This is a genomic window from Shewanella bicestrii (genome assembly GCF_002216875.1).
Lineage (GTDB): Bacteria > Pseudomonadota > Gammaproteobacteria > Enterobacterales > Shewanellaceae > Shewanella > Shewanella seohaensis.
Genome location: NZ_CP022359.1, coordinates 113,638 through 167,757, shown reverse-complemented (window position 1 = coordinate 167,757; position 54,120 = coordinate 113,638). Strand labels below are relative to the sequence as shown.

Annotated in this window: 68 protein-coding genes and 2 pseudogenes (2 of these 70 cut by a window edge); 15 read left to right on the top strand and 55 right to left on the bottom strand. The window is 51.5% G+C overall.

Translation table 11 applies throughout. The annotated features are described in order from the left end of the window. Positions 1–101, bottom strand: partial view of a tetracycline resistance transcriptional repressor TetR(A) gene (tetR(A), locus tag CF168_RS22010; protein WP_000164043.1) — the 5' portion only. 550 nt of this gene lie to the left of the window's left edge; the window shows 101 of its 651 coding nt (coding positions 1–101); its start codon is at positions 99–101; its stop codon lies beyond the left edge, outside the window. Positions 102–206: 105 nt separating this feature from the next. On the opposite strand from tetR(A), the gene tet(A) reads away from it, so the two are divergent. Continuing rightward, on the top strand, positions 207–1,406 hold the full coding sequence (gene tet(A), locus CF168_RS22005) for a tetracycline efflux MFS transporter Tet(A) (protein WP_000804063.1): 1,200 nt from the start codon (positions 207–209) through the stop codon (positions 1,404–1,406). Here tet(A) and CF168_RS22000 read toward each other — a convergent pair. From CF168_RS22000 to CF168_RS21980, 5 genes and pseudogenes are all read right to left on the bottom strand, one after another. Beyond that, positions 1,352–1,561, bottom strand: a pseudogene (locus CF168_RS22000) (IS91 family transposase); the annotation flags it as partial. The gene tet(A) and the pseudogene CF168_RS22000 overlap by 55 nt on opposite strands. Positions 1,562–1,771: 210 nt before the next feature. Next, positions 1,772–1,996, bottom strand: a complete 225-nt coding sequence (locus CF168_RS21995; protein ID WP_000743213.1) for a hypothetical protein — start codon at positions 1,994–1,996, stop codon at positions 1,772–1,774. Beyond that, positions 1,993–2,730 carry a recombinase family protein gene (locus CF168_RS21990; protein WP_001366550.1) on the bottom strand — a complete coding sequence of 246 codons (738 nt, stop codon included), beginning with the start codon at positions 2,728–2,730 and terminating at the stop codon, positions 1,993–1,995. Before CF168_RS21990 ends, CF168_RS21995 begins: the two co-directional genes overlap by 4 nt. 485 nt (positions 2,731–3,215) lie before the next feature. Further along, complete coding sequence (locus CF168_RS22370; RefSeq protein WP_001044210.1) at positions 3,216–3,356, bottom strand: hypothetical protein; 141 nt, start codon at positions 3,354–3,356, stop codon at positions 3,216–3,218. Positions 3,357–3,361: 5 nt separating this feature from the next. Then, positions 3,362–4,066, bottom strand: coding sequence for an IS6-like element IS26 family transposase (locus CF168_RS21980; protein WP_001067855.1), 705 nt, complete (start codon positions 4,064–4,066; stop codon positions 3,362–3,364). A 173-nt stretch (positions 4,067–4,239) separates the two neighbouring features. On the opposite strand from CF168_RS21980, the gene CF168_RS21970 reads away from it, so the two are divergent. Together CF168_RS21970 and CF168_RS21965 are read left to right on the top strand one after the other, a co-directional pair. Then, positions 4,240–5,316, top strand: coding sequence for a methyl-accepting chemotaxis protein (locus tag CF168_RS21970; RefSeq protein WP_072146639.1), 1,077 nt, complete (start codon positions 4,240–4,242; stop codon positions 5,314–5,316). A gap of 327 nt (positions 5,317–5,643) precedes the next feature. Further along, positions 5,644–6,405 carry a DeoR/GlpR family DNA-binding transcription regulator gene (locus CF168_RS21965; protein ID WP_002210513.1) on the top strand — a complete coding sequence of 254 codons (762 nt, stop codon included), beginning with the start codon at positions 5,644–5,646 and terminating at the stop codon, positions 6,403–6,405. 20 nt (positions 6,406–6,425) lie between these two features. Here CF168_RS21965 and CF168_RS21960 read toward each other — a convergent pair whose 3' ends face one another. Beyond that, positions 6,426–7,286, bottom strand: a complete 861-nt coding sequence (locus CF168_RS21960) for an extended-spectrum class A beta-lactamase SHV-2a (protein WP_032488413.1) — start codon at positions 7,284–7,286, stop codon at positions 6,426–6,428. 136 nt (positions 7,287–7,422) lie between these two features. Between CF168_RS21960 and CF168_RS21950 the strand changes: the two genes are divergently transcribed. Next, positions 7,423–8,127, top strand: a complete 705-nt coding sequence (locus tag CF168_RS21950; RefSeq protein ID WP_001067855.1) for an IS6-like element IS26 family transposase — start codon at positions 7,423–7,425, stop codon at positions 8,125–8,127. A gap of 214 nt (positions 8,128–8,341) precedes the next feature. Here the strand turns inward: CF168_RS21950 and CF168_RS21945 are convergent, their stop codons facing one another. Beyond that, positions 8,342–8,839 (bottom strand): hypothetical protein, encoded by a 498-nt coding sequence (locus CF168_RS21945; RefSeq protein WP_000062185.1) that lies wholly within the window; start codon positions 8,837–8,839, stop codon positions 8,342–8,344. A gap of 2 nt (positions 8,840–8,841) precedes the next feature. After that, positions 8,842–9,330: a DUF1643 domain-containing protein gene (locus CF168_RS21940; RefSeq protein ID WP_167373725.1), complete on the bottom strand. Its 489-nt coding sequence runs from the start codon at positions 9,328–9,330 to the stop codon at positions 8,842–8,844. 96 nt (positions 9,331–9,426) lie between these two features. Between CF168_RS21940 and CF168_RS21935 the strand changes: the two genes are divergently transcribed. Beyond that, positions 9,427–9,762, top strand: a complete 336-nt coding sequence (locus CF168_RS21935; protein WP_000683476.1) for a hypothetical protein — start codon at positions 9,427–9,429, stop codon at positions 9,760–9,762. Positions 9,763–9,776: 14 nt separating this feature from the next. On the opposite strand, the gene CF168_RS21930 is transcribed toward CF168_RS21935, so the two are convergent. The 4 genes from CF168_RS21930 to CF168_RS21910 form a co-directional block, all read right to left on the bottom strand. Next, positions 9,777–10,247 (bottom strand): hypothetical protein, encoded by a 471-nt coding sequence (locus CF168_RS21930; RefSeq protein WP_001281821.1) that lies wholly within the window; start codon positions 10,245–10,247, stop codon positions 9,777–9,779. Then, positions 10,240–10,611, bottom strand: a complete 372-nt coding sequence (locus CF168_RS21925) for a hypothetical protein (protein WP_000516916.1) — start codon at positions 10,609–10,611, stop codon at positions 10,240–10,242. The genes CF168_RS21930 and CF168_RS21925 overlap by 8 nt, the downstream gene beginning before the upstream one ends. A 10-nt stretch (positions 10,612–10,621) precedes the next feature. Beyond that, positions 10,622–10,816 carry a hypothetical protein gene (locus CF168_RS21920; protein ID WP_000343597.1) on the bottom strand — a complete coding sequence of 65 codons (195 nt, stop codon included), beginning with the start codon at positions 10,814–10,816 and terminating at the stop codon, positions 10,622–10,624. A gap of 340 nt (positions 10,817–11,156) precedes the next feature. Then, on the bottom strand, positions 11,157–11,705 hold the full coding sequence (locus tag CF168_RS21910; RefSeq protein ID WP_001061574.1) for a transcriptional regulator: 549 nt from the start codon (positions 11,703–11,705) through the stop codon (positions 11,157–11,159). 162 nt (positions 11,706–11,867) lie between these two features. On the opposite strand from CF168_RS21910, the gene CF168_RS21905 reads away from it, so the two are divergent. Together CF168_RS21905 and CF168_RS21900 are read left to right on the top strand one after the other, a co-directional pair. Continuing rightward, entirely contained in the window at positions 11,868–12,218 is a 351-nt protein-coding gene (locus tag CF168_RS21905) for a type II toxin-antitoxin system RelE/ParE family toxin (RefSeq protein WP_000270043.1), read from the top strand. A 4-nt stretch (positions 12,219–12,222) separates the two neighbouring features. Next, positions 12,223–12,525: an XRE family transcriptional regulator gene (locus CF168_RS21900; RefSeq protein WP_000124640.1), complete on the top strand. Its 303-nt coding sequence runs from the start codon at positions 12,223–12,225 to the stop codon at positions 12,523–12,525. Between the two features lie 26 nt (positions 12,526–12,551). On the opposite strand, the gene CF168_RS21895 is transcribed toward CF168_RS21900, so the two are convergent. The 17 genes from CF168_RS21895 to CF168_RS21810 all read right to left on the bottom strand — a co-directional run bounded on the left by CF168_RS21895 (position 12,552) and on the right by CF168_RS21810 (position 22,160). Next, complete coding sequence (locus CF168_RS21895) at positions 12,552–12,845, bottom strand: chromosome segregation protein ParM (RefSeq protein WP_001239997.1); 294 nt, start codon at positions 12,843–12,845, stop codon at positions 12,552–12,554. Positions 12,846–12,932: 87 nt separating this feature from the next. After that, a complete protein-coding gene (locus CF168_RS21890) occupies positions 12,933–13,205 on the bottom strand; it encodes an HU family DNA-binding protein (protein ID WP_001043047.1) in 273 nt (90 codons plus the stop codon). A gap of 57 nt (positions 13,206–13,262) precedes the next feature. Further along, a complete protein-coding gene (locus CF168_RS21885; protein ID WP_001236377.1) occupies positions 13,263–13,790 on the bottom strand; it encodes a thermonuclease family protein in 528 nt (175 codons plus the stop codon). A 230-nt stretch (positions 13,791–14,020) separates the two neighbouring features. Then, positions 14,021–14,878 (bottom strand): hypothetical protein, encoded by an 858-nt coding sequence (locus CF168_RS21875; protein WP_001167032.1) that lies wholly within the window; start codon positions 14,876–14,878, stop codon positions 14,021–14,023. After that, entirely contained in the window at positions 14,865–15,095 is a 231-nt protein-coding gene (locus CF168_RS21870) for a hypothetical protein (RefSeq protein ID WP_000972663.1), read from the bottom strand. Before CF168_RS21870 ends, CF168_RS21875 begins: the two co-directional genes overlap by 14 nt. After that, a complete protein-coding gene (locus CF168_RS21865) occupies positions 15,095–15,613 on the bottom strand; it encodes a nitrite reductase (RefSeq protein ID WP_000210756.1) in 519 nt (172 codons plus the stop codon). The genes CF168_RS21870 and CF168_RS21865 overlap by 1 nt, the downstream gene beginning before the upstream one ends. After that, entirely contained in the window at positions 15,610–16,056 is a 447-nt protein-coding gene (locus tag CF168_RS21860) for a Fe3+-siderophore ABC transporter permease (protein WP_000919345.1), read from the bottom strand. The genes CF168_RS21865 and CF168_RS21860 overlap by 4 nt, the downstream gene beginning before the upstream one ends. Further along, positions 16,056–16,415: a hypothetical protein gene (locus tag CF168_RS21855; protein WP_000422768.1), complete on the bottom strand. Its 360-nt coding sequence runs from the start codon at positions 16,413–16,415 to the stop codon at positions 16,056–16,058. The genes CF168_RS21860 and CF168_RS21855 overlap by 1 nt, the downstream gene beginning before the upstream one ends. Before the next feature lie 56 nt (positions 16,416–16,471). Beyond that, entirely contained in the window at positions 16,472–16,900 is a 429-nt protein-coding gene (locus tag CF168_RS21850) for a hypothetical protein (RefSeq protein ID WP_000591074.1), read from the bottom strand. Between the two features lie 33 nt (positions 16,901–16,933). Next, positions 16,934–17,794 carry a DsbA family protein gene (locus tag CF168_RS21845; RefSeq protein WP_000139698.1) on the bottom strand — a complete coding sequence of 287 codons (861 nt, stop codon included), beginning with the start codon at positions 17,792–17,794 and terminating at the stop codon, positions 16,934–16,936. A 15-nt stretch (positions 17,795–17,809) separates the two neighbouring features. Next, entirely contained in the window at positions 17,810–18,769 is a 960-nt protein-coding gene (locus CF168_RS21840) for a S49 family peptidase (RefSeq protein WP_000829616.1), read from the bottom strand. Further along, positions 18,769–19,623, bottom strand: a complete 855-nt coding sequence (locus CF168_RS21835) for a hypothetical protein (RefSeq protein WP_000539392.1) — start codon at positions 19,621–19,623, stop codon at positions 18,769–18,771. Before CF168_RS21835 ends, CF168_RS21840 begins: the two co-directional genes overlap by 1 nt. Positions 19,624–19,627: 4 nt before the next feature. Further along, positions 19,628–19,921 (bottom strand): hypothetical protein, encoded by a 294-nt coding sequence (locus CF168_RS21830; RefSeq protein WP_001370730.1) that lies wholly within the window; start codon positions 19,919–19,921, stop codon positions 19,628–19,630. 10 nt (positions 19,922–19,931) lie between these two features. Next, positions 19,932–20,405: a hypothetical protein gene (locus tag CF168_RS21825; RefSeq protein ID WP_000057877.1), complete on the bottom strand. Its 474-nt coding sequence runs from the start codon at positions 20,403–20,405 to the stop codon at positions 19,932–19,934. 96 nt (positions 20,406–20,501) lie between these two features. Then, positions 20,502–21,023 carry a hypothetical protein gene (locus CF168_RS21820; RefSeq protein WP_000805800.1) on the bottom strand — a complete coding sequence of 174 codons (522 nt, stop codon included), beginning with the start codon at positions 21,021–21,023 and terminating at the stop codon, positions 20,502–20,504. Positions 21,024–21,025: 2 nt separating this feature from the next. Beyond that, positions 21,026–21,547: a hypothetical protein gene (locus CF168_RS21815; protein ID WP_000393785.1), complete on the bottom strand. Its 522-nt coding sequence runs from the start codon at positions 21,545–21,547 to the stop codon at positions 21,026–21,028. Between the two features lie 4 nt (positions 21,548–21,551). Then, complete coding sequence (locus CF168_RS21810) at positions 21,552–22,160, bottom strand: hypothetical protein (RefSeq protein ID WP_000849071.1); 609 nt, start codon at positions 22,158–22,160, stop codon at positions 21,552–21,554. Positions 22,161–22,428: 268 nt separating this feature from the next. On the opposite strand from CF168_RS21810, the gene CF168_RS21805 reads away from it, so the two are divergent. Together CF168_RS21805 and CF168_RS21800 are read left to right on the top strand one after the other, a co-directional pair. Next, positions 22,429–23,544 (top strand): phosphoadenosine phosphosulfate reductase family protein, encoded by a 1,116-nt coding sequence (locus tag CF168_RS21805; RefSeq protein ID WP_000946102.1) that lies wholly within the window; start codon positions 22,429–22,431, stop codon positions 23,542–23,544. A gap of 17 nt (positions 23,545–23,561) precedes the next feature. Then, the gene (locus tag CF168_RS21800; RefSeq protein ID WP_000883925.1) at positions 23,562–23,996 is read left to right on the top strand and encodes a hypothetical protein; all 435 of its coding nucleotides are present in this window, start codon (positions 23,562–23,564) and stop codon (positions 23,994–23,996) included. 86 nt (positions 23,997–24,082) lie between these two features. Here CF168_RS21800 and CF168_RS22440 read toward each other — a convergent pair whose 3' ends face one another. The 4 genes from CF168_RS22440 to mobI all read right to left on the bottom strand — a co-directional run bounded on the left by CF168_RS22440 (position 24,083) and on the right by mobI (position 26,949). Continuing rightward, on the bottom strand, positions 24,083–24,247 hold the full coding sequence (locus CF168_RS22440) for a hypothetical protein (protein ID WP_014342194.1): 165 nt from the start codon (positions 24,245–24,247) through the stop codon (positions 24,083–24,085). 785 nt (positions 24,248–25,032) lie between these two features. After that, complete coding sequence (locus CF168_RS21785; RefSeq protein WP_000350011.1) at positions 25,033–26,133, bottom strand: RepB family plasmid replication initiator protein; 1,101 nt, start codon at positions 26,131–26,133, stop codon at positions 25,033–25,035. Beyond that, a complete protein-coding gene (locus CF168_RS21780) occupies positions 26,118–26,405 on the bottom strand; it encodes a hypothetical protein (RefSeq protein WP_000127321.1) in 288 nt (95 codons plus the stop codon). The genes CF168_RS21785 and CF168_RS21780 overlap by 16 nt, the downstream gene beginning before the upstream one ends. 4 nt (positions 26,406–26,409) lie before the next feature. Next, positions 26,410–26,949 carry a conjugative transfer protein MobI(A/C) gene (gene mobI, locus CF168_RS21775; RefSeq protein ID WP_001447712.1) on the bottom strand — a complete coding sequence of 180 codons (540 nt, stop codon included), beginning with the start codon at positions 26,947–26,949 and terminating at the stop codon, positions 26,410–26,412. A gap of 498 nt (positions 26,950–27,447) precedes the next feature. On the opposite strand from mobI, the gene CF168_RS21770 reads away from it, so the two are divergent. From CF168_RS21770 to CF168_RS21760, 3 genes are read left to right on the top strand one after another with little or no spacing between them, the layout of a single operon-like run. Next, a complete protein-coding gene (locus CF168_RS21770; protein WP_000077458.1) occupies positions 27,448–28,431 on the top strand; it encodes a ParM/StbA family protein in 984 nt (327 codons plus the stop codon). A 16-nt stretch (positions 28,432–28,447) separates the two neighbouring features. Beyond that, on the top strand, positions 28,448–28,741 hold the full coding sequence (locus CF168_RS21765; protein WP_000919078.1) for a hypothetical protein: 294 nt from the start codon (positions 28,448–28,450) through the stop codon (positions 28,739–28,741). A gap of 1 nt (position 28,742) precedes the next feature. Continuing rightward, positions 28,743–29,162: an H-NS family nucleoid-associated regulatory protein gene (locus CF168_RS21760; protein ID WP_000651490.1), complete on the top strand. Its 420-nt coding sequence runs from the start codon at positions 28,743–28,745 to the stop codon at positions 29,160–29,162. Between the two features lie 59 nt (positions 29,163–29,221). On the opposite strand, the gene CF168_RS21755 is transcribed toward CF168_RS21760, so the two are convergent. Genes CF168_RS21755 through CF168_RS21740 form a run of 4 tightly spaced genes read right to left on the bottom strand, consistent with a single transcriptional unit; the run spans position 29,222 to position 31,194 of the window. After that, on the bottom strand, positions 29,222–29,773 hold the full coding sequence (locus CF168_RS21755) for a FlhC family transcriptional regulator (protein ID WP_001020646.1): 552 nt from the start codon (positions 29,771–29,773) through the stop codon (positions 29,222–29,224). Then, the gene (locus CF168_RS21750) at positions 29,770–30,378 is read right to left on the bottom strand and encodes a hypothetical protein (protein WP_000891157.1); all 609 of its coding nucleotides are present in this window, start codon (positions 30,376–30,378) and stop codon (positions 29,770–29,772) included. Before CF168_RS21750 ends, CF168_RS21755 begins: the two co-directional genes overlap by 4 nt. 10 nt (positions 30,379–30,388) lie before the next feature. Continuing rightward, complete coding sequence (locus CF168_RS21745) at positions 30,389–30,922, bottom strand: transglycosylase SLT domain-containing protein (protein ID WP_000790610.1); 534 nt, start codon at positions 30,920–30,922, stop codon at positions 30,389–30,391. Then, complete coding sequence (locus CF168_RS21740; RefSeq protein ID WP_000356489.1) at positions 30,922–31,194, bottom strand: helix-turn-helix domain-containing protein; 273 nt, start codon at positions 31,192–31,194, stop codon at positions 30,922–30,924. The genes CF168_RS21745 and CF168_RS21740 overlap by 1 nt, the downstream gene beginning before the upstream one ends. Before the next feature lie 715 nt (positions 31,195–31,909). Here CF168_RS21740 and CF168_RS21735 point away from each other — a divergent pair. Continuing rightward, complete coding sequence (locus CF168_RS21735) at positions 31,910–32,272, top strand: hypothetical protein (RefSeq protein ID WP_000683483.1); 363 nt, start codon at positions 31,910–31,912, stop codon at positions 32,270–32,272. A 37-nt stretch (positions 32,273–32,309) separates the two neighbouring features. Here CF168_RS21735 and CF168_RS21730 read toward each other — a convergent pair whose 3' ends face one another. From CF168_RS21730 to CF168_RS21670, 11 genes are all read right to left on the bottom strand, one after another. Then, positions 32,310–35,924 carry a conjugal transfer protein TraG N-terminal domain-containing protein gene (locus tag CF168_RS21730; protein WP_000534551.1) on the bottom strand — a complete coding sequence of 1,205 codons (3,615 nt, stop codon included), beginning with the start codon at positions 35,922–35,924 and terminating at the stop codon, positions 32,310–32,312. 12 nt (positions 35,925–35,936) lie between these two features. Beyond that, entirely contained in the window at positions 35,937–37,370 is a 1,434-nt protein-coding gene (locus CF168_RS21725) for a conjugal transfer protein TraH (RefSeq protein WP_000256129.1), read from the bottom strand. A 1-nt stretch (position 37,371) separates the two neighbouring features. After that, on the bottom strand, positions 37,372–38,412 hold the full coding sequence (traF, locus tag CF168_RS21720; protein WP_001326396.1) for a conjugal transfer protein TraF: 1,041 nt from the start codon (positions 38,410–38,412) through the stop codon (positions 37,372–37,374). Between the two features lie 110 nt (positions 38,413–38,522). Continuing rightward, entirely contained in the window at positions 38,523–40,034 is a 1,512-nt protein-coding gene (locus CF168_RS21715; protein WP_000811656.1) for a UvrD-helicase domain-containing protein, read from the bottom strand. A gap of 286 nt (positions 40,035–40,320) precedes the next feature. Continuing rightward, entirely contained in the window at positions 40,321–41,361 is a 1,041-nt protein-coding gene (locus CF168_RS21705; RefSeq protein ID WP_000101568.1) for a DNA-binding protein, read from the bottom strand. A 170-nt stretch (positions 41,362–41,531) separates the two neighbouring features. After that, on the bottom strand, positions 41,532–42,407 hold the full coding sequence (locus tag CF168_RS21700; RefSeq protein ID WP_001097010.1) for a DNA replication terminus site-binding protein: 876 nt from the start codon (positions 42,405–42,407) through the stop codon (positions 41,532–41,534). A 326-nt stretch (positions 42,408–42,733) separates the two neighbouring features. Next, the gene (locus CF168_RS21695) at positions 42,734–43,225 is read right to left on the bottom strand and encodes a hypothetical protein (protein WP_000139717.1); all 492 of its coding nucleotides are present in this window, start codon (positions 43,223–43,225) and stop codon (positions 42,734–42,736) included. Further along, positions 43,222–44,091 (bottom strand): 3'-5' exonuclease, encoded by an 870-nt coding sequence (locus CF168_RS21690; protein ID WP_000997323.1) that lies wholly within the window; start codon positions 44,089–44,091, stop codon positions 43,222–43,224. The genes CF168_RS21695 and CF168_RS21690 overlap by 4 nt, the downstream gene beginning before the upstream one ends. Positions 44,092–44,095: 4 nt before the next feature. Further along, a complete protein-coding gene (locus CF168_RS21685) occupies positions 44,096–45,106 on the bottom strand; it encodes a tyrosine-type recombinase/integrase (RefSeq protein ID WP_000543934.1) in 1,011 nt (336 codons plus the stop codon). Between the two features lie 2 nt (positions 45,107–45,108). Further along, positions 45,109–45,645: a hypothetical protein gene (locus CF168_RS21680; protein WP_000949433.1), complete on the bottom strand. Its 537-nt coding sequence runs from the start codon at positions 45,643–45,645 to the stop codon at positions 45,109–45,111. 298 nt (positions 45,646–45,943) lie between these two features. After that, positions 45,944–46,225 (bottom strand): hypothetical protein, encoded by a 282-nt coding sequence (locus tag CF168_RS21670; protein WP_000575657.1) that lies wholly within the window; start codon positions 46,223–46,225, stop codon positions 45,944–45,946. 261 nt (positions 46,226–46,486) lie between these two features. Here CF168_RS21670 and CF168_RS21665 point away from each other — a divergent pair, with 261 nt between their 5' ends. Further along, a complete protein-coding gene (locus CF168_RS21665) occupies positions 46,487–47,089 on the top strand; it encodes a hypothetical protein (RefSeq protein ID WP_000278322.1) in 603 nt (200 codons plus the stop codon). Positions 47,090–47,104: 15 nt separating this feature from the next. On the opposite strand, the pseudogene CF168_RS22365 reads toward CF168_RS21665, so the two are convergent. The 6 genes and pseudogenes from CF168_RS22365 to CF168_RS21635 form a co-directional block, all read right to left on the bottom strand. Next, a pseudogene (locus CF168_RS22365) lies at positions 47,105–47,461 on the bottom strand (hypothetical protein); the annotation flags it as partial. Positions 47,462–47,535: 74 nt separating this feature from the next. Then, positions 47,536–50,541 carry a Tn3 family transposase gene (locus CF168_RS21655; protein WP_089069037.1) on the bottom strand — a complete coding sequence of 1,002 codons (3,006 nt, stop codon included), beginning with the start codon at positions 50,539–50,541 and terminating at the stop codon, positions 47,536–47,538. A gap of 103 nt (positions 50,542–50,644) precedes the next feature. Further along, on the bottom strand, positions 50,645–51,583 hold the full coding sequence (locus tag CF168_RS21650; RefSeq protein WP_089069036.1) for a site-specific integrase: 939 nt from the start codon (positions 51,581–51,583) through the stop codon (positions 50,645–50,647). Between the two features lie 5 nt (positions 51,584–51,588). After that, positions 51,589–52,776, bottom strand: coding sequence for a hypothetical protein (locus tag CF168_RS21645; RefSeq protein WP_089069035.1), 1,188 nt, complete (start codon positions 52,774–52,776; stop codon positions 51,589–51,591). A gap of 2 nt (positions 52,777–52,778) precedes the next feature. Beyond that, positions 52,779–53,054 carry a type II toxin-antitoxin system RelE/ParE family toxin gene (locus CF168_RS21640; protein ID WP_089069034.1) on the bottom strand — a complete coding sequence of 92 codons (276 nt, stop codon included), beginning with the start codon at positions 53,052–53,054 and terminating at the stop codon, positions 52,779–52,781. Further along, positions 53,054–53,323, bottom strand: coding sequence for a CopG family ribbon-helix-helix protein (locus CF168_RS21635; RefSeq protein ID WP_089069033.1), 270 nt, complete (start codon positions 53,321–53,323; stop codon positions 53,054–53,056). Before CF168_RS21635 ends, CF168_RS21640 begins: the two co-directional genes overlap by 1 nt. A 277-nt stretch (positions 53,324–53,600) precedes the next feature. On the opposite strand from CF168_RS21635, the gene CF168_RS21630 reads away from it, so the two are divergent. Next, positions 53,601–54,120 carry the 5' portion of a DNA-binding protein gene (locus tag CF168_RS21630; protein ID WP_089069032.1) on the top strand. The gene runs 461 nt beyond the window's last position, so only the first 520 of its 981 coding nucleotides appear in the window; the start codon lies at positions 53,601–53,603; its stop codon lies off the right edge, out of view.

Below are 54,120 nucleotides of genomic sequence, written 5' to 3'. Positions count from 1 at the left end.
AACCGTTCCGCCAGTTTGCGTGTCGTCAGACCGTCTACGCCGACCTCGTTCAACAGGTCCAGGGCGGCACGGATCACTGTATTCGGCTGCAACTTTGTCATGCTTGACACTTTATCACTGATAAACATAATATGTCCACCAACTTATCAGTGATAAAGAATCCGCGCGTTCAATCGGACCAGCGGAGGCTGGTCCGGAGGCCAGACGTGAAACCCAACAGACCCCTGATCGTAATTCTGAGCACTGTCGCGCTCGACGCTGTCGGCATCGGCCTGATTATGCCGGTGCTGCCGGGCCTCCTGCGCGATCTGGTTCACTCGAACGACGTCACCGCCCACTATGGCATTCTGCTGGCGCTGTATGCGTTGATGCAATTTGCCTGCGCACCTGTGCTGGGCGCGCTGTCGGATCGTTTCGGGCGGCGGCCGGTCTTGCTCGTCTCGCTGGCCGGCGCTGCTGTCGACTACGCCATCATGGCGACGGCGCCTTTCCTTTGGGTTCTCTATATCGGGCGGATCGTGGCCGGCATCACCGGGGCGACTGGGGCGGTAGCCGGCGCTTATATTGCCGATATCACTGATGGCGATGAGCGCGCGCGGCACTTCGGCTTCATGAGCGCCTGTTTCGGGTTCGGGATGGTCGCGGGACCTGTGCTCGGTGGGCTGATGGGCGGTTTCTCCCCCCACGCTCCGTTCTTCGCCGCGGCAGCCTTGAACGGCCTCAATTTCCTGACGGGCTGTTTCCTTTTGCCGGAGTCGCACAAAGGCGAACGCCGGCCGTTACGCCGGGAGGCTCTCAACCCGCTCGCTTCGTTCCGGTGGGCCCGGGGCATGACCGTCGTCGCCGCCCTGATGGCGGTCTTCTTCATCATGCAACTTGTCGGACAGGTGCCGGCCGCGCTTTGGGTCATTTTCGGCGAGGATCGCTTTCACTGGGACGCGACCACGATCGGCATTTCGCTTGCCGCATTTGGCATTCTGCATTCACTCGCCCAGGCAATGATCACCGGCCCTGTAGCCGCCCGGCTCGGCGAAAGGCGGGCACTCATGCTCGGAATGATTGCCGACGGCACAGGCTACATCCTGCTTGCCTTCGCGACACGGGGATGGATGGCGTTCCCGATCATGGTCCTGCTTGCTTCGGGTGGCATCGGAATGCCGGCGCTGCAAGCAATGTTGTCCAGGCAGGTGGATGAGGAACGTCAGGGGCAGCTGCAAGGCTCACTGGCGGCGCTCACCAGCCTGACCTCGATCGTCGGACCCCTCCTCTTCACGGCGATCTATGCGGCTTCTATAACAACGTGGAACGGGTGGGCATGGATTGCAGGCGCTGCCCTCTACTTGCTCTGCCTGCCGGCGCTGCGTCGCGGGCTTTGGAGAAATTCTTCAAATTCCCGTTGCACATAGCCCGGCAATTCCTTTCCCTGCTCTGCCATAAGCGCAGCGAATGCCGGGTAATACTCGTCAACGATCTGATAGAGAAGGGTTTGCTCGGGTCGGTGGCTCTGGTAACGACCAGTATCCCGATCCCGGCTGGCCGTCCTGGCCGCCACATGAGGCATGTTCCGCGTCCTTGCAATACTGTGTTTACATACAGTCTATCGCTTAGCGGAAAGTTCTTTTACCCTCAGCCGAAATGCCTGCCGTTGCTAGACATTGCCAGCCAGTGCCCGTCACTCCCACTCGATTGTAAACAAGCACACAAAACCCTTTAGTGACAACAATTTGCAAGAACTATCAGGCTCAGTGCCATGAAAAATACCATGACCAGATCATGAGGTTGAACACGGCTTGCGCCGGCAGCGTTCACGCTCCTGGTCGGCGATCTCGCCCGGCTGCAATGCTAGCTCAGCATCGGTCATGCGCTCCAGCACGTCGCGTAGGCGGATGGTGCAAGGAATGGGCGGCAGCTCGAACTCATAGCCGCCGGCGATCATTTCGGCCGCAATCTCCTCGGTGATGAAAAACGGCTCGTCGTCTTGGTTCGGCTTCTTCATGCCCTTTCCTCCTGGCGCTCATCCTGGCCGACAGCGGCCAGGGCATCGGCTTCCGTCAATGCGTCCTCCACGAACGCGCCGTGCTGCTTCGCTTCGGCCTGGCTGACCTCGGCCCATATCCGTTTCACCTGGGCCGCACTGTACCCGGCCAGCTCGGCGGTCTTGTTGATGCTGTAGCCGGACTTGCGCAGCGCGACAACTTGGGCGCGGCGCTTCGGATCAGCACGGCGGCCCTTGTACCGCCCGGCCTGGCGGGCCAACTCAATGCCTTGGCGCTGGCGTTCGCGCCTGTCCTCGTAGTCGTCGCGGGCCATCTGCAAGGCCAGGCGAAAAAGCATGATCTGCACGGCTTCCAGCACGATCTTGGCGACGCCCTGGGCCTCGGCCGCCAGGTCGGATAGATCGACCACGCCAGGGACGGCCAGGCGTGCGCCTTTGGCCTGTATCGAGGCCACCAGGCGCTCGGCCTCGGGCAAAGGTAGGCGGCTGATGCGGTCGATCTTCTCGGCAATGACCACCTCGCCGGGCTGTAGGTCGCCGATCATGCGCAGCAGCTCAGGCCGGTCGGCGCGTGCGCCGGATGCCTTCTCACGGTAGATGCCGGCGACGTAGTAGCCGGCGGCCTTCGCGGCCGTAGTGATCGCCTCTTGGCGTTCCAAGTCCTGCGCGTCGGTGCTGACGCGCAGATAGACCCGCGCCACCATCGGCGCGGCTACTGGCTTCGTCCTGCGCATACTTGCGGGCTCCTTTGGGCATACGCAAAGTGTCCGGTCATGCTACCCCCGGCCAAAAAGGCCGTCATGCGATTTATCTTGGCCGGGTCGTTATTGGCGGGTCTAAATGGCCGCTCCGTGGATCTCATCGCCAGAAATGGCGATGCGAGATCCAGGGCAGGGCGGCCGCCATCGTCAGACCTGGCGATGGTCGACGCCGGCGCGCATCGTCGGATGTGGCGATGCGAGCTCGAGGTCGGTGGCCACCGCCGGCGACCTGGTGCCATCGTCGGCAATGGCGATGCTGCAGCTCGACGTGCGCGGCCTGGTCGTCTCGGCATCGTCGGATGCGGCGATGCTCGAGCGAGGCGAAAAAAAACCGCCTCGGGGTGTCCGAGGCGGCAAGTCTGCATGCGGTTCAGGGAGGAAGAAACCGCGCCGGCGATCAGGGAGGAAAACCGCGCGGCCTGATGTGCAGCTCGGCCACTTTAGCCGGATTTTTCGACTTATCCGATGCGAGCGGCCCGCCGTGGGCGCTGCTCGATCTGCTGTTGCTTTTTCTCGACGTGCTTCTGCTCCTGGTGCTGCTGCTCGTCGCGCGGCACTGTTGCAAAGTTAGCGATGAGGCAGCCTTTTGTCTTATTCAAAGGCCTTACATTTCAAAAACTCTGCTTACCAGGCGCATTTCGCCCAGGGGATCACCATAATAAAATGCTGAGGCCTGGCCTTTGCGTAGTGCACGCATCACCTCAATACCTTTGATGGTGGCGTAAGCCGTCTTCATGGATTTAAATCCCAGCGTGGCGCCGATTATCCGTTTCAGTTTGCCATGATCGCATTCAATCACGTTGTTCCGGTACTTAATCTGTCGGTGTTCAACGTCAGACGGGCACCGGCCTTCGCGTTTGAGCAGAGCAAGCGCGCGACCATAGGCGGGCGCTTTATCCGTGTTGATGAATCGCGGGATCTGCCACTTCTTCACGTTGTTGAGGATTTTACCCAGAAACCGGTATGCAGCTTTGCTGTTACGACGGGAGGAGAGATAAAAATCGACAGTGCGGCCCCGGCTGTCGACGGCCCGGTACAGATACGCCCAGCGGCCATTGACCTTCACGTAGGTTTCATCCATGTGCCACGGGCAAAGATCGGAAGGGTTACGCCAGTACCAGCGCAGCCGTTTTTCCATTTCAGGCGCATAACGCTGAACCCAGCGGTAAATCGTGGAGTGATCGACATTCACTCCGCGTTCAGCCAGCATCTCCTGCAGCTCACGGTAACTGATGCCGTATTTGCAGTACCAGCGTACGGCCCACAGAATGATGTCACGCTGAAAATGCCGGCCTTTGAATGGGTTCATGTGCAGCTCCATCAGCAAAAGGGGATGATAAGTTTATCACCACCGACTATTTGCAACAGTGCCCTCAATTGAGAAGCGGGAAGGCCGCGAGGCCGAAATTGGCTGCTAGCTTTTCCGTGAAAATACTCTTGCTCATATGGGGTAGTATTATATCAAGCGCAATGGCTGCCGGCATGCTTACTGATACATCAATAAGCAGCTTATTGTTAGCCACTTTAATGTCAGGAAGCTTAAGCTCTGTTAGTGTTTTGGCTATTCTCTCTCCTCTTGGAAGACTGGTTGAAAGAGCCAGGAATATTTCCAATAACCCATTAAGTCAATCCCTCTACACTGGGCGCACCGATGAGTTTGGCCAAATAGAGTTTGCTTTACGAATGATGCAAGCTGAAACAGGCGCCATAGTAGGTCGCATAGGTGATGCATCAAATCGGCTTAGCGAACACACCCGAGGCCTACTAAAGGATATTGAGTCAAGCAATGTACTTACAGTTGAGCAGCAGGCAGAGACAGATCAAATAGCAACGGCAGTAAACCAAATGGTGGCAAGCATTCAAGAGGTTGCGAGCAATGCACAGCATGCTGCAGATGCGGCCGGAAGAGCAGACACTGAGACGGCATCTGGCCAGCGTCTGGTAGCCCACACAAGCCAGTCAATCACTGCCCTTGAAGGTGAAATTAGGCAAGCCACTCAGGTTATTCATGAGCTTGAAGGTCAAAGTAACGAGATATCAAAAGTTCTTGACGTTATACGAGGGATCGCCGAGCAAACGAATTTGTTGGCACTCAACGCAGCAATTGAGGCCGCGCGTGCTGGTGAGCAGGGGCGTGGTTTTGCTGTTGTCGCCGATGAGGTTCGCAGTCTTGCTGCTCGCACACAGCAATCGACAACGGATATTCAAAGCATGATCAGCGCTCTACAAGAGCGAGCGCAATCCGCTGTTACAGTCATGGAGCAAAGTAGTCGGCAAGCGCACACGAGTGTAGCTCACGCAGAGGAAGCAGCTACAGCTCTTGATGGAATTGGCCAACGCGTTAACGAAATTACCGACATGAACGCGCAAATAGCGACTGCGGTCGAGCAGCAGGGAGCAGTAAGTGAAGACATAAACCGCAGTATTATCAATATACGCGATGCTGCTGATACCAATGTACAGACCGGGCAGAATAATTTGCAAAGTGCGAAATCTGTCGCTCAGTTAACTAGCGCTCTGAGCGAACTGGCAAAACAGTTTTGGGAAAAACGAGGATAACGCTTTTCAGTATCTCGACAGGGATAACTTACTTTACCATCGGTTATCCCTTTTAGCCGCACAAATTTTAGCCATGGCTTTTCAGGAAGTCAGGGCTATCAGAATGGCCTTAGAAAGCCTAGTCAAAGAGCTGTCACGAGAACACCGTTAGCTTAGCGTACGATTTTTTCCGAATTCTGCGGTTCCCCCAAAGAGGCTGCACAGCGGCGATTCTTGCCCTAAAATAGCGTAAAAAACAGCGGCAAAGCGCGATAACAACACCGGGTGTCGCCAGGGCCGTAGCCTGGGTGGTGACGCCTGGTGTGAAAAAATGGTAAGGGGAGAGCGGTGATTCCAATAGAACGACATCAGCGTATTTTAGCCCTGGTGGAGCAGCGTGGGGCGGTAAGCATTAACGAGCTGACGGAGATCCTCGGCGTGTCCCATATGACCATCCGTCGGGACGTCAGTAAACTGGAGGAGCAGGGGCTGCTGGTCAGCGTCTCGGGCGGCGTACGCGCCGTCAGCCGGCTGGCCGCGGAACCCAGTCATCTGGTGAAAAGCACGCTGCAGAGTGAGGAGAAACAGGCGATCGGCGCGCTGGCGGCGAGTCATATCGCTAAAAACAGTTGCATCTATCTGGATGCCGGGACTACCACCCTGGCGCTGGCGCGGGCGATCCTCGACCGGAACGATCTCCAGGTGGTCACCAATGATTTTGAGATAACCCAGCTGCTGATCGATGCCAGCCAGTGCGGCGTGATCCACACCGGCGGCACTCTGTGCCGGGAGAACCGCTCCTGCGTGGGCGAATCGGCGGCGCGTACGTTACGCCACCTGGCTATCGATACGGCCTTTATCTCCGCCAGCGGCTGGGACAGTCGCGGGATATTCACCCCTGATGAGAACAAGGTTACCGTCAAGGAGACCGTCAGCCAGGTCAGCGCGAGAAGCATCCTGCTGTGCGACAGTTCGAAATACAATCAGGTGGCCACGTTTATGGCGTTACCTTTGACCCGGTTCACCACCATCATTACCGACCGGCATCTTTCCGATGCCGCCGCCAGTCATATCGCCCGGCACGCCTGCGAGGTGCTGCGGGCCGGATAACGCGCGCGGCCACCGCCGGGTTAGCGTTGCCAGTGCTCGATCAGCGCCGCGCCGATCCCGGCGATTTGCTGATTTCGCTCGGCCATGCTCGCCGGCGTATCCCGCAGATAAATCACCACAATGCGCTCTGCTTTGTTATTCGGGCCAAGCAGGGCGACAATCCCGCGCGCACCCCGCTCGCTAGCTCCGGTCTTATCGGCGATAAACCAGCCCGCCGGCAGCACGGAGCGGATCAACGGTCCGGCGACCCGATCGTCCACCATCCACTGCAGCAGCTGCCGTTGCGAACGGGCGCTCAGACGCTGGCTGGTCAGCAGCTTGCGCAGGGTCGCGGCCATGCTGGCCGGGGTAGTGGTGTCGCGGGCGTCGCCGGGAAGCGCCTCATTCAGTTCCGTTTCCCAGCGGTCAAGGCGGGTGACGTTGTCGCCGATCTGGCGCAAAAAGGCAGTCAATCCTGCGGGGCCGCCGACGGTGGCCAGCAGCAGATTGGCGGCGCTGTTATCGCTCATGGTAATGGCGGCGGCGCAGAGTTCGCCGACCGTCATGCCGTCGGCAAGGTGTTTTTCGCTGACCGGCGAGTAGTCCACCAGATCCTGCTGGCGATAGTGGATCTTTCGCTCCAGCTGTTCGTCACCGGCATCCACCCGCGCCAGCACTGCGCCGCAGAGCACTACTTTAAAGGTGCTCATCATGGGAAAGCGTTCATCGGCGCGCCAGGCGGTCAGCGTGCGGCCGCTGGCCAGATCCATTTCTATCATGCCTACGCGGCCCGACAGCTGGCTTTCGCTTTGTTTAATTTGCTCAAGCGGCTGCGGGCTGGCGTGTACCGCCAGCGGCAGGGTGGCTAACAGGGAGATAATACACAGGCGAATATAACGCATAACCACAATACATCCTTGAGTGAAGGCCGATAAAGGCGAGTAAAGAAGCGACAAATAAGAATAACCCGGCGTTGGCACTGTTGCAAATAGTCGGTGGTGATAAACTTATCATCCCCTTTTGCTGATGGAGCTGCACATGAACCCATTCAAAGGCCGGCATTTTCAGCGTGACATCATTCTGTGGGCCGTACGCTGGTACTGCAAATACGGCATCAGTTACCGTGAGCTGCAGGAGATGCTGGCTGAACGCGGAGTGAATGTCGATCACTCCACGATTTACCGCTGGGTTCAGCGTTATGCGCCTGAAATGGAAAAACGGCTGCGCTGGTACTGGCGTAACCCTTCCGATCTTTGCCCGTGGCACATGGATGAAACCTACGTGAAGGTCAATGGCCGCTGGGCGTATCTGTACCGGGCCGTCGACAGCCGGGGCCGCACTGTCGATTTTTATCTCTCCTCCCGTCGTAACAGCAAAGCTGCATACCGGTTTCTGGGTAAAATCCTCAACAACGTGAAGAAGTGGCAGATCCCGCGATTCATCAACACGGATAAAGCGCCCGCCTATGGTCGCGCGCTTGCTCTGCTCAAACGCGAAGGCCGGTGCCCGTCTGACGTTGAACACCGACAGATTAAGTACCGGAACAACGTGATTGAATGCGATCATGGCAAACTGAAACGGATAATCGGCGCCACGCTGGGATTTAAATCCATGAAGACGGCTTACGCCACCATCAAAGGTATTGAGGTGATGCGTGCACTACGCAAAGGCCAGGCCTCAGCATTTTATTATGGTGATCCCCTGGGCGAAATGCGCCTGGTAAGCAGAGTTTTTGAAATGTAAGGCCTTTGAATAAGACAAAAGGCTGCCTCATCGCTAACTTTGCAACAGTGCCTTTTCAACACAAGCGTGATCATCGGTGCATCCGCACCCTATACATTTAGCAGTGAGCATAAGCGCCTCCCCAAGTAAATTAACAACATCATAGTATCATTATGTGATGCTGTAAATATTAAAAAGAAAGCGGCCATAGCCGCCCTTCCGAAGTAATTTTCCTTTAGTGGTTGTCTTGGCCCTGTTTCCAAGCGACGAATGCCTGCACTAGCGGTACGCCATCATCACTCAAGGCATTCCCTTCTATCCATCCGCCTCGTATGACGACAGACTGCCCTGATTCCAAGCCAAAAGGTTCCCACTCAGAAGCCACCGGGGAACCGTCCACCAGCAGGTCGAGATCTTCAATCCATTTATCCCGGCCATCCAGAGTTTTCCAAACTGAGTCATCGACCCAAAAGGCCTTGATTTGTTCTGGTGTGGCATTGGTCCAATCGTTGTCTTTCCCGTCAGCAAGTGAAAGTACAGAGTCAACCGTTTGCTGCCAGTTCGGCCAATCTTCTTCGACAACAACGCAAGTAAGCGAGCTCTTGCCATTTGCTCTGCGGCCATCATCAACCTTCCGGATCAGCCTTTCCAGTGTCGCCAGCTCCTCATCGCAGAGCACGGCCTGTGCATCGCTTATCTTTGCCACGAAGTAACGTGCTTCAAGCATCGACATAATTATTTTCCTCCCCAGGGCACAAGTTTTGTCGAATATCCAAGCATTAGTGGGTGCTTCGGGTCCCCCGAACCAGTCACGCCAAATGCCAATACCGGCTTCCCAGATGCAACGAGCTGCTCTAAAAGCCTGTCCAAATGAACATGCAAAGACTTAGACAGCTTAGTTCGGCTCCCCCAGCAGGGCACCAAGACATCAGCATCCCGAATAATCCTTTCCAAGTGGATTTCATTTTCAGGCCCGACAGGATCAACCGCCGTAGCCAGCTCTCGAACGTCGGTCGCCCGAAAAGCAAAAGCATTACCGACTATGAATCGCCTCCCTCCGTTGACCTTGGTAAACCCTATCCACTTTCTGACCGTGTGATCGTCCTCGGTGGCCGTGGCCGTAGAGCCGTTTACACCAAAATAACCGAACACAAGGCCTTCGGGTTGCACATCCCTTTCCAGACGGTATCTGTACATGCCGCACTTGCTGATAATTGCACTCAAAGTGTCACCTCTTTTTGAATGAAAAATGCCCTTTCACAGTTGCATTTTTTAATGCTGTGATAGGATAAAAGTGTAAGTTGAAAAGGAGAGATGACCATGAAACATGTACTGAATATCGCGCTGATGGCTGTTGTTATTCTTGGCCTGGCTATGCTTGAGGCCACCAACTGGGGTTACGCAGTGCTGGCTATCCCGGCAGTGATTTGGGCCAAGTCGGTGCTCAACCTTCTGCACAAACTGCCGGTTCTGGCTGCTGCTTTTTGGATTCTGGTTGCTGTTTTCGCGTGGCAAGCGGCACTTGTTGGTATCCTGTTCTATGGCGTACTTGCGACCCCTAAAGCGCCAGCAAACACCAATGGCAAGAAAAGCCGAAAAGCCAATCTGATGGGCACTTACAGCTACGACTTTAAAACCGGCGAATGCTTTAGCTAAGACTGGCTCCACGGTTATTTCTCCTCAGCCTTCCTGATGGGCGCTCTCAGCGCTCTCAGGACAGCTTCTTCAAGAGCTGCGGCCCCTGCCCTATCACGTCGCTTTGTTAATGCCCCATATTGCTTCCTGATGGGTAGCATCAGCTCTTCGAGTTCATTGCGCTTCCTATCGTCGGCTTCAAGTTTCTCGCTTCGCGCCAAGGCTTCGGCTTGCTCGCTTTTTGCTTGCCACTCTATCTTGTCGCCTTGCACTTCCCATGCTTTAACGTAATGAGCATCATCCAGACCTTTTGCTCCGTTGTCCGAAAACGAGGCCCCTGAGTAAATGCCACCGACAACCCAGCGCCTTTTGCTTTTTCCCTTTGAGAAATACATCTCACGGCCTAAAACACCATCGCGCAAAGTGGCTACCGAGATAAATAGCCCAGCGTCCCCTTTCCTAAAGCCGCAGAACACAAACTCAAGCGGTTCGTATAAATCACTCATGCTGATCACTCCGAAGAACAGACAAGACCTTCTCAGCTCGCTCCTGGAGGTCTATGAGTTCGGCAGCATCATTACCGCTCAATGACATGTCCCCGCCATAGAGGCGATACTCAACGCTGTCCATCGCCTGGCGAAGCAATCCTAGAAGAGCATTCACGTTTGCCGGTGTTGATAGGGCGACGGCTTCACCTTTCAGCTCACGTCCATTAAATTCCGACCACTCGGCTATGCCTGTCAGTTCGCAACAATTTGAGCAGGACATACTGGCAACATTCTGGGGATCGTCTGGACAGTGTTCATTGATGACAAAGTTCATCTCGTCACTGCCGCACTTTCCACAAATGATGTGTACTTTTTTGCCCATGCTGCTGCCCTTAGTGGAGAGTCTGCTCTTCCACAACAATCATCCCGTCAACCAAGCTGATTGTGGCGGGACCGCAGTTACCCAGCACCTCAGCTTTGACTCCGTTGTTCAACGCGACATAAAGCCGTCTCGCCCCGTTGGTGACGCGGATGCCTTTCTGGTCGAGTTGTTCAAGCATTTCTTCGTAGGTAATTTTTTCGTCCATCAGTTCTCCTCAGCAAGGATCTCGTCGATGAGGTTCTTTGCTATCAATCTGGCATCCAAAGGGACAGCCAGGCTGTCAATTCTGCCTCTTTCATGGGCAACAATGAGTTGCGCCTTCCAAGCTATCCCGGAAAGAGAAGCATCAGGTTCTTTACCTGAGCTTCTCATACATCTTGCGTTTCGGTACGCCGCCAGCCACTCAGGTCTGGTTGAGTTATAACGCCCAAGGCCAGCTTTTCGTTGGAAGCACATTCATCGCGCACCTTTACAGATTCATTTTATGATACTGTAAACAATAAAAAGACACCTTGCAAGACTTTCACATGTGAAAGTTTTCTGGTTTACATCTGCTCGCTTGGATCAAACCCCAAAGCCTTGCACACGTCATCCAGGTCATCGAGCGTGAAGAATCCCAGCGTCAGTTCCCCGGAGCGCTTCGCGGGGTTATAGCGAACTTTGATAGGCCTACCCGTAGCATCGCTCATCAGGGTCTCCAGGCGCTTAATGTCTGCATCCCTGTCCACTTCTTTGCCCTTCGCTATCGCCTCAAATTTATGAACCGGTGTCCTGGTATGCAGGAGATCCCTCAGGAGCTTTTCTCTCTTGCTGAAAGGTAACTTAGCCACGGCCCTCACATGCCCCAGGGTGATCTTGCGTGGATTTCTGAGCCAGAGTGTTAGCTCTTCCTCCGATAGCGTACCGGCGCGTTTCAGGTGTGTAACCGTATAGACCTTCTCAATACCCAGATCCTCTCTGATCTGACTGTTTGAACGCCCCTCTCCGCTTAGGAACGCGACCACATAGGCCTTTTCTGCATCAGTCATGCCTGGATGCTGGTGGTAGTAGTCAATGGCTTCTCTTGCATCGAGCAGTAGGGGTAGGTTGTTCATTCAGGACACCTTTTAGTCACATGACTATATCGAGGCTTATTCTACCCCCTATTTTAGTCACATGACTACTTACTGACATTTCGGCCCCCATCGCCGCCGATTTTTCTTGATTATAGGTTTGAATCTATATAGGATTGCACCTATATTAAGTAAGGAGAAATCATGTGGGTCATCGAGACAACCGACACCTTTGATGAGTGGTTCGATGCTCTGGATGATACCGATAGAGCAAACGTGCTGGCTTCGATGATGGTGCTGCGAGATAGAGGCCCCATGCTGTCGAGGCCATACGCGGATACTGTTAACGGTTCATCCTACAGCAACATGAAAGAGCTTCGGGTCCAAAGCAAAGGAGATCCTATCAGAGCGTTCTTTGCGTTCGATCCAAAGCGTAAGGGGATTCTTCTCTGCGCCGGTAACAAGACCGGGGACGAGAAAAGGTTTTATGAAGTAATGATCCCAATTGCAGACCGTGAGTTTGCGGCGCACTTGGATAAATTGAAGAAGGAGTGACGTTATGGCAAGAACTCTTGACCAAATGCTGGCAACAGAAAAGCCTGAGGTTGTTGCCAAAGCACAGAAAGCGGCCACTGAGATGTTACTGAACATCCACTTGGCAGAGCTTCGTGATCGCATGAACCTTACCCAGGGGGAAATTGCTGCATCTCTGGGTGTGAGACAGCCGACAGTCTCCGAGATGGAAAAACCTGGACGAGATCTCAAGCTGTCGTCCATTAAGCGGTACGTTGAGGCCTCCGGTGGCAAGCTACGCCTCGATGTTGAACTTCCGGACGGCACCCACTACGGCTTTGCCGTTTAACTCGATACGCCCCGTTATGGGGCGTATTACTTCTCTTGCTCTTCTTCCAGCCGTTTTCGGTATATCTCTCCTGCACGTTCCCTGCCATCGTCGGTCAGCCTAAAGGCCAGCTTTAGAGAAGCATTCCGGTACTTGTTCAACAGGCCGTTCTCCACCAGCGTGTGGCATGACGTTCGGAAGTTCGTTCCATGAATACCGCTCTGGCGAGCTGAATTGATCATCTCCAGTATTTTTACACCTGGTACAGGCTCGGCTTTTCCACCGGCCTCAATTGCGTATAGAATGAACAAAACGTCTTTTTGAGTTGACGACAATCTCATCCCTTCCCCTTATTCATGTCTGATATGAATAAGGCTCCCACGAAGGAGCCTTATGTAAACCTTATTCATGTGTCACATGATTAAGATCTAGTTCACGGAGTCTTTCAACCCCTTACCAGCTTTGAACCCAGGAATGTTGGCCGCCGCGATCTGGATGTTCTCTCCAGTCTGGGGATTCCGCCCGGTTCGCGCTGCGCGTTCCTTAACGTGGAAAGTACCAAACCCAGTGAGCGCTACTGTCCCACCCGCTTTAAGCTCCTCTGTCACTGAGTTGATCAGCGCATTTACCGCAGCTTCGGCCTTTGCTTTGCTAATGTCAGCGTCTTCGGCCACTTTCATAATCAGTTCACTTTTGTTCATCGTTATTCCTGTTTGTTTTCTTGGTTACTGTTTACACCTGCATACTCTGGGGTGTGGTTAGTGCTTTCTTCGCCACTCCCAAGGGGGAGTTCTCTCCGATTCCGGTAATGCCCAGAGACCTCGCTTATCGGCTTTGGCTTCGGCCTCCAGCTTGAACAGCTCCGGTGTTTTGGCGTACTGCCGGTACACCCACGCACTCCCAGAACGGACCATTTCGGCATTGACCCATTTGCCATCGACATAAAGGTTGGCGACCAGACGGCCATAACGGTCTTTGTCGATTTGCTCGACTTTAATCATTCGACCAAACACCAGATCGGACAACGCCTGTTTCGCCTTTGAGCCGTAGGGTTGTTTCTTCTCTGGGGTGTCGATTTCCGCCAGCCTTACCCGGTACTGGATTTTGCCGCTCCGGCAATCTTTCCCGGAGTCACAGCTTTGTTCAGTCAGGACCTTGACCGTATCACCGTCAGACACCCCCACAACCTTCGCAGTAAAGGTTTCTGCCCATACCTGAGGGGCCACCACCAGCATGGCTACCAGGAACGCTGAAACCCCCGTATTTTTCACAAAACCTAACCTCATAATCACTCCATCCAAATTACTTTTTTTTCCCAGCCGGTAGAGCCTTGGCCCAACAGAGCCTTGTTTCATCCACCTTGCTGTCTACGATTCGACAGGCATCCCAGTTAAGAGATGACCAGTGAGCAATGGCAGAGGCCAACCAGTACCACGGTGCCGTAAACACCGGCTGGCCCCCTTCCTTCGTTTTAAATACCTGGTATCGCATGTTGATCCTCCTGTTTGGGTGAGGCTTAGGCCTCGTAATAGAAATTTTTTGTGTCCGGATAGGGTTTAAAGCAATGAGCCGTGGCTCTCCCCAGGGAAAGCACTGAAGCCTCAGCTTCCGGCGCTTCCTCAGTGTCTTCACGAAATTCCCCGCCAAGTTGCTTCACCCATTCGGCAGCGAGCTGCACACCTTCATCAAAGGGAACTTTGTTCTTTTGAAGCACATCCAGATAGGAAAGCAGCAAGCAGTGAGGCGTAATGACGGCGGTGTTCCAATCGGTTGCGAGCCGTGTTTCGTCCATATCTGCATACCAGGCATCAACCTGATGTTTCAATCCGATCTCGGCCATCATGCCGTGCTTACCGGCGACCTTTCTGCCTTCCTCTACCACATCAACCGGGGCGTCCCAGTAGAGGACTCCCCCGTCCGCTTCTTGGGTCGCACAGGTTGCACCTTGCGGCCAATGCCTCCGTTCCATAACGAGCTCGCAGAGCGTTTGGTTGCCTACAGGAGCCTTGTAGTCCTCATCGAGATTCACCACGATGGTTTCCGGCTCCTGTTCAACCGGTGGCAGGTATCTGGCGACCAGAGGCATTGTCAAAATCACAGCCCCATCCATGTGAAAGGATGTTGGAGCCTTCACTATTCGGTCCATTACCCAGCACCAAGCATGAAGCAACCGATCCTCTACCTTGTCGTCAGCCTCAATCTCTTGAACGAACTGGTTGAAACGAACCTGACTATCCAGAAACAGGCCTGTGCTCTGACACTTATCGCTGATCGTATGAATGAGCTCCGCCTGCTCCAGAAGCATTTCTCGGGTGACTTCCTCCACATCACCAAATGCGTCAAACAACTTTGTCATGTAGTCACGAATTTGCATGTTCTTCCCCCTCGGCATCGAATTGCTTTGCAAGCTCAGGATCACCGGCCCAGCGAAGGGCGTCTCCCATATGCGTGAAAGCGCGTTTATTGTTATCCTGCTTATTCACCCTGACCGGCGTCTTTTGGTCACGAGGCTGTAGTAGCCAGTACCCGGCCTCTTCCCTGATTAGTTCTGCGGCCACCAGAAAGCCGTTCTTCGTTGCAATGATCATCATCAGCTCCCGTGGTTAAGCCAGTAGGCATAGATAGTGATGGCAAGGCCTCCCGCGAGCACAATGACTGCGGCGGTACGCTGGACCCACTTCGATGCACCAAACCGCGCCAGGTGTCTCCCCAGGAACTGGAAAGGTGCTGTCTTTCCGATAGCGCGAATCACCCAGGAGATTGCCAACAGAAGGATGGCTGTGGCCGGGTATATACCAACCCCTAAGAGATTCATCTCTCCGACCGCGAGCTGATAGATGAATGCCAACAGCATGGCTACCGCAGTCAATACAGCTACAACCTTGGTCCCGTTTCGCCAGTCCCACGCTCGACGTGCGTCACTGGTAAAACTCACCATCGAGACAAGGAACGGCATAAATGGCAGGTTCATGCTGGTGGGTTTATCCATGAATGCGTCAAGACCCACAAACATGGCCGTCATCACCACATAGAACAACAGGGCGGGGACAAGCATGTCGCGTAAAGACCGAACCTGGTTGGCGTTCGCGTTTTGAGTATTCGTCGTCATTGTGTTTGCCCCTTCAACATTCCCCATAGCTGACGGTGAAGATCAGCGATTACCTTGTACGTCCCCTTCACTGCTGGTTGCTCAAGGGTCTTGAGCATCCACAAAGCAATAAACAGGCTGGAAAGCAGTGCCACCACCAACTGGATGTTGTGGCTACTCAAATAGACGGCATAGCCGTTTAGGCAGGCACTCAATAGCAACCAGACCCTGGCCGTCATCAGCCCCCAGCGGTGATAGGTCACGAGCAGGTAGGCTGTTACGACAGAACAGAGTGTCATGGCACCAGAAGTGGCTAGGTAAACGACCCATGTACTGGCCTCGCCAGTGACGTAAGTGCCACCAACGGAGAAGGACAAGCCAAAGATCCAAATTGCTGCATTCCGGAGTAGGGCATCAACAATGATGTAACTAGCAGCGAGATTGATAATTCCGCGTTTTAGCATTACCCCCTCCCGTTATTCTGATACCTGCCCAGCTCAGCCCTGAGCCTATTAATTTCTTCCGTGGCTTCGGCCAACTGCTCCCGATACTTCTTGAACTGCTGATATGAATGCCAGGACTGTCCTTTCGATACTGACTTCGTGATGGCGGCGACCTCATCCGGCGTCAACCGGGTGAGCTGCTCTTCCGGATAGATCAGGATGGTGTTGCTGTCCCAGTCAAAGCCTGCGTGAATAGCTTTCACCCCCACTGTAGGGGTTCCACCAATCCCACCTGGCTGGTGGATGACAAGCCTCAAAGGCGCTGAGGCCTTGTGTGGATGAAGGCTATCGAGAGCCTCTTTTGCTTCTTGTAACTCCATAGATTCACCTCATAGTGAAATCAGGCCCCGGAGAGCCTGACTTTCACATGTGAAAGTTAATTTGCCTTCTGCTGTCTGGCAGAAACCCTCAAGGCCAGCGCCTTTTGCATGTCGGGCTGCTGGAAACGCACCTTGGTCCGATCAGGCCAACTGTCCATTTCATTGCACCGCAGGGTGTCTATGGCCGCATCACGGTAAACCTGATAGAAGTCGGTTCCACCTATGGAGTTAATTGCCATCATGGCGGCAAACATCGGGTTACTGTTCATGACGCTTGTAAGAGTCTCGGGGGTCATTGGGGTGTCGCATGACTTGTTGAGGGCAACCAGCAGGTCATTACCAACCAGGGCACAGGCAGCGCATACCTGTTTGGTATCATCCAAGGCCTTCGCGTATTCGTTGTTTGGCTGAGGGACGCTTGAGCAAGCCGACAGGACAAGCAGCCCCGCCAGAAGGCATCCCAATTTAGTTGTAATCTTGATCATCAGTTCTCACTCCACTTTCACATGTGAAAGTTTTTATTGGTTCGCGGAGTCGTCTTGTTGCGACTCAATCATCATTTTTCGCATCACGGCCATGATGGCTTGCGCCGGTTGAGCGCCGCCGAGAAGCTGGCTCTTGCCGGTATGGTTGTCCACTACAAAAGTGGCTGGTGTCCCGTTGACGCCATAGCTCTTGGCTTTCTGGATGTCAGCTTCAACCTTGTCTTCGTACTTTCCTGAGCCGAGGCACTCCCGGAACGCATCCAGATCAGCACCAACACCAGTGACAACAGAGGCCAGGTCAGCAACACCGCCACCATTCCCCTGGGTATGGTGGAAAATGTCGTTAACGAAGACCCAGAAGCCACGGTTGCCCTTCTGCTCAGCAATACATTCAGCGGCCAGAGCTTCCTTGTGAGCTGCCGGGTTATGGAAATCGAGAGGCATGTGCTTCCACTGCCAATTCACATTGCCTTTGCTGGCATCCACAATTTGTTTGGGTGTGTCGTGGAATCGCTTGCAGAATGGGCACTCCATATCGGAGAACTCCACCAGCGTGAACCGAGCACCAAGGTCCCCGTAGATGTGTTTGCCTTCTTCGACCTTCTCAGGTGCTGCCTCGAACTGGGCATACTTCTGATCGATGTCGGCTTGTTGTTTCTGCGCGACAAACTTGTTGATGCTTTCGGCCACAGCAGCTTCAAACTCTGCCTTGCTTTTGAAGGTGACGCCTTCGGCATCCTTCACCTGGTTGACCGTAGACTTCACGTTGGCGATCTCTTGCGCCAGATCCTTCTCTTTCACGAACTGGTAGATCCCGAACCCGGTTCCTACGAGCCCCAAAAGAATGGCGGCAACAACCCCGAGACGTAGTGATTTGGTACTTTGTTCTGTCATATCAAACTGCTCCTATCAGTAAACTTTCACAGCGCTGAGTTCTTGCACGAAGGAACTGGCTTCGAGCTTCGCTCGTTGGGTCAGTCGCCGGATGATGTCTTCGGTTGGTGTGTAGTCCACCAAGTTGCTCTGGTGGATGACGTCTCGCGCCACGGAGTTCAAACTACCCAGGCCATCAATCAGCCCAATGTCTTTGGCCTGCTCCCCGTTCCAGAGCAATCCAGAAAACACCTCTGGGTCGTCTTTCAGTCGATCACCCCGCCCAGCCTTCACTCGTTCGATGAACTGCTGGTGGGTTTTCGATAGAACGCCCTCCCAGAATTTCTTCATGTCAGAGGTAAGAGGGGAGAATGGGTCGAGAAGCGCTTTGTGCTCTCCGGAAGTGATAGCCCGGCGCTCGATGCCGAGCTTGTCCATCAAGCCGGTGAATCCAAACCCCGAGCTGATGACGCCGATAGAACCGACAAGGCTGGCGCGGTCAGCATAGATTTCATCCGCAGCAGAGGCGATGTAGTAACCGCCAGAGGCACCGATGTCATCAATGATGGCGTAGACCTTTTTCTCCGGATGAAGGGCTCGCTGCGCCTTCACTTCGTCATAAATCCGTCCTGCTTGAACCGGGCTACCGCCAGGGCTGTTTATGCGAAGCACGATAGCTTGTGAGTTCGGGTTGTCGAATGCAGCTTGGATGGACGGGATAAGGTGATCAGCATCGGCCAGAGTGCCAGCAGCAATTTCACCACGGATGTTGATATACGCGGTGTGAGGGGCTCCTGCCTTGGCGCTTTGCCACGGCATCCCACCCGGATTAGATGCCAAAATGATGAAGCCGATCATGAGAAGCACGAAACCAGATGCGCGAAGCACACGCAACATGGTCCGCCAGCGCCGGTCTTTCACCTGCTCTTTATGCAGGGTGAACATGTACTTCTCAATGAGTTCTTTCTCCCAGGGGATCTCTTTGTTTTCTGCCATTAGTTTTTCCTTTTGCATGTTTCGATTATCAGTCCCCAGAACTCTTCATCAGCGCTATCAGCCCGGTCTTTGACTTTCTGGTAAACAAGGTTGGTGTTGAGCTGATGCTCACGACAGAACTGAGCAATGTTGCTGTAGGTCCTGTCCAGATAGGTGAAGGGTTTCCCTTTACCTTTTTTCTTGGCGAGGATGAGCTTCCACTCATCATTGGAGAGTTTGTCTGCGGCCTTCCCGGTGTCCGCAATGCGCCTACGCACCGTTACCGGATCAAGTCCATGTGCTCTGGCTATGCTGGCAACGCAGTTGAACTTCCGACCGTCAATCATGACAGTAGGCAAATCACCAGCGGCAGCCTCCTTGAATCGGAAACCTCTGTAACCTGGTTTGAAGATCCCAGGAGCAAGTTGCTCACGGAACTCGATTGCTTGTTCTGACCTGACAAACTTGCTGTCGATTTTGCCGAGCATGTACTTAGCCCGAGCGATTACCTGGTAAAGCGTCTTCTCCAGGAGCATGGCGTCAGCAGCTCGACTCGGAAGACCTATGTCGTCTTCTTGCTCGATACCCAACATTTCTGCATGGCTGGAGCCTTCTGCATGTCGGAAACAGCCGTCGTACTCAAAAAGAAAGGAGGCCAAACCTCCTCTCAGCTTTGCTTTGAACCGGGTGTTGGCCGCGTTCTCTGGCGCTGGTGCCAGCTCGGACACTTCAAGCCCTAAATTTGCGGCCAACTTCCGCAGGTCTTCCTCTCCAATTCGGCATCCAGGCTGCATAACCTGCGCCAGAGCAGATTCATCAGCACATCCGCGTTCTTTCAGCTCAGCCAAGAGGTAGGGAACTCGTACTACCCCCATAAGCTCAAGCTCCCTGAATCGCGTGGACCACCAGCTCACAGAGTTTCCCGTACACAGGAGCAAGGCAGAGTGAAGCCATCACCATGCCAAAGGCTTTCGATGGAGCCTCTTTGGCGAACTTGGTCAACCACGGCATCATGCCGCACAGAGCAGCAACCATAGCGCCAGCCACCCCCAGGGAAGGGAATGCCATCACTTGGGCCAGAATGAAGAAACACTGGGCGTATGCCGCATGGGTCATCGCCTTCTTATCTGCTGCCGTGAACTCCACGGCATCTACGCTTTTGACTTTTTCCATCACATTGTCCTCATGCAACATCAGGTTTTCCGAAAAATTTCTCATACACTTCGAGGTCGAAGGCCAGCATGGTCTTTGCCGCCTTTTCACTAAGCTGGTGGAGGCTAAGCATCTGAACCTTGTCAGTGCCGGTCACTTGCAGATCCACCGCGAACCACGTCCCACCTTTGGTCACGGCCAGAACTTGCACCGCCCAGGGCTTATCCAGTCGTTCGGGCGGAGTGATCATGTTCGACACTTTGGCGACCGTCGCGGTTGAACCTACCCAGTGCTTGTCGAACGCAATGACGTTCAACGCTTCAAACGCATCCTTCGCAGCTTTAAACCGGCTCCGGACAGCATCTTGTTGCTTCCAAGCCATGAACTGGAGAAGGGTCATTCCACCAGCCATAAGGGTGAGAAAACTCAAGCCATTGGCGGCAGCTACGACCGTCGCTACCAAGGACCCCAACATGACGAAGCGGTTATGTTTAAGCTGGGCCACTATTCACCTCCTATACCAACCAGCGTACAGGACTTTTCAAAAATGCAACCCCGCCTAGCTGCCCAATTCGGGCAACCCTGATTCAATCCAGAACTTTCACATGTGAAACTTTCCGCCACAGGAACAGGAGGTTTTTACCTGACCAGAACGGATGGATTGATAGCGGTGCCACAGCTTGACCACTTCTTTTTCGCTGAGAAGGTTTGTCTTGATGTAACGGACTCTATCCCCGTCCGCTGTCTCAACAACGGTTCGGACATAGCCGTACTTGGCAACGGGTGCCTTGTACTTGTGTGACAGAATTACCCGGTAAACCGAGAGCTGGATAATGTCCGACTCATAGATGTGGTTTACCTGGCGCAGCTTGGTGTCCAAGGGAATGAGAACCCCATTCTTGGTTTGGTACACCTGATCAACCCTGCCGTGCATGGGCACCGGCTGTGTGGTTGATATGTCCTGTTCGGACAAAAACAGAGTGGCCGAGCGCAGCTCATAAGGCATGTTCTCTGATTTCCACCACGCCCAGGTGTCTCCAATGCCGCGTTTGCGCCATTGGTCCACTTTCGCAATGACGAAAGGGGCGATGATCAGGACGAATATCCAGAGAACTGGCTTCATGACTACCTCCGGCCCCTAAACCACTCTGGATGATTGGATACATCCATGCTCTTAACCTGTGATGAGAAGACCAGTAGCTCTTGGGTCGTCAGGACGGTCTCAGGAGCCCGAGCGATGAAAGGTCTCAGCAATTCAGAACCCGCATAGATATTGATGACCATATGCAATCGCTCTGTTGCTCCAGAAACTCTCCGCCAGCTCCGGTAGGTTTCTGTTGATTTGGCATAGCCAACCAAGGCAGGAGCCAGCGTGTCGGACTCCTTCGTATTCAACTTCCCTTTTGCTGCCTTCGATACGAACTCAGCGATCACCGAAGCCAGCATGTCGGAGGTAAGGTGAAGCGGCAGCTTTATCGTGTCGAAGTCAGCCTGCTTGATGGTGAACAGGCGGATGTGATCGTTGCGGTAGTCACGCACATAGATGACATGACTCTCAAATGGGTTGGAGTGGTTAAAGGCATCCATACCCCAGCCTGCGGCCTCAAGATGTGCGTTTGATACTGACTTGTCGTAATCAAATTCCACGCTATTACTCTCCGTCTTGTCGTTCAGGAACTTTCACATGTGAAAGTTTTCCGTCGGTCATGATGTCCAGGACGGCTTTGCCCAGTCTCATCCCTTTATGGTTTTGAACCGGGTCTCCCTTGTAGAAAAGTCCTGGCTCGTTATCGGGATGGAATACCCCGTGAGGAATGTTGTCGTGATCGCCCAGCCACATGCGTAGCCTCAGATCCACCAGCCACCCATCATCCAGGACAACCCAGAAATGCGGTGTCACGATGTCCTTGGTCTGTTCGTTTCGCACAAAGCCATACATGCAGTCATGAGGTACACCCGCTTCATTGAGTAGGTGGCTTACTGCCCATGTCATACCGTCACATTCCATCTGGCAGTCATCCAAGGTCATAAGGACGGCTTCCAGTTCCCGGTGCCACTCCGTCATTTGCTTGGCCGCAGGTTTTACCACCAGCTCGTTTTTGTTTTCTGCCAAGATGATGTCTTCCTCGTCAATATTGCATTCGTCTATCGCTTCCGAACGGATGGATACCGCTTCATCCCAGTCATCGCTCGATCCGAAAATGCTCCAACCCTCAAGACCGTAATTCACCCATACGATGAACCGCTTTATCGTTTTCATGTGCGGCCCCCTTTAACCGTGCAACGTTCCCACATACTCACCCCTTCAAACCGTAACCCCACCAAAAAGCCACTTCTTGATGATTTCCAATCAGCAGCGGCAGGTTGCCCCTGAACTAACCTCACCGAAAAACCACCTTTAGATTGCTTTCTGGTGCTTATCAAGTTCTCCTGAGTGATTAGTCGTTCTGAAAACTTTACTTTTCACAGTATCATTTTATAATACTGTAAATCATAAAAACAACCCAGTAAAGAAAAAAGAGCGACTTATGTTGAGACGAGAAAACCAAGGAGATTTGTTCGATGACCAGGTGGTGTTGCCATCACTGGAGTCGGTTCTTACCGGCATATCTTCCAGTCAGCGTTGTGACGATAGAACAACGTACTTCTCCGCTCCGGATGTGGACCTGAGTTTGTACGATCACATCATTGTTTGCCTGTCTGGAGGCAAAGACTCGATTGCTGCGTACTTGCGGCTGGTGGACATGGGTGTTGATAAGTCAAAGGTGGAGTTCTGGCACCATGATGTTGATGGTCAGGAAGGCAGTTCGTTGATGGATTGGGCCTTCATGCGTGATTACTGTCGTCAGCTCGGGGAAGAACTGGGTATCCCAATGTACTTCTCGTGGCTTGAGGGCGGCTTTGAGGGCGAAATGCTCAAAGACAATGCCTATAGCCACCCCCATCGTGTAGAGACGCCTGAGGGGCTTCTGGTGCTGCCTAGAGACCATAAGCGCTCTAAGCCTGGTACGCGCCTTCGTTTCCCTCAGCAATCGCCATCACTCCAAACAAGGTGGTGCTCATCAGCCTTGAAGATCGATGTTGGCCGCAGAGCTCTTAATAACCAGGAGCGCTTCAAGGGGAAGAAGATCCTTTTCATCACTGGTGAGCGCCGGGAGGAAAGTGCAAACAGATCCAAGTACAACCAGCTTGAGGCTCATGCCTGTGACAGAAGATATGGGAAGACTGCACGGTTAGTTGATGCCTGGAGGCCCGTTCTTCATTGGACTGAGGAGGAGGTATGGGAAGTAATCGAGCGTCACCGCATCCTGGCCCCAGTCCCTTATCGCCTTGGCTGGAGCCGGTCGTCGTGTATGACCTGCATCTACAACTCACAGCGTATCTGGTCCACGATCCGTCACTACTGGCCTGAACGAGCTGGGAAAATTGCTCAGTATGAACAAACCTTTGGTGTGACGGTATCAAGAAAAAAAATCGACGTAATAGATTTAGGTTCTGCTGTTGCGCCGATACAGATTAGTGATGTTGAGGCATTGGAGCAGGTATCCAGAGAAGATTACACGCTCCCGATTTTTGTGCCGGAGGGGCAGAAGTGGGTTCTCCCTGGTGGCGCATTTGGCCGAGAGGCCTGTGGTTCTGATTGATTTGTGCAGAGGTGGCAATGTTGGATTTTGTTTTTTTGGTGTTTTTGGGGTTGGGCATATCTACGGTGCTGGTGCGTCGGTCTTCCCGTAAGGGGATGGATCTTGAGCTGACATGGCTCCAGTCGTTGAAGGTCGTGCTGGTTCGTGGAGCTGTTGCATTGGGCCTGGGTTTTGGCATTGGCAGGCTTGTATTGATGGGGATGCAGTATGGTTTCCTGAGTGAGTCTGTCCTGAGGGAACATGCACTTGTCTCCGTAGCGGTGGTTCTGATCTGTGGGCTTGGTTCGTTCGTTGCGTTTCAGTGGATCATCGGGAGGATCTCTGGAAGATCGATCAGCGTCGTTTCTGTGATCAAAGCTGTGATGTACGAGTCTGGTTACTTTGTGCTGTCGATGCTTATCTTGTTGGTGATACTCGTCCTGTTCGGCCTTGCATACGAGACTTTTTTCTAAAAAAACAGTGTTGATTATTTTTTGTTCAGTGATCAAAAGGATAAATATAAAGATCTTTAGATCTTTGTATAAAGGATTAAAAACGGTTAAAGACAGGTTAGGCGTTCTAAATCACCACTCAACACATTGATATTACTGGTGTTTTCATATTTATTCCGTGCAACAAACCCATAGGTTGCCGTGCAGCGTTCCCATAGGTTGCCGTGCAACGTCCCCACATACCCTTGGATCTTATCCACTGTTATCCACACGGAACCCCTCTTTTTTCCACAAAATCCTTACAAAACAGAGCTTTCGTGCAGCGTTCCCACATATCAGATCTGGTGTTCGTGCAGTATTCCCACATGTCTAAGGTCATACGTGCAGTCGCCCCATATACAATTTTCTGAACGTGCAACGTACCCACATGTCAATTTTGGTCGTTTTTTGCACCGTGCAGCGTACCCACATATGATCGTGCAGCGTTCCCATATACCAAAACCCCGTTTATGCACAGGAAATGTGGATAACTTTTGGCCTCTTTTTGTGTGCGCGTGATCACTTTATGGACTATTAGAGTCATTTTGACTGCTTTTTTAGGTTTGTCCTGATCTGTCAATCTTTGTTCTGCTTCGTCAATCGTGCAGAGTTCCCATATATCGAGAGGTTCAGGACCTGCTTTCGTGCAACGTACCCACATATCAAATCTCATAACGTGCAGGTCCCCCACATCCTCACCCTTTAACTATCAATACCTTACGGGAACCACTCTACGGGAACCACTGGAGCAGCATGGCACTTATCCTTCGTCGTGGCTTACGCTTGCACGATACTGAGACTCAGCTTGCGACTACCGTGCAGCGATCCCATATATAGAGCCCCAGCCCACGCTGCATCTGGGGTCACGTTCGCTCTATCCGTGCAGCTCCCCCATATGCGGAGGCATTCCGTTTCCGGTCCTGCCTGGTGGGCGTACCTTGTGCGCTTTCTTCTGGCATAAAAAAAGGCGCTGACGCGCCTATCTTTCTTTTCCCTGGGGGGTGGGAGATTCTGGTGGCTATCTCCCCTTACGTTGGGGTTCATCAATGATGTCGTGGTCGATCATGCCGTGCTTGATGGCCCGTAGCTCTGTCTGCTGCTTACGCTTGTTGGACGCCATCACCTGCTTCACGAAGTTCTCATGAGGCCTTATGACGTACCGCACGTCGATGACTCTGCGGCCATCCTTGATCTGGTTCGCGTCGTAGTCGCTTATGACCTCTTGTTTGATGAGGGCCTCCAGAGCGAGCTTCATGGCTCTGACGTTCTCCGGCATCCGTGGGCTCAATTCACGAGGGCTCTGGGTCAGGAAGCTGATAAGCGATGGCGTGTACGGCGAATCTGGTGATGCTTGAGTCCAGTAGTGGCTCATTCGCTTGTAGATGTACCGTGCAAGAGGGGAGCGGATTTGCATTCCGATTTTGTAGTTGTACTGACGAAACGACAGATTCATGATCGATTCGTTTACCAGCGGGTTGAACTGCACATAGCACCTGGCGTTCCCGCCTTTCTTGCGAAACTCACCTCTGGTGGTCAGTCCCACCATCGGGAAGAAGCTGGAGCTGATGAAGGCTTCACCGTCATCACTGATACATTCGAGTGTTGCGCCACGACAAACCTGGATTGCTTCCTTGATTTCGTTCAGGTTGTACCCGTGACCCATCTTCGAGAGCTCTTTCTGGAGTTCGTACAGAGTGAACATGACTCCAGCCTTGCCCTCGATGATATGGCCTTTCCCGTTCACTGCGAGCTTGCGTAGAGCATCCTCAAGGATTTCCTCTCGCTGTCCCGCGTAGATCAGCACGGTTCTTCCGTCATCCTTCTCGATGATGGCTGGCTTCACCTTCACCGTGAAATGCTGGCCTCTGATGGTGCATTGTCGTGTCACTACAGCGTTGGATAAATCTTCATGCTCACGCTTTTGGTCCCAAATGTACTTCGGCAGCGCATCGTAGATCTCGATGGTGTTGGAGTAGTCGTCTTTCTTGGCCGGAGATTCAATGATCTCAAACAGGCTCATTTGCGGTGAGTCTTTGATTACGTCGAGTTTCTCCAGGTCTTTGTCTTTGGTTCTCTTGCTCATGATTGTTCCGTCGATACTTTCTAGCTGGTGGTCCATGCCGCCAGCATTGTCAATGCTCCCGCTGCTACCGTCGCTGAAAACACTAGCTGGTAGATGCGACGCTTAGCCCCCGCAGTGCCGCTCATAAAACGCAGGGCTGCCGCTTCATATCGGAAATGAGCGAACTCACCCCGAAGGGTGCTATCTGTCCCCTGTGGCGATTGTGGGCGCTTTGACAGGGCAGGGCGAGGATGGCTGGCGACTTTCTTGATCATCGCTTCACATTTCCCCAGTTTCGCCAATTCAGTGGCCGCTACAGATGCTGTCATGTTGTCACACCTCGTCGCTATGTGTCTTGTTTAGCTGGCGCTCGTACTCGTTTAGCGCCCGGCGAATTTTTGCTAAGGCAGTGGCGCGTTGTCTTAACACGGCATACCTGGTTTCAACTTGCTGGATCAACTCTTGTGCCCAGACAGGCTCTTTCTTGAAGTGCGACATGCTGTAGGCATGACCGCGACCCTTCTTGATATGTGTCGATAGAACCCTTTTCTTTTGTCCGGGAACTTGTTCGACAAATCTGTTGCGATACCACTCTGCAACGAGTGATACGCCTAGAATGCGAACCCGTGTACCGACACGCCCTTGTTCGTCCTCTGACGCTTCTTCACGCGCTGATTTGTGCGCGTTCCAGTACATGTCCGCTTCCTGCTGCGCCTCGACAGCAAGAACCGCTAAGGCGTGATCCAGTTTGCTCCGTACCTCTGCAACAAACTCTCGTCCCTCTGCCTCTAGCAGATCCTCTGTTATCTCGGATCGTTCTTCTTCGAGCTTCGGATCTAGCAGATCTAGCCATCGCTCTGTTGGTAGACTCACCTCAATACCCTCCCAATTCCTATCCAATTCCTATCCACATAACTATCTATCTGGAATTTAAAGCTGATTATTCCAATACTGGAATCTAGTTCTGTCACTAGGCTAACCCATCTTTGGAATTTGTCAAATTTCCCTCTATCTATCTGGAATCTTGATGCTCTTATTCTTTCACAGCCTCTTTACATATGAATCTATATTTAAAGATTCCAGATATATTGGATATGGCATCAAAGATTCCAAATGCCTCTTTACCACCGTCTCTCGATGCTGGAGGGCAAGCGGTTCTCGATGCGAGGGTAAGGTCTGTTTATCTGAGCCTATCCGTGCAGCGTTCCCATAGGTTCCCTTACTCAACGATCAAAAAGCCACCGAAAAGCAACCTATATGCCCCTTTTGGGCAATTACACAGGCCATCTGTCCCCGCTTTTAGCCTTATTCTCTATCCAACACGCGGCAAGCAATCGAAAAGCAATCTAAAAGCAATCTTTGGAGGATTTCATGAGTCAATTTGTTCTGGGTTTGGATATTGGTTACTCCAACCTGAAAATGGCAATGGGGTATAAAGGTGAGGAAGCTCGCACAGTCGTCATGCCGGTGGGGGCAGGTCCATTGGAACTGATGCCACAACAGTTAACTGGCGGTGCAGGGACCTGCATTCAGGTTGTGATTGATGGAGAGAAATGGGTTGCAGGCGTCGAGCCTGACCGATTGCAAGGATGGGAGCGTGAGCTTCACGGCGACTATCCTTCGACCAATCCATACAAGGCTCTTTTCTACGCTGCACTCCTGATGTCCGAGCAGAAGGAGATCGATGTGCTGGTGACTGGCCTGCCTGTTAGTCAGTACATGGACGTAGAGCGCAGAGAGGCGTTGAAATCTCGGCTTGAGGGTGAACACCAGATCACGCCAAAACGATCGGTAGCGGTTAAGTCTGTCGTGGTTGTACCTCAACCTGCCGGTGCTTACATGGATGTTGTAAGTTCAACCAAAGATGAAGACCTCCTGGAGATTATCCAGGGAGGAAAAACCGTTGTAATTGACCCTGGGTTCTTTTCTGTAGACTGGGTAGCTCTTGAAGAGGGAGAGGTCCGCTATCACTCATCTGGCACCAGCCTCAAGGCGATGTCGGTGTTGCTACAGGAAACGGACCGGCTAATTCAGGAAGACCACGGCGGTGCCCCTGGCATCGAAAAGATCGAGAAAGCTATTCGTGCCGGTAAGGCCGAAATCTTCCTCTACGGTGAAAAGGTATCGATCAAAGACTACTTCAAGAAAGCCTCAACCAAAGTCGCTCAAAACGCCTTGATCCCTATGCGGAAGTCAATGCGTGAGGACGGGATGGATGCTGACGTAGTTCTGCTGGCTGGCGGCGGTGCCGAGGCTTACCAAGATGCGGCCAAGGAGCTTTTCCCTAAGAGCAGGATCGTACTGCCCAACGAATCCGTGGCATCCAATGCCAGGGGCTTCTGGTTCTGCGGCTGATAGATAGGAGGTCGTTGTGGCTGGTAGCAAATGGGATGGAAAAATATCTAATCTGAACATATCGGAGCAAGCCTTTCCGGAGCTCTATCGTGAACTGTCCCAGATGCAGCATAAGGCGCGTAGTGATCGGCTCCGCGCCCTTGCTCTATTGGGTCTTTATTCTCTTCGATTTTCTGGCAACATTGGGTCTTTTGAGCAACAGAGTTCAGAGAGTCAACCTGCACAGCATCAAAATTCGCCAGTGCAGACTGACGCAAAACTGAACTCTCAACGTGATTCACTTAAAGGAAAACTGATGGGCTCCGTATGACATGAAAGACCACGAGGAGTTCTCTACGCTATCAGCGGCTGAACGTAGAGAGTTAATAATCGCAGAGTTAAAGCGTAAAAGCCGCATTCGCACCCTGTTGCGAGGACTCCCGTTAGATGAAGTTCGGGAGATCATTGACAGAATGAAGGGCGTTCTCAATGAACTGGAGGAAGAGTACAAAAAGCGAGAAGAAGAAGAAAAAGAAAAGCGAGCTCAGGCTGAGCGAATAATGAGCGACATGGAATCCTGCGGTGTGGACATCGGCTTGCTCAACGAAATGTTCACGAGCAGATCAGAACCTGATAATGCTAAATATTCAAAAGACGGAGTTTCGTGGAGTGGGCAAGGACGTCGCCCGGATGCTTTCAAGGGGTTGGGAGCTGTCGAGCTGGAGCGCTACCGTATCCCACAGAAGAAGTAAAAAAATGAGCGCCGCAAAGTTTGGGCGCTCATCTTCTGGTCCGAAATGTCATAGTCTACTCAAGCACACTCTTTCTCCCCACCACCATGCCTTCCTTGTTCTTTGCAGAACGGACATTCAACGCAGGTTCTTTGATTAACAGAGGTGAAGTACGTACACTTGCAGTTGTCGCACACCTCCAGCATTGCGTCCCCACTTCTCAGCTCCGAAGCAAGACACCAGGCATCAGTAATATCAAACGGAGCCCACCGAGCACCTTTCATTCCGGGCACTTCTTTGCGGATTGCGTGATACATTCTAAATGCCTTGTTCAAGGCTTTGATGTTCACAGACCGCAACACGGCTTCTCCACCAATGTTGAAGTAGAGCTGCATTAGAAGAGAGGCCTGTATCTTGGATGTGTGACTATGAATCAGTGTCGCACCACCCCGGAAAGTTCTGGATTTTCGTTCCAGAGTATATCCGTCCCTCTCCAGATCCTGGTAAAGCCGTCTGACCTGTTTGTAGGTCAGACCAGTCTCGATCATGATGATTTTTGTGATGTACCCAGCAAGGGCCATGTGTCGAGCTGTAACCCAGCGACCCAATGTACCAGAGTTGCCAATGTTCATCTCCACCTCCCACGTCCCTGTAGAGACTGTTGCAGTTTTTTCAATACCGGGTGTGTTAACTCTTCCCGGCTGTCATCGAGAATTTCTTCAATGATGCTCGGAGCAAAACGAAGCGTAAAATGCGTAACCGTTGTTCCAGACATGTGGCGCAACTGGCTGTCTGTTGCCTTAGCCACCAGCTCCGCAAGCTCTCTCGAAACCCCGAAAACTTCCTTTGCCATCTCCGGGTCTCTCGATGCGACGCGGTTAAATAGCAACCAGTAGGCAGCATCAAATTCATCAACACTATGGTTGATAAAAACTACAGGGTCGTAGTCGCCAGAGAGTCGCGTGATGATGTTCTGCTCTGCTGTTTCGAGTTTGAAAGAGATCAACACGCCAGAGGCCAGAGCTTCCAATTGGGAAGGTGTTGCCAGTGACAGCTTTTGAACGGTGTCCATGCCCAAAGAAAATTGTGAGGCCGCATCATCTGGACGTTCTTTTGCCAGAGTGGATAGCAGGTTCCACAATGTCAGATCGAACTCGTAGACGTTTCTATCAGCTTCTTCTTGATCGAGGTTGACGGCTCTTGCATCCCACGCACCAATAATATCCAGTTCCAACATTCCGCCCCCCTCACAAATCACGAAGGTTGCGATAGATAGCCAAGACTCGGCTACCATAGTTTCTGGCTCGGATTTCGTCTTCCCAGGCGTGATAGCGGCCAACGCCAAGCTCCAAGTCATTTGGAGATGACTGAATGGCTTCTGATAGCACCTCTGCCCCAACCATGACGTTGGTCTCTGGGTCGAGAAGATCTGCTGGAGAAGAAACTCTATGACCATTCCACCGGATGCTCACTTGCATAAACCCGACATCAATGGCACGACCGTACTGCTGCTGAAACTCAGCGAGCTTAGCCTTTGCCTGATCTTCCGACTTAGCATAGAAAGGAAGCCCAGGAACGCGAAGCGTCCAAGGCCAAGGACTTATAGAGCCATTACCTCTCCCTGATGCAGATTCGGCCAATGCGACCGAATACACTAGAAGAGGGTCGAGGTTATATGCTTTCGCTGCTTTGTCGAAGATGGTTCCGCTCAGGTCAATAGCATTCGCTGTTGATGAAAGGAGAGCCGCAGACAGAACTAGCGCCTTGGCTTTGTTCTTCATCAGCTTGCCTCCTTATGTCTGAGGGGTATTTCGTGTTCTTCGTCGTACCGCTCCGGCCAAATCTCAGACGGCTTCACACCCAAAGCTGTAGCTATCTCATGTTCCCAGCGTGGACTGGGCTTATAGAGTGCCGTAGACACCACCTGCCGAGATGTTTTGTGTTTTCTGCCCAATGCGGCCAGAGAAAGCCCCTGGATCTTGAGTTTGTACTTGATCCACTCACGTTTCTTCTCTGGGTCGCTTGGGATGTCTATCAATTGGCATTTATCCATTGTTTGCCACCCTTTAAACTGCGTTGTTAGCCATACAAAAAGTGCGTTATTCGATGAACGCTTTTAGAGTTCTTCTATTGTCACAAACTGACACATTTTGCGCCTTTACAAGCCCAAATAATGATGCTGTCAACAATAAAAAACCTTTAAAAACATACACTTAACTTTGTACCGACGGAACAAAGTTACAATACTTTTAGTAATCAATGGGATACGGATATTTTTGCGATAGTAATGGAAAGTGCGCCAAAAGAATGGCGGAAATAGCGCACGGGGAGTGCGGTATTTTGTGATATTAAATAGCGTTTAGGTATAAGTGATTTTAGGGATACAGCGAGGGCTGAAATTGCGAATACAGCAGGAGCTGAGGAGGGCAGGGAAGGCAAAGGCGCATCCCGACCACACAAGGATGATGGTGTTTACAGAAAGAGATATTTGAGAAAGAGAACTCTGCGGTGTTGCAGATGGGGACCAAAGCGTTAGCAATGGCCTATTCCATAGTGTATGCGATTTGTTTGACATGTTCAACTATGTAATGCTTTGTCAATAAACGCCTTGTTCCGTAAGGGCAAACTTTCACATGTGAAAGTTTGAGGGCAAATTCTAATCGAAGAAGTTGCCAATGGAATGGTTGTTTAGCAAAAAATAGTCAAACTTTCACAGTTGCATTTTTTGATGCCGTGGTAAACTGGAGGTAAAGAGTAAGGGGGTTGATATGAAACATGTGGTCAATATTCTTCTGCTGGGAATGGTGCTTCTGGGAATAGCCATGATGGCTGACACACCTTGGGGACTTGGTGTGGCGCTGGCTCCCTTCGGCGTTTGGGGTGCTCGTTTCCTATTTCTGGTTCACAAAAGCCTTTGGGCTGCTGTTATCTTTTGGGGAGGGATCGCTTACTTCCAGTGGCAAGTTGCTTTGGTTGTCGGGGCTCTGTTTGGACTAACGTGCTTTATCCGCGTTGCGCGGTCAGCATATAAAGAGGCACCACCTACCCGGCGCAGAAAAAAACAAACTGGTGGGTTTCAAGATTCCTATGATTTTGACCAGCGCTTCCATATTGGAGCTGGAGACGAATAAGGGGGCCTGCTGGCCCCCTTATTATTTGGTTGGTCTTTTAGAACCTTTGATTTGCTATGTTGTACCCCCTGACGGCAGTCAAATAGCTACCTGAACGGTCTCCAGCTTCCGTCGAGTTCTGCAATACGTTTACCAGCTTGTCCGTAAACTCTTCGTTTTGCTGAGAAAGAACAGGCTGACCTCCTTGCATCATCGGTGAGCCATCCGGGTTACGTTCTGCATACTCCATTTTCAGATTCTGAACAGCCTGGTTCATGCGACCTTCGTTTGTGTCAAACGATTCGGCATAAACAGCGGCTTGGGATTCAGTCAGCCCATAACGGCTTTGAGCGATAGACTGCATCGTTTCTTTGAACTCATCACCGTACTGGTTCATAAACTGCTGCGCGGCTCCACCACCAGCTTCTGCGGCAGAGGATAGCGCTGCTGCATAGAACGCGCCGCGTTCCTCAATGCTCATCCCTTTAGCGGCTTCCGATAGATCAGATTTACCAGTTAACCACTCCTTCGCTGCATCATAGCCGCTTGCAGCAGCTCCCATGACGTTGCGGCCAAGTTTAGCCATACCGACCATCGCATCACCGGCCCAGCCAAACTCCTCTTGCACGGCCTGGTCGCCGCGTTGAGTGGCCGCGATGAATTGGTCGCGTTGTTCAGGTGTCATCGTTCTCATTTGATCCATCGCTCTTGAGAACGCATCAGCGCCAGCTTGACCACCAGCAATGAGAGCTCCACCTGCTTGTTCAGCTCTGCGGCCCATCCAATCACTGGAGTTGTCCCACGCTCCCCACGCCGAAGCGCTCCAAGACATTTCCGGAAGCGAGTTCATAAGGTTATCTTGGGCTTTTTTCAGTTCAGGAGCAGATACATTTCGCTCTGTTTGCTGTGCTTGGTTATGAAGAGCTGACGTACCGGCTGCATGTTCATTTTGAACAAGGGGGCTATTCGTTGGTAACTGCCCAGCTTCTGATGCCGGATTAGTTCCAGCCATCCCAGCCACATTCTCCCGGAATCCGGTTGGGATGTTAGGTCCACTGCCTACAGCCCCTTGAACCTGACCTGGTAGGCCTTGAACATTCGGGCCTTCAATGCCGTTATTTCCGTAAGCATCACCACTAAATGCTCCGTTGCGACCGGACGCGGTATTGATCGCCTGTAGTGCGGCTTGATACCCGCCAAGCTCCTTACCCTGTTCGTAATTTTTGGAGTTGGTCATTGCTGTCATTCGCGCTGCTGCCTGGGCCACTTGAGGAGACATTCCGTAGGCTTGGTATCTTTGCTGTAGTGAAGCCGCCTCGTCTTTAACCGATTGCGGCGCGGCATTTCGGAAATAGTCATTCAGTTGGTTCATGGCCGCAGGGGTTTGTGCTACTGCACCACCGAGAGTTTTAAAGTCGGTATTAGTCATGGAGCCCATTTGGTTTTGGAGCTGACTCATTGTTGTGAAGGTGTCCGATGCAGACACCAGTTCAGAAGCGGACTTGGATAGGTTCTGGGATAAGCTATCGCCCCAGGTTTGCTTGAATGACTCGCTTCCAGAACGGCTGAAACCCTGCGCTAATTGATTTGTCAACGCCTGGCTATCGGTTTGCGAATAGCTCACACCCTTCATGAACTGGGACACATCACTCGCTGACCAGCTTGAAGAGTCTTGAGTTGATGACTCTGTTGCTCCCTTCGCTTGCGCTTTGATGTCCAGGACATCACTGCCGCCGCCTGATTCGCCATTACCACCAGCAGGAACTAGGGCTGTACTGTTTGATTTCACACCAGCAGCGGCCTTCATTGCTGCCCTGGCCTTGCCAACCATAGGCATAAGCATGGACGCAGCTTCGTCAACATCGAGTGTGCCCATAGCCTGCATGGCAAAAGCACCTTTGACAGCATCAGAGTGGCTATCATCCACCTGGAACTTATCCATGAAGTTCTTGGCTTGCTGGTTGATCAATTGGCTTTGAGCTGTGTTTTGCGACGAAACGTTGCGCCCGACATTGGAGAGTCTTGAATAGGCTTGATCCTGACTTACTCCATCAGAAAAACCTCGACCAAGAGTGCTTTGGAAAGCCTCCGATTTCTGACTTTGTAATGCCTGTGCGGAGCTCACGCCTGATGCCAAGGTGGAGCCAAGCGAGAAGGTACTGATCATGCTTTCTGCGCCGTTTGCAATCGCACCACTGAACTGGTTGTGATTGTACGCTGGCTGACTTTGCATAACCGGACCTTGCTTGAGTAGATCTGGCGTTTGCATCTTTTCGTCAACGTGGTCAGAACCACTTATTCTCGATGCCAAGCTGGTGAAGGCGTAGGTGCTACCTGTGACGATAAACAGGGAAATCACCGGAGTGGCCGCAGCCAACATGCCGCCGGTTGCAATCCAGTGTTGCAGAACATCTCCAGTTGAGGAAAGAGCGTACATGGAGTTGAGACCACCAGCACTGAGGCTAGACATCTCATTTGACGCGGCGGTATGAACAAACAGGTTTATAATTGAGAGGACTGGCATCCATAGCTGAATCCAGAGGATGGTTTGTACATATTTCCCGGCTAACTGGAGGCCGAAGCTGCCCATCACGATAATAAAAGCAATGATCGGGGTTATAGCATAAATAAAGCCTTCAAAGAACGTCAGCATTGGTCGGACGACGGTCATGAACATCGACTGCTCTGCGGCCCACTGTGTGTTCCGTTGCTGAATAGCCTGGTTGACCATCAATGCAGAGCCATAATCCTGGAGGTCCTGATAACGTCCTGCTGCGGCTTCATAATAGAGGGGCTCCAGAACGGCGGCTTTCAGATAGTCGATTGATGACGTAGTTGTGGCACCCATCGCTTGAAGCGAATCGGTCAGCTTCGTTAGAGCGTTGTCTCCAGTTGACGTGTCAATACCCAGTAGGCTGTTAAGAGCATCAACAACAACCGGGCTGCTTAGGTTGGCGGTTGCAGTGCTAATAGCCACCCATCCGTCAGTACATGTGTAGTCAGCGCCGTCAGGGTTTGCTGTAGACAAATACAACCTAGTTCCGTAGAGCTGTGAGTTGAATCGCAAAGCTGAGTCAGTTGAACGGTTCATCAACTCATCAAGGGACATTAGGTTGAGATCGACTTTGGTTAACGTGCATTCCCGAATGTAATTGTTCCAGGAACGCCTCACGTCAACATAGCCGCCTCCATTTGCTGAGTTAAGCGCAGTAAAAACTCCTGTGTCATAGGCTCGCCGTCTGACGTCATTCAACAGTTTCAGTGTTTCGGAAAAGTGGCTTTCCGTGACATTGGGTACGATTACCCCATATCCAGTTTCAAACAAATTGGTGATGGTGTATCCCACGTTGGATATGACACCTCCAGCAAAGCCTACCCCAATAGGGACATTGGCGACGACTCGAACCTGCCCTGTATAAGCGTCCTCGATAGTCACAGTTGTGGTTGGGCCGAAGAAACAGGCATATAGAATCCAACCTACCAGCACTTGCTGGAGGTTGATTTGCTTTGCGCCCTGAAAGACGGACTGAATACAGATCATCAAGACCCCAAGAAGCAGGCCAATACTGACCATCTTCTCGAAATCCCCGGTGCCGGTGATCATTGATACTGCAATCAGGATTTGCTCCAGAAAAGCAGAGTCACCGATAGAGTGGATTGAAAAAGATCCCATTCCAATAGCTCCTTAGTTCGTGCTAGGAGGATTGGACAAAGTTGCCAGCATGTATTTTTGCTTGCGGATGTTGTCCAGTAGGTTGTTGTATTTCTCAATTTGGCTTGCCAGATCGCCGTATTGAGAGGACAGGATTGTGTATTCAGCACGGATTTGCTGTTGCGATTGCGCGAGAAGCTCTAGTGCCTCTTTCTTGTAGGGTGATTTGCTGTTAGCCATCGCAATGCGAGCTGCGCGGAAGAACTCTTCCGAGAAGCTATACATCATGGTCAGGGCTATCGCTCCTGATGACTCTGTTGCGAACAGGTTAGCGCCGTCCTGTGAAAGGACAGACAAGTTACGAACAATGGTGCCAATCCCTCCGGGGAGGTTAGAAACAAAGGCCTTTTCTGGGTCGGTTAAGGTTCCAGAGTTCGTTGCGTATTTGTAGATCACACCAGGTGTAGAGCTTGTTCCTAACAGCATATCGGTGATCTGGTTCTTGATACCTTTGAGCACGACAGTTTTATTGCTGGAGCCAGCACTCAGGCAGTTGGTCGTATCAGAATCACAGGAATAGATCTCAACAGAACCGCCTGAAATCAGGTCTGACAAGGTGATCTTGTTACCTGGTAGGGTCGTCAGAGGGGTTGTTTTCGCACCAGTGCCGGTTGAGTTCGGGTCGTTTACCAGATCACCAATGATGACTGTGCCGGTTAAAGACATGATCGCTTCAAGAAGGGTGTTATCCCCGTACTGGAACCAGGTGTTGGCGTTGTTGCTCTTGAGTTGCTTCCAGACGATGTTGCCAATCATCTTGTTGTATTCGTCAGGTTTGTTGGCTTTCAGTTCTTCCAGAGGACTCTTGCCGCTGGTTTCCTGCTTGGACCCGAAGAAGTCTTCATACAGGCCGGAAGTTGTCGCGGTTATAGAAGCATCAGTTTTGTGTTTAAGGTCCATGCCGCTGGTTAGGTCGTTCACGAAACCTTGAGCGAGCTGGCAGGAGTTGCCCAGATGTTGGTTGAGCGCTTGCACTTTCTTCTGGAAGTTCTCTATCCACTTCGCTCCGTCCGGGAAAACGTTATCGAGCGCAAGCTGGAAGGCATAGCCCTTGGCGTTGGCTGCTACAGCCCGAAGGAGTTGGACAATTTGATCCGCGTTAATGAAGGAAAGCGAACCGCCGAACAGATCTACACCACCGCAACCAGCTTTCCATGATGGAGGGGCAAAGCTCACCAGGTTCTCGTCGAAGATTCGTGTCTTTGCAGTGAACCGGCCACCAGCTAAAACGCCACGTCGTTGGCTTTCATAAACCCCAGGTGGTGTTGTGTTGCTCATTTCATTGAAGAGTTTGTCCATCTGTGATTGGAGGCCGTTAGCGGCTATCGCCCCTGTCGGTGCCATGACGAGACTGGCCGCCACACTCAGGGCAAGCAGGCTCCTTTTTAATGTCTTGTGCGTGACCATCTTAGTTCTCCTGTAATTTGTCCCGGATGTACTTCATGAGTTGTTCCGGTGGCACAAAGTTGTCTTTATCACCGCTCGCTTGAGATAGCTGTTTGAGGTCAGAGCCCAGCTCTGGTGAGGCCAAGCGTTCGGCTATGTTGTTTTCCAGGTTGAGTACCGGACGTGTACGGTTAAACTCTTCGTCTGTGACCCAACCATTGCGTTTTGCTGCGACCAAAATCCTGTGATTCAGCTCAGGAAGAGACATTGGCCCTTGTCCTATAGGAGCGAACTGACCGTCTGGAGATGCGAGGTAAACAGCAGGGAAAGTTACGATACCAAGTTGTTTGGCATGGCCTTCATCGGTTTTGTAATGGGGGAAAAGCCCACTGGGGAGTGGTTTGCCGTCCATAGATACAGGAATGATCGAGAATCCTTCTCCTTGTTCCAACATCTTGATGAGCGGTGCTTGCAAGTCACTGTAGTCATCGTCGGACTTGTAGAAGAAGAATATCCCTACGCGTTCGGCTACGCTTTTGAGTAGCATGTTTTTGGCGTTACCAGCGTCACGATCAACTTGTTGTGAGGCAAACGTGGCAGCAGGACGTCGAGTAATTTCATCCAAGAAAGGATCACCTACGACCGCCAGCTCTGTAGCATCGGAAAATTGTTCAGAGCGATCTATCGCAAATCGTTGCAAGTAGAGAAACGTCCTGACGTTTTCAACGGTAGGATTGTTCCAAGCAAGGTCTTTGTACTTGGGTAAGTTTTCCCGGAACCATTCCGCTGAGAACATTTCTGGGCCGCTCGGAAGCGGAGCAGCAGGCTTAGGCTGTGTAGGCTTCGCTTCTGCCACAGGCTTTGGTTTGGGCTTTTCGGGTTTTTTCTCTGGTTCTTTGGGCTCTTCCTTGTACCAGAACCAACCCTCTTCCTTTCGCTCATAAAAACCAGGTCTTGTGCCATCTTGAGCCCAAGCCTGGTGTGATGCCCCCAGCGTGAGCGCTGCAAGGAGCAGTAAATTCAAAGGTGATTTTTTCATAGTCTCACGCACGTATTTTCCCATGCTCGATATGGTAGAGGTGGGAGGCGTGAAATTAGGCAGGTGTAAGCGCCCATTTAGGGCGCTTAGAGCGTTTTATTTGTCAACTTTCACATGTGAAAGAATTGACCAAACTATTTGGTCGTGTCCTCTTCAACTTCTGTCGCTTCTGCGGCCATCTTCATCTGCTTCTCGACCATGCGTTTTTGGGTGATGTAGCGGATAACCATCTCGACAGCGCTGTTCAACGCAAGGATTCGCATCGCTCTGGTGGATGCAACGTAGAGCAGGTTTATTTCATCGTCACGGGCCATTGGGTCGAGCTCTGGGTCCAGGACATCCGGAAAGTCGTCATAGAGCTGAACAAAGTCCCACTCCAACCCTTTGCACCGATGAGCTGTTGAGACCGTAATGTCAGCCCCAAACTCTTCTTTGACTGTATTGCGTCGTAGAGTGGTGAGTCGTTCAGGGATTTCATCGTAGCTGTTGATGATCTTGACAGCCCTCATCATCTCAGGGTCTTTGGTCGCCTTCGCTACTTCTTGATACTCGAAGTAGTCTTCATACTCATCAAGCAGTTTCTTATTCTTTACCCGGTCTGGCTCTGCCATCGAAAACCAGTACAAATCCTGGAGCTCATTGATCTGGTAAGCGTCGATTCCACCGACCCAGAATACCTGCGCTCCGGATTCGGTCGCAGAGAGCGCCGTCTCTATAACCCCCATGACGGTTCGGTGAAGTATTGCGCGGTGGCCCACGTCACCTGGTAAAAACATGAGTACCTGATCTGCTGGTCCCCGGCCAACAACAGGTCGTGTTTCACCTTTGAGTTCAAGAAGGGCGTTTGCCACCAGCGAAACGTTGGGGCCAAAGCGGAAGCTATGAGTGAGATAGAGTTGGTCGGCGTTCATGAGCTCTTTGCTATCAAGGGCGTTGTTTGCGCCTCTGAACCTATAGATCTGCTGGTGGCGATCTCCAACCAGGATTACCTTGCAGTTCTGCTGTAGGACGATGCTACTTGTTACGGGGTTAGCGTCTTGTGCTTCATCAAAAAGAATGGTGGTGTACCGGCGAGACAGATTCGGCATCCCGAGCTGATACTGTTTGAGGTAGCAATCGTGTACGGTCGGGAACGGATCTTGAACGTTTGTCATCCGTTTCCATATGAGCTCAGCACCTTCGACCACCTGGATTTGGTATCTCTCCTGTTTGGACGTAAGCACTTTACCCGTATCGGCGCGAGCAAAATGCGTATAAAGAATCCGCATGTCTGCACTACACATAAAGGCGTTGAGCGTATCGAGAATATCTTTGGCAAACGTCCAGTTCTTGGTATTCACCGCTTGGGCAATATCGGTGAGCCTTAGGTTGCCGGAGAGTTTGTGCTGGTAGCCCCTTCCTATAGTGGCGTAGGCAAGCTGGTGGGACGTTTTGCAGTCTACGTTTGCAGGAAACTTTTCTCTTGCCTCGTCGCGGATAGCCCTGTTGTATGCCAAGTAGAGGATACGTGAATCGAGGTTGTTGTGGGCGTACTTCACCAGTGTCGTGGTTTTACCCGTTCCAGCGTAGGCCTTAACGACAAGGCGAGGCCCTTTGTACTGAGTGATCAGTGATTGTTCTGGTGTGTCAGGAGGAAGTTGTTTCATGAGGCCCCCTACGACAAACACATCTGGAGAGTGATGCGCTTCTTTTGTGTCGAGAGGAACGTACTGATCCGCTTTTCTTCTCGGGGGAGGGATACTTCACAATCCAGATCTGTCCACCAGTCTGGGGCTTTACCTTGAGCCACCTCCGTAACCCAACTATGGAGACGGTGTAACCAGCGATAGTCGCCAATAGATGAGGTGGCTAGTGTCATAGCCTCCTCAATCTTGGTTTGAAGAGCCGCAGCTCTGTGTCGCCACTCTTCTGAATATTTAGCCTTTCGCGCCATCAGTTTTCCTCTTTCTTTTTCCCTCCCTTACCAGCTTTAGCGAGCTCTTGCTCCAACCCAGAAATTTTGGTCAGTGCATCATTGAGTCTTTGTTCGAGGCTCTTGGCCTGCTGGTCTTTTTCCTGCAACTGACCAGCCATCATGCCTTTGTCTTGAACAAGAGCGCGAGCTTCTGCTTCGGCGCTGGATAATTTGGCGTCCAGCTTTTCTACCTCTCCAGATAGGCGCTGGCACTCTCGTTCAGCGGATTCGCCATGAGCTTTGGCTGTGGCAAGGGAGTCCTGTGATTGGGCCAGTTTGGCCTGTACATTTTCGAGCTGCTCTTTCAACGATGTTTTTTGTTCCTGAGCGGCCCGGAGCTTTTCTGTCTGCTCTATACTCTTGCCTTTTTGCTCCTCCAACTCACCCTCTGTAGTTGCCAATTTTTGGCTCAAAGAGCGATTTTCGCTTTTAGCTTGCTCCAGGTGATCCTGTGCTCGGGTCAGATCTGCGGCTTTCGCCTCCAGCTTGCCCTCCAACTCAACGATCCGCTTTTCCAGCTTATCAATGTCAGCCAGTGAGCGTTCTAGCTCCGCAGACTTGAGGGATAGCGAGTTTTCTGCCTTACCAAGGGCCGCATCGAGCTCTGATTTTTTGTTGGTGAGAGCTTCAAGTTGTTCCTCCAGTAGCTCAGCCCGTTCGGTGGCATCATTTGCCATGTCCACGGCTTGCTGCATATCTTCCTGGTACTCAATTTCTTTCTGTCGTAGCAGTTCACGCTCGCGCTCAAGCTGTTCATCGGCGCTTGCTTTGGCTACCGTATAGATCTTCTGTAGGAAGAGCTCAGCATCGCTCATAACCGATTCTGGAAGGACTACCTCTACCAGCTCTTCATCGAGGGAGTGTTCCTCTGACCACTGTTTGAGATACGTTGAAATGGTGGTAAAGCTCCCCTTGCCAATGATGTCTCTGATAGCGATGACCGTTGGGCGTTTACCGGCGTCCTTGAGCTTTTGGGCCGCAGCCGCTACATCGTCAAACTCAACCAATTTTCTTGCCATGAGAACGTTCCTTTTAATTTGTAATGTTTACGATAATTACGATAATTACGATAATTACGATAATACGGTAATTATCATAATTATATATCATGCTGCTGTCGATTGGAATTGTTTGTGTGGGACAAAGCCCTTCCGGCTGCGGAAAAGCCTTGTTACGCGGTCACGCTGATTCATCCAGGGAAGGATTCGATAGTGACTCCACCGAAGGTGCCAAGGATTTCCGATGCCGCTTTATCAGATCGAGTTTTGCGTTGTTCTGAGGCGTCAAAGTTACGAAGCAATTTGAGCTGAACATCCTTATCCTGGAGCACGATCAGGGGCATTGGCGCGGTAACGGTTTTGAGTACCCCTGCGGCCATGACGTTTGCCACCGGTTGAACCTTTACTTCCCTTCGCTCCCGGAGATAAGGCTCCGGGGTGCTGGCGATCTTCTGGATAAGCTGCTCCAGGGGAAGTTGATAGTCTGGCCCAGATCGCTCCAGCTCCTCTCTGATGCGTTGCAAAAGCTCCTCTTTTACGGGCTTCTTCAAGGAGTCCTTCCGTTGCCAGGTGAAGCGGATAGAGTCGATGTCGCCATTGGTATAGCACCGAATTTGTCTGTAAAGGTGGAGAGTCATGACACCAGGGCAGTCCGCTCGAAGTGCTTCAAACCTCTCTTGCCTGGTGGGGTACGTCGAGATAATGAACTCCTCGATACCAGCTTTGGCCGCGTTGATGCGTTCAACCGTCGCCGCAATTTCGTCAGCTACACCAATCCTGGAAGGGGAGAACCAGAGTACCCCCACGGTGCGCCTGGCAGACTTCTGCGAATAGTCTGGGTTGATGTGAAGATCTCTGTAGCTGTGCGCTGCCAGCTCAAGAGCTTCGCGCCCAGTTTGTTCAGTTACGACAATCTTGTTGACGGGCTCGTTCTCCATTCCTTTTCCGGTAGGAGGGATGGCCGCAACTTTTGCGTACCGTGGCGGTAGTCGTTTGATAAGAGAGGACAGGTTCGTTAAGTCGCGGCACATGGCCGAGAATTGTTCTGATATGAAGTTTTTAGCCATGCTGCCGCCTATGTGTGGGTTTGTTCTAACAGTTCATTGGTTACATAGTAGACAGATTTAGACCATCATGCAACGAGGGGGAGGGGCAAGAATACGCCTCCGCTTCGCGTCGGCGGGTGCCCTGTTTGACCTTCGTGTGTGAGATTAGATTGAGAAAGAGAGAGAAAAAGAGAGAAAAAGAGAGAAAGAAGAAAAGCGCGGGGCAAGCCAGAAATGTGGCTGAGGGGGACTGCTGGGGTGGGGCTGGCACCCTCTATACCCCACTTTGCATGATGGTCTAACTTTGTGGTTATAGGACGACTTTTAGAGTGCCTAGATTTGCTCGATTAGGACAAATTTCGGTCCATCCACGCTGATTGGCGTAGCAGCGCGATGGCATCAGAAGGGGTAACTTTCCATGCGTTGGAAAGCTGGCGAACTGCGAAGACTGCGAGCTCCATTCGGTCGTCATCATTGATGAAATTCTGGAGCTGGTTTCCTCGCTCACTAAGGATGATCGCAACACCGGCCTTGCCGTTGTTGTAAACCGCAAAGCTCTTATTCTTCGCGTCGCCGTGATAGGAACCCTCAGCCTTGCTACGCAAACCAAAGAGAACGCTGCAAAACGCCGTCAGTTCGCCGCGAGTGAGCTGCACCGTGATCTTGCTTTTCCAGTCTGGGCTGGACCCCGATGCCCTGATCGGCGCAATCTCGATGCTGACCGTAGGATATTCACCTCTGGTTAGCGTGTGTTGCACATTCAGGCCGGTGCGTTTCGCGGGGTCCTTCTGCCAGTCTGAGAAAAATTTGAGACTTTCGCCGTAGGATTGTTCTGTCATTCCAAATTACCTTTGCTTTGAAGCTCCTGGAGCTGGACCACGAGGTCACGTTGGACTTTGGCTATCTCTGTCACCAAGTCGGCGGTGGCAATAGCGTCGGTCGCTGCTGAATGGGCTCGACCTTTCCAGCTCACACCTGCCTCGCAGGTGGCATCCGCAAGTGAGATTGTGCCGTGCCGGTTGGTTGAGCCAAAGGCATCAGCCGCCAGCTTCATCGCGCACAGACAGTTCTGCTCTTGCCACCAAGAGAGTTGGTCTCCAAATGCACTGGCTGTTTGCCTCAACATCCTACTGTCGAAACTGGAGTTAAATATCACCAGATGACGGCCCGACAAAAGCCGGGCGAGAGCTGGCGCAACTTGAGTCCACGTAGGCTCATTCGACAGCTCAGTCTCGGTGATGCCATGAACACCCATTGCCTGAGGGTCTATTTCCACGGTTGGCCGTAATCTGGTGCAGAGGAGAACCGCGCCTCTGATGTCAGTAACAGCCAGCTCGATCACCTGGTCTCTTTCACCAAGTCCGGTCGTCTCGGTATCGAGAACCAGAGGTTCCAGAGCGACCCACCTTTGTGCCATGACAGAGGCCTTTGCCAGGTTGCTACGCATTCTTGCCTTGACCGAAAGGATGGATTGCGCCCTTATTTGCTTTTGTGATGCCGGTGAACAACCCCTTCTCCGCATTGGTTGGCAATCTGCTATCCGGTACACTCCAAATTGGCCACCATACCCGTTTTTGTAGAACGAAACTGGCTCTACTCCTGGCTTAGGCTTCATCCTAAATTCGTCCCTGAGCCGTCCTTTTGAAAAGCACCTATCGGCTTTCATGGCTTCGGCTCTGGCAAGTTCGAGTTCTTCATCATTCATGCTGTTAATCCGCTATATCGAGGCGTTGGCTCGCTCTCTTCAAACGCTCATCGCCGCGTCTGTCATATTTCTGGGTAGTTGCAATGCTTGAGTGGCCCATTGCGTCCTTCACGGTCACAATATCCTCACCGTTATCCAGCATCGAGGAGGCAAAGGTGCGTCGCAGGTCATGGGGCGCAAACATCTCCAGACCGGCTTCAACTCTTCTGGTCTCCAAGATGTGGTAGATGGCCTGATCCGACATCCGCTCTCCAGTCACATCATCAAACCGCCTGATCCTCGGGAATAAAGGCCCTTCATGCGTTCCTCGAACCTCTTCAACCCACTTATCCAGTCTTTTCCATGCGCCACCAGGCACATACGCCATTCTCTCTTTGTTGCCCTTGCCAAGAACCTTGAGAGCGCGGTCCTTGTAGATCATGCTTCCCATGTCCAGCGCAACGATTTCCGAGCGGCGCAAGCCACACCCGAGGAGCACCCCGAGAATGGCCGCATCCCGAAGCCCTTTGGCGCTTGAATCACTTTCACATGTGAAAAAGAGGCTGCGAATCTCATGGCGTTCAAGTGCCCGCCCTTTAGGAAGTCGAGATCCACGTACTGAACGGACTTGCTTAATGTGCTGGAAGCTATCCGTATCAATTTGCTTCATCGTCCAGGCTTCAAGAGCCACCCCTTTGAGCGCTGACAGGTAGGTGTTGATCGTTGCCGGAGCCTTCCCTGCATCCCCCAGCATTTCCAGCACCGCCAATATGTGGTGCCGCCTCATTGAGCTCCATGCACAGTCACGAAGGTTCTGAAACCCGATCATCTTGGCGACAATGTTGAGGAATGAGCTCATGGTCTGCCTGCTTCGCTTTGACCCGAGGCTCACCAGATAGGCGACGGCGGGGTTGTCCTGGATGTTCCGGAGCGAGCTCGATGACGGCAACAGTTCACCGCGAATGCTTTGTTCTGCCGGAACATTTACTTTCGCATGTGAAACTAGCTCTTCCTTGTCATTGTTTGTGTCGTGCAAAGTTACCTCCTAAGCCCGACCGCAACGAGAAGAAAATCCCATATTTTGAGGTGAAGAGGTAGTTCCTCCTCCATATGTTGCGTTTCGTAGCTTTGCATCAGTGGTTCAAACTTGGTTGGATTGCACAGCAATTCGTAAACTGTTCGGTTGGGCTTGGTGATCGGCTTATTCGGAGTGAATCCATGTTTGTTCTGGAGGTACAGCGCTACCGCGCCACTTCTGGATTCTCCGTAATAGCAATGAACGAAGATCTGATCGATACCGCTACCAACCAATCCATCCAGGAAGGTGGACAGCTTTTCAGCCTGGGATGAGTCAATGTAAGAGGCGTAATTCATCCGGAACGCTGCCTTCATCGTGTGGATGGTGTTCTCAGAATAGCCGCCGTCATAGAAGCTATCGCGGTACAACTGCCCCCACTGTCCGAGAGCGGCAGGGGACTTGTCTGGGTCAGTTATGGAGATCATGGCCGCACCGGGAACCGGCTCCAGTCTTTCGGCCTCCGCTTGACTAATGAAAAAGACTTTTTTGCTAAGCATGTCCCATCATCCCCTTACAAGGATGTGTTGCGAGTAGCTCACGCGCCTGACTTTGCCCCTCTTGAGTATCTACAGGAGCGGTCGTATACACACCTCCATGCCGCAAGTCCACAATACTGGTCCGACAGCAAGAACCTACGTTCTGAACTTTATTGTCCGAATCCAAACCAGCAAAAGTATGGCACGGTCCAGGGAATGGTTTCCTGCAAATAGAGCAGCGCTCAAAGTTCTTATCGAGGATTCTCTTTAAAACTTTCTCAAATTTGTTTTTGTTTAACATCGAGTTCTCCACACAAAGTTACTGGCCGAGCATCCCAGCCAAGGTGGTCTGCTGGCCTTCGCTACAAGGTGCAAATCCGGCAAAAGCACCGGCATTAACCTTGAGCTCATCAAAGCGTCCATCGGTGTCCCGGTAGTACACCTTACGTTTTCCAATTCCACCTTCGAGGTTTGCGGCCAACCAGGCGATCACTGCATCAGCATCGTTCGTAACTGATGCTCCCTGATCCAGATCGATAAGTACCAGGTGGGTGTCCGTCTGGAGTGCCACTTCAAAGGTCGCTCTTACATCAAAAATCACTGGTCGCGCTCCTTGTAAAAAGTGGGCATTCAGCACCACCTATCCTATTCCAAAAACTCTACTTTTTCAAAGATACATTTTAATAAGTAGAACAACAGCAAGAGGAACTCAAATTTATTTACCGTAATTATCATAATTACGGTAATACGGTAATTTTACAGATTTGGATGGAATGGTATAAGATGTCTCGCTGGAACATACTTGCTGAAAAAACGCTTAACAACGATAGTGAAAACATCATGTACAGGTGCGAGAGATAATATGTATAAGAGCCTTGAAGATCTGATGGCGGGTATTTACGAGATGGCAGCGCCAGATGGCATCATCTGTAACGAGGTTTCCAAATTCCTTGCGGCCAACCAGGTCAAGCCGGAAGACATAAGCTCTGGGATCTGGTTTTTCCTGTGGCTGAAATCAGCTCCCAAGGATGCGAAGCCAATCCAAAAAGAAATCCCCGGATTTGGAGTTGTTCTCAACATGCCGACTTATGGCGGAACGCTCAACGAAGCAATCACAGGGTTGATCGAGAACGAGTGCCGTCAAATAGAGCTCGCTGAGGGACATCCGAGCCTTGAGGCTTGGGTTGAATCAGTATTAGCCGGTCGAGATGACGGAGAGGAAAATGAAGCTGCGGCCAATATCGTGGATCTGCTTAATGGGTGTCACGACCTACTGGATACAGCAATAATCAATTACCTTTTTAAGGTGGGAAAAATCAACGAGCAAGAGATTTTGTCGCTCATCTATTATGGAGAGCTATGTGACCACTCTCTTGTCGGTACGCCTTTTTCAACGTTACATATCCCGAGTGAAAATAACGTCCACGAACGTAACATCATCCCCATTAAAAAAGGAGCCAGTTAGGCTCCTTTTTGTTACTCAGGGTTTGCTTTGAGAAACAACTTCATTCCAAGTATGCAGCACCTTCGATAGGTGCTGATGCTTTCTGGTGAAGTCCTTATCATCCAAGAGTGCTTTAAATGGCGCGTTCAGGTCACTGCATGTGACGTTCTTGCCGATCACAGACAGGGTATCCTGGAGTGATCCACCAGCAGCATCAAGCCCCATTCTATCGACGGTCTCACTACTCACCATTGCCTGGACAACATTGGTGAATGCCTTTGAGTTGAGCTGCTCAACGCTCAGGGCTGTATTGCATTTCTGCTCAACCGCTTGCTTGTACTGGATGGTGTACTTTGCAGTGATAGGTGACATGGTGTTCATCGCAAGTATGTATGGGGGTTTGAAGCCCAATGGTACGAAAACGTACGCTAAGAGCCTAACCACATGAAATTAAAGTGAAAAATAACTTATTCTGTCCATTCATCTTCAGACGGTTGTTTTAGTGGTCTCAGTTGCCCTTTCATTACCTGTTCTGCCAGCGTAAAAGAATAATGTCCAAGCATGTTCACATGCTTATGACTGAGTGGCGATAATCTTGCTTCATCCTCCGCATTTACGTCTTCACCTTGCTGTTTTAAATGATCCAGTGAAGCTTGCATGTAGATGGTATTCCATAAAACCAACGCGTTCATAACCAAGCCTAATGCACCAAGCTGATCTTCTTGCCCTTCTCTATATCTTTTTCTGATCTCACCACGTTGACCATGACAAATCTCACGAGCAACAGCATGGCGCCCCTCACCACGGTTAAGTTGAGTGAGAATTCTGCGGCGATAATCTTCGTCATCTACATAATTCAGCAGGTATAAAGTCTTATTAATCCTTCCTGCTTCAATAATGGCCTGGGCTAAGCTCGACGGTCGATCACTTTTCAGCAATGAACGAACTAACTCAGACGCCTGTACGGTACCCAGTTTGAGTGAACCTGCGATGCGCATCATGTCATCCCAATGCTGTTCGATTTTATGTGGATTGACACAATTGCGAGCCAGGTCATCTAAAACGCCATAGTTGGCACTCTTGTCCACTCGCCAGAATGTAGATTCGCCTGCATCCGCTAGGCGTGGAGAGAATTGATATCCCAGCAACCAAAACAGACCGAAAACGAGGTCGCTCACGCCGGCTGTGTCTGTCATTATTTCCGTAGGGTTTAAGCCGGTTTGTTGCTCTAATAAACCTTCTAAGACAAATATGGAATCGCGTAATGTTCCAGGAATTACAATGCCGTGAAAGCCTGAAAATTGATCAGAGAGAAAGTTGTACCAGGTGATACCACGACTGGAGCCAAAGTACTTTCGATTCGGTCCGGCATTAATCGTCCGTACTGGCGTTACAAACCGCATGCCATCGGCAGATGCAACTTCACCACCACCCCATTTTTTGGCCAGCAACAAGGTTGATTGATGATCCACTAGTCGTGCGTTGGCTTTCACCAAAGTTTCAGCGCGCAAGTAGTTCTGCTTAACCCAGTTCAGACGATGCCGGGTCAACGCAGGAACCTGATGTTTAATCAAGGGCTCCAAACCTATATTGCATGCCTCCGCAAGTAAGACCGCACAAATGCTGATCGTGAGGTCTTTGGCGCGAGCATTGGATTCACTTACATGAGTAAATTCATCAGCAAACCCGGTATGAGCGTGGATCTCCAACAACAACTCCGTGAGGTCCACCGCTGGCAGCAACGCTGTCACTTGCTCTGAAAGCTTTAATAAACTGGGCGGTTGTTCCAGTTTATCTAAGTTGGTGATCGTTAATGTTGGGCGTTTTCCTGACAGATCTAAAGCAACTGATTTGTTATCATCGAAATTGGCTGCAACTTGCTTATATGTCGTGTCCAGTTGACGTATCAACGCATCAATTGCTTCTTTGGGGTTCAGCGGATGACCGAGGGAGCGGCAGACCTGGATCCGGTTTGCCTGCCATTCCTGTCCCTGCAGTAGTTTGGCCCGTGGATCACCCCAGCGGTCGCTGTTTTCAACATAAATATCACGACGACGCAGACCGTCTTGTAGTTTATCAAGAAAACACAAAGTGTAGCCGCGCTTTGTGATCCGTCCGTCTTTATCAAAAACAAGCCGCTTCCAGGCGTTGGTAATGATGTCCTGTGGCGCATCATCCAGAATTTGCTTGCGTGAATCCATAAGAGCAGCAAGGTAGTGAAAGGCGCTTAATGTTGTTGTACCTGCCGGGGCTGCTTTGAACTCAATGTCGTTGAGTAACGCCGGTAAGAAACGCCGGACCCGGCCATACTGTTCGACCATCTCATCATGAAAATTATCGTCAAAAGGCCGAGCCAATTGCTGTACGATTTCAATGAACTCTGTCAGCTTTTTCTTGGATACTTTGGCAAAAATTGAACTGCGCAGCGCCTCATCTTGCGTGCTGTCATTAACAATAAACGAGCAAGCATCGGCTAAAGCTAATGCAGATCTGTCCAGATCTTTCAGGGTTCGCAGACGCTTTTTTTGCCCCAGCTTTTTGGCGGTTCCAGCAAGACTGGTGATGAGTAAATCCAGCACATCCAAAGCTTCATCCAATGCTATCGTTTGGTATGCCTTGGCAAAAGCAACCAAAATCGCAGTCCGTTTTTTCTCCGGCATCCGTGCGATCTTGTATACCGAAATCATACCCGCATGACGCGCAAGGCTTTTAAAACGAACAGGCGGAATGCCGGCAAAATTTACCACCTGCATACCAAAAGTTTTAAGTTCCAGATAACGTTCGATGGCGTCGTTGAAAGCAGGTCCACTAACTGTGACCGGACCTTTTCGGAGCTGATCAAAGCGAGAGGCTCGCGAACCCTCAGGGACCTGCAGTAAAGTCTCCAGTTTGGCTACTTGTTCTGATGTGGGTAACTCAGAGAGTCGCAGCCACAATCGGTTGCTGGCACGTTCCCTTACCTCAGAAATCAGCCGTGTCAATGTGGACACGCCTGGTAGCAAAATCTTGTGCTGTATCAGCCAGCCTGTTGCCAAGTCAAAAAGGAGGCTGGGTCGTTCGTTGCTGATCCAGCTCCGGGTATACAGCAGTCGGCTAAGCCGGAATGACGATGGCCAAGTAAATTCATAGTACTGATACTTTTTTCGGATTAATGCACTGTGTTCACGGCGCGTTGTCTCTCTTTGGGCATAATTTGACACAACTGTAATGTCTGTGATCCCCAGTTGCCGGGCAACAAACCACTGAACATTCGTAGGAACTTGAGACAGATCAAAGAGAAAAGTGCCAAGAAACCGCACGCAGCCCAGTTGTAAGGCCACACCTAAGCGGTTTGCTTTACCTCGGCGTTCAAGGATGAACGCGATGTCGATTTCATCAAGGTGAAAATAGCGTGCCAGTTGTACTTCATTCGGCTCGCCAGAAAATTGTCCATAGCTGGCCTTTTGCTCTGCGGTTAAAAAATCAACAGCCATAGTCCTCCTGACCGGTTAGTCCAATTTTAAGTGGGCTGAATTGAAATGTTTCTAATGTATTGATTAAACTTAACTAATCTCGATTATGAGTTGGGTTGCGCACCTATTTCAAGCCCTGTTCAATTCGGCGTTGGGCGAATCGATCATGAATTTCAATGTAACGCAGTGCTGAATGCATGTTTTTCCAGCCGACATAGGCCATCAAAGACTTCAGATCCCACTGTTGAGTGCCGGCCCAGGAGGCGAAACCACGTCGCAGTGAGTGGCTGCTATACTGCTCTGCATCCGTAATGCCTGATGCCAAAAAGAACTGGCGTAATAAAGGGATAATACTGCGGGGATTCAGCGCTTTCTCGGACAATTTTCCATTCTGGCTGATTTTACGAAACACAGGCCCGTTTTGTAGTCCTGTATGGTGAAGCCAATCCAGATAGGCTGAGACCGGGCATAGCCGACTCAGAACAGGAACCCTGTGTGTCACACCGCGTCCGGCAACATCGGTTTTGGTCCGAGGTAAATACAATGTCATTCCTTCCCCTGGTGTGACAGTGATGTGCTCTATGCGCAGCCGACACAGCTCGTCACTACGAAAGGCACGCCAGAACCCGATGAGCAGCAGTGCTTTATTTCTTAAAAGAACGCAGAGATTAACAGAGCTGGGAGCCTGTTCACGTGCTTGTCCTATCTGCAGCTCCAACCACTGGCAAATCGTTTCCAATGTCTCCAGTTGCAGAGGCTTGGCCTGCTTTTCCTGAGCTGGGTGTAACTCTACGATTCCCTTAAGCACTTTCTTGACTAAAGGAGCTTTGGTCGGATCTGCGAAGCCTTGTGACTGATGCCATTGTGCCAAAGCGGCTAGCCGTTGTTTCAGAGTGCTGTACGCCAACGTTTCGGCATGGTCAACTAAATAACGGGCAATTTGCTCTGCTGTAGCCGGTAGCATTCCTTGCCAGCTGACTTCATAGTGCTCAATCGCAGTTCGGTAACTGTTGCGAGTATTGTCTCTGGTCGCAGCATGAAGATAACGCTCAAGGCGACTCATAAACGTTATTGCACCAGATAAGGTTTATTGATGGTATCAGCTAATTCTTCCCCTTTATAAAAGGGCTGGATCCAAATAAGCTTCCGTTCTTGCCTGTCAGGACCATGCGCTTGCTGCCGCCAATGGCCTCGAACCATAAATCGAAACATAGACTTCGCTCGTTTTCCTGAATATTCACCAACGCCAGACAAACCAGGCTGTTTGATCACAATAGGTCTTACAGAACCACCCACTTCTTGGTACGCCAACGTTGTGAGCTGCTGTGCCGTCTTGAGTACTTTCCGTCTCTTTACTGGAGAAGCGATGCTCTGCGCTTTCAATTCCATATCCCGTCGCGGCGTCAAAACTGCGGTCAGCTCTGCTTGTGCCGAGGATATATAGAGGATCGCGTTAAGCACAATGCGATAAAATAGCAAACCATCGGTATAAAACGCGTCGTCATCCTGTGCGCAAACACTTGCTCCCGTGAAGGCAAGTCCCATCCCTTCATTTTGAGGTGTCAAGGTCTCCCAGTCGGTGCGAAGCGCTTGTTCCAGCGTCCAATGATCTGGTATATAGAGCTCTCGTTTTTGCATGCTGTAGACGTGGTGCGGCGCTTTGGCATGCCAGGCGTTGATAACCAGTTTTCGCCCGGGTAACCCATCAGTCGCCTGATGCAAGGTCAAAAAGACCGAGATAGGTGCAGCCTGATCTACCGTCGCCTTTGTCGAAGATGCATGGTAAATCTGTTGCATCGCGTTGATCATGACGGGTGAGGTAAATGTAAAAAGGCAGGTCGTAAAGGGCAATTGGATGCAAGGAGCCATCGTATTGATCTCTGTATGCGCCAAATGTTCAGTCAGATGATCACTAAAATGAAACGCCTTTTGCCCTGCTAATGCAAAATTGACAACGCAGTGGTACTCTTGCGTGACAGTCAGATACATGCTGGCAAAACCCGCTCTTAGCTGATCTAAAGCCTGAGAATGCAATTGGGTTAAGGATAGCCCTGTCGATTTTATCAGATGCGCAAATAGTACTTCATCAAGCTTCGCCACGCATGCATCGAACTGGCTCTTGTAATCATCAACGCTGTGAATGCTGTTAATCGGTGGCCAATAGCTTTGTAGCGTCAGGGCATCCTGCTCAGCAAGCTCTACCACAAATGGCCTCAGTTTTTTGAGCAGGTCATAATAAGTAAAAACCAACGCCATGATTATCGTGCTTCTCGAGTGTGCCACAATCGTAACAGGTAGACAGTTTGCCCCTGCAGCTCATAGCGTAGTTCATACTGGCCAATCAACAAGCGGCGGACTTCTCGCGGCATAAACTCGAACAGCTGCTCACCGATCTGTGGGTTGATCAACAAAACCGTTGGCGCTCTCGTCAGACTCTGCACCGTTCGGGCCGCAGCCTGCGGGTGATCCGTAGCGAGAAATTCGTAGAGTCGCGCGATATCTGACAGAGCCTTACTGGTCCATTTCAACTCCATCAGCGCGGCACCGGCAAGGGCGTGTCGCTGCTAAGACTCTCTGCCCAGGCGAGCACAGCCTGATGATCAATCACCTGGCCTGCATCTACATCGGCAAGGGCTTCCCGTGTCAGCCGTTCACGTTCTTCTTCTTGCGACAGCCAGGCCGACAAGGCTTGTTTCATGATCCACCCACGCGAACGATCGAGCCGGCCAGCGGCCTGATCAAGCCGCTCTGCCAAGGGTTGTGGAATGTGCGCCGTCAATACTTTGGTCGCCGTTTGTGTCATGGTGAACCTCTTCGCATCAATATGATTCAAAACAAATCATAGTGATTCATGTCTATGATCGCAAGGTATGTCTGATGGAGTGCTGAGGTACAAAAGGCTGATTAAGTGTGGATTTCATACCGGTATCGGGCCAATGAAAGGCCATTTTGTCATTTTACATGCAATAAATTAAAATTATGGCATGTAGATTTGTAGTGAGGATTGACAGAAACTCACACCGAATTAATATGTAATTACATATTATGTAATACGATACAAAAACAAAAAGGCACCTTTCATGGCCAGAAGCGGGATCAGCAAAGCCCAGGTGAAAACTGCACGAGATAGCCTGTCAGCCCAAGGGGCTGCCATCACGATTGACAGCATTCGTCAGGCGCTTGGCAATACCGGTTCGAAAACCACCATCAGCCGGTATTTACAAGAGCTGGCTCAGGAAGTCCCCCCAGGTGCTCAGCGTTTGCCTGCCTTGTCTGATGAACTCGGTCAGTTGGTCGGTCAACTGGCCGAGCGACTGCAACAGGAAGCCAATGTCACCGTGGAAGCACACCAGGCACTCCATGATGCTGCCCGGCAGCAGTGGGACATGGAACGTCAGAGCTTCCACCAGGACACTGCACAATTACAGCAGCAGCTCAGGACCATCCAGTCAGCTCTGGTGAGCCAGGAGCAACAAAATACGGCACAGCAACAACAACTTCAGGCTTATGCCGTACGCCAAGCGCAATGGGAAGAGAAAATGACAGCCTTGCAGCTGCAACTGGGGGAAAAACAGCAGCAGATCAACTCACTGGAGGACA

Excerpts from the sequence above, each read along its gene's own strand:
- CF168_RS21995 (WP_000743213.1), bottom strand. The coding sequence starts at position 1,996 with ATGAAGAAGCCGAACCAAGACGACGAGCCGTTTTTCATCACCGAGGAG.
- CF168_RS21990 (WP_001366550.1), bottom strand. The coding sequence starts at position 2,730 with ATGCGCAGGACGAAGCCAGTAGCCGCGCCGATGGTGGCGCGGGTCTAT.
- CF168_RS21980 (WP_001067855.1), bottom strand. The coding sequence starts at position 4,066 with ATGAACCCATTCAAAGGCCGGCATTTTCAGCGTGACATCATTCTGTGG.
- CF168_RS21970 (WP_072146639.1), top strand. The coding sequence starts at position 4,240 with ATGCTTACTGATACATCAATAAGCAGCTTATTGTTAGCCACTTTAATG.
- CF168_RS21960 (WP_032488413.1), bottom strand. The coding sequence starts at position 7,286 with ATGCGTTATATTCGCCTGTGTATTATCTCCCTGTTAGCCACCCTGCCG.
- CF168_RS21950 (WP_001067855.1), top strand. The coding sequence starts at position 7,423 with ATGAACCCATTCAAAGGCCGGCATTTTCAGCGTGACATCATTCTGTGG.
- CF168_RS21945 (WP_000062185.1), bottom strand. The coding sequence starts at position 8,839 with ATGTCGATGCTTGAAGCACGTTACTTCGTGGCAAAGATAAGCGATGCA.
- CF168_RS21935 (WP_000683476.1), top strand. The coding sequence starts at position 9,427 with ATGAAACATGTACTGAATATCGCGCTGATGGCTGTTGTTATTCTTGGC.
- CF168_RS21930 (WP_001281821.1), bottom strand. The coding sequence starts at position 10,247 with ATGAGTGATTTATACGAACCGCTTGAGTTTGTGTTCTGCGGCTTTAGG.
- CF168_RS21925 (WP_000516916.1), bottom strand. The coding sequence starts at position 10,611 with ATGGGCAAAAAAGTACACATCATTTGTGGAAAGTGCGGCAGTGACGAG.
- CF168_RS21920 (WP_000343597.1), bottom strand. The coding sequence starts at position 10,816 with ATGGACGAAAAAATTACCTACGAAGAAATGCTTGAACAACTCGACCAG.
- CF168_RS21910 (WP_001061574.1), bottom strand. The coding sequence starts at position 11,705 with ATGAACAACCTACCCCTACTGCTCGATGCAAGAGAAGCCATTGACTAC.
- CF168_RS21905 (WP_000270043.1), top strand. The coding sequence starts at position 11,868 with ATGTGGGTCATCGAGACAACCGACACCTTTGATGAGTGGTTCGATGCT.
- CF168_RS21900 (WP_000124640.1), top strand. The coding sequence starts at position 12,223 with ATGGCAAGAACTCTTGACCAAATGCTGGCAACAGAAAAGCCTGAGGTT.
- CF168_RS21895 (WP_001239997.1), bottom strand. The coding sequence starts at position 12,845 with ATGAGATTGTCGTCAACTCAAAAAGACGTTTTGTTCATTCTATACGCA.
- CF168_RS21890 (WP_001043047.1), bottom strand. The coding sequence starts at position 13,205 with ATGAACAAAAGTGAACTGATTATGAAAGTGGCCGAAGACGCTGACATT.
- CF168_RS21885 (WP_001236377.1), bottom strand. The coding sequence starts at position 13,790 with ATGAGGTTAGGTTTTGTGAAAAATACGGGGGTTTCAGCGTTCCTGGTA.
- CF168_RS21875 (WP_001167032.1), bottom strand. The coding sequence starts at position 14,878 with ATGCAAATTCGTGACTACATGACAAAGTTGTTTGACGCATTTGGTGAT.
- CF168_RS21870 (WP_000972663.1), bottom strand. The coding sequence starts at position 15,095 with ATGATGATCATTGCAACGAAGAACGGCTTTCTGGTGGCCGCAGAACTA.
- CF168_RS21865 (WP_000210756.1), bottom strand. The coding sequence starts at position 15,613 with ATGACGACGAATACTCAAAACGCGAACGCCAACCAGGTTCGGTCTTTA.
- CF168_RS21860 (WP_000919345.1), bottom strand. The coding sequence starts at position 16,056 with ATGCTAAAACGCGGAATTATCAATCTCGCTGCTAGTTACATCATTGTT.
- CF168_RS21855 (WP_000422768.1), bottom strand. The coding sequence starts at position 16,415 with ATGGAGTTACAAGAAGCAAAAGAGGCTCTCGATAGCCTTCATCCACAC.
- CF168_RS21850 (WP_000591074.1), bottom strand. The coding sequence starts at position 16,900 with ATGATCAAGATTACAACTAAATTGGGATGCCTTCTGGCGGGGCTGCTT.
- CF168_RS21845 (WP_000139698.1), bottom strand. The coding sequence starts at position 17,794 with ATGACAGAACAAAGTACCAAATCACTACGTCTCGGGGTTGTTGCCGCC.
- CF168_RS21840 (WP_000829616.1), bottom strand. The coding sequence starts at position 18,769 with ATGGCAGAAAACAAAGAGATCCCCTGGGAGAAAGAACTCATTGAGAAG.
- CF168_RS21835 (WP_000539392.1), bottom strand. The coding sequence starts at position 19,623 with ATGGGGGTAGTACGAGTTCCCTACCTCTTGGCTGAGCTGAAAGAACGC.
- CF168_RS21830 (WP_001370730.1), bottom strand. The coding sequence starts at position 19,921 with ATGGAAAAAGTCAAAAGCGTAGATGCCGTGGAGTTCACGGCAGCAGAT.
- CF168_RS21820 (WP_000805800.1), bottom strand. The coding sequence starts at position 21,023 with ATGAAGCCAGTTCTCTGGATATTCGTCCTGATCATCGCCCCTTTCGTC.
- CF168_RS21810 (WP_000849071.1), bottom strand. The coding sequence starts at position 22,160 with ATGAAAACGATAAAGCGGTTCATCGTATGGGTGAATTACGGTCTTGAG.
- CF168_RS21805 (WP_000946102.1), top strand. The coding sequence starts at position 22,429 with ATGTTGAGACGAGAAAACCAAGGAGATTTGTTCGATGACCAGGTGGTG.
- CF168_RS21800 (WP_000883925.1), top strand. The coding sequence starts at position 23,562 with ATGTTGGATTTTGTTTTTTTGGTGTTTTTGGGGTTGGGCATATCTACG.
- CF168_RS21785 (WP_000350011.1), bottom strand. The coding sequence starts at position 26,133 with ATGGACCACCAGCTAGAAAGTATCGACGGAACAATCATGAGCAAGAGA.
- CF168_RS21780 (WP_000127321.1), bottom strand. The coding sequence starts at position 26,405 with ATGACAGCATCTGTAGCGGCCACTGAATTGGCGAAACTGGGGAAATGT.
- CF168_RS21770 (WP_000077458.1), top strand. The coding sequence starts at position 27,448 with ATGAGTCAATTTGTTCTGGGTTTGGATATTGGTTACTCCAACCTGAAA.
- CF168_RS21760 (WP_000651490.1), top strand. The coding sequence starts at position 28,743 with ATGAAAGACCACGAGGAGTTCTCTACGCTATCAGCGGCTGAACGTAGA.
- CF168_RS21755 (WP_001020646.1), bottom strand. The coding sequence starts at position 29,773 with ATGAACATTGGCAACTCTGGTACATTGGGTCGCTGGGTTACAGCTCGA.
- CF168_RS21750 (WP_000891157.1), bottom strand. The coding sequence starts at position 30,378 with ATGTTGGAACTGGATATTATTGGTGCGTGGGATGCAAGAGCCGTCAAC.
- CF168_RS21745 (WP_000790610.1), bottom strand. The coding sequence starts at position 30,922 with ATGAAGAACAAAGCCAAGGCGCTAGTTCTGTCTGCGGCTCTCCTTTCA.
- CF168_RS21740 (WP_000356489.1), bottom strand. The coding sequence starts at position 31,194 with ATGGATAAATGCCAATTGATAGACATCCCAAGCGACCCAGAGAAGAAA.
- CF168_RS21735 (WP_000683483.1), top strand. The coding sequence starts at position 31,910 with ATGAAACATGTGGTCAATATTCTTCTGCTGGGAATGGTGCTTCTGGGA.
- CF168_RS21730 (WP_000534551.1), bottom strand. The coding sequence starts at position 35,924 with ATGGGATCTTTTTCAATCCACTCTATCGGTGACTCTGCTTTTCTGGAG.
- CF168_RS21725 (WP_000256129.1), bottom strand. The coding sequence starts at position 37,370 with ATGGTCACGCACAAGACATTAAAAAGGAGCCTGCTTGCCCTGAGTGTG.
- traF (WP_001326396.1), bottom strand. The coding sequence starts at position 38,412 with ATGGGAAAATACGTGCGTGAGACTATGAAAAAATCACCTTTGAATTTA.
- CF168_RS21715 (WP_000811656.1), bottom strand. The coding sequence starts at position 40,034 with ATGAAACAACTTCCTCCTGACACACCAGAACAATCACTGATCACTCAG.
- CF168_RS21705 (WP_000101568.1), bottom strand. The coding sequence starts at position 41,361 with ATGGCAAGAAAATTGGTTGAGTTTGACGATGTAGCGGCTGCGGCCCAA.
- CF168_RS21700 (WP_001097010.1), bottom strand. The coding sequence starts at position 42,407 with ATGGCTAAAAACTTCATATCAGAACAATTCTCGGCCATGTGCCGCGAC.
- CF168_RS21695 (WP_000139717.1), bottom strand. The coding sequence starts at position 43,225 with ATGACAGAACAATCCTACGGCGAAAGTCTCAAATTTTTCTCAGACTGG.
- CF168_RS21690 (WP_000997323.1), bottom strand. The coding sequence starts at position 44,091 with ATGAATGATGAAGAACTCGAACTTGCCAGAGCCGAAGCCATGAAAGCC.
- CF168_RS21680 (WP_000949433.1), bottom strand. The coding sequence starts at position 45,645 with ATGCTTAGCAAAAAAGTCTTTTTCATTAGTCAAGCGGAGGCCGAAAGA.
- CF168_RS21665 (WP_000278322.1), top strand. The coding sequence starts at position 46,487 with ATGTATAAGAGCCTTGAAGATCTGATGGCGGGTATTTACGAGATGGCA.
- CF168_RS21655 (WP_089069037.1), bottom strand. The coding sequence starts at position 50,541 with ATGGCTGTTGATTTTTTAACCGCAGAGCAAAAGGCCAGCTATGGACAA.
- CF168_RS21650 (WP_089069036.1), bottom strand. The coding sequence starts at position 51,583 with ATGAGTCGCCTTGAGCGTTATCTTCATGCTGCGACCAGAGACAATACT.
- CF168_RS21645 (WP_089069035.1), bottom strand. The coding sequence starts at position 52,776 with ATGGCGTTGGTTTTTACTTATTATGACCTGCTCAAAAAACTGAGGCCA.
- CF168_RS21640 (WP_089069034.1), bottom strand. The coding sequence starts at position 53,054 with ATGGAGTTGAAATGGACCAGTAAGGCTCTGTCAGATATCGCGCGACTC.
- CF168_RS21635 (WP_089069033.1), bottom strand. The coding sequence starts at position 53,323 with ATGACACAAACGGCGACCAAAGTATTGACGGCGCACATTCCACAACCC.